Origin of the sequence: Sinorhizobium meliloti (assembly GCF_017876815.1) — a bacterium.
GTDB classification, from domain to species: Bacteria; Pseudomonadota; Alphaproteobacteria; order Rhizobiales; family Rhizobiaceae; genus Sinorhizobium; species Sinorhizobium meliloti.
In genome coordinates, this window is the sequence record NZ_JAGIOS010000002.1 from 458462 (window position 1) to 513416 (window position 54955).

55 protein-coding genes and 2 pseudogenes (2 of these 57 cut by a window edge) are annotated in these 54955 nt (G+C 62.6%); 22 read left to right on the forward strand and 35 right to left on the reverse strand.

Annotated features, from left to right (window positions below; genetic code table 11):
• Positions 1-1177 carry the 5' portion of an FAD-binding oxidoreductase gene (locus JOH52_RS21035; RefSeq protein ID WP_028005527.1) on the reverse strand. It extends 263 nt beyond the left edge of the window, so only the first 1177 of its 1440 coding nucleotides appear in the window; the start codon lies at positions 1175-1177; its stop codon lies off the left edge, out of view.
• A 243-nt stretch (positions 1178-1420) separates the two neighbouring features.
• Between JOH52_RS21035 and rfbF the strand changes: the two genes are divergently transcribed.
• The 3 genes from rfbF to JOH52_RS21050 are packed head-to-tail and all read left to right on the forward strand — an operon-like array spanning position 1421 to position 4494.
• On the forward strand, positions 1421-2188 hold the full coding sequence (gene rfbF / locus JOH52_RS21040; protein ID WP_010976066.1) for a glucose-1-phosphate cytidylyltransferase: 768 nt from the start codon (positions 1421-1423) through the stop codon (positions 2186-2188).
• A complete protein-coding gene (gene rfbG / locus JOH52_RS21045) occupies positions 2185-3255 on the forward strand; it encodes a CDP-glucose 4,6-dehydratase (protein WP_014530230.1) in 1071 nt (356 codons plus the stop codon). The genes rfbF and rfbG overlap by 4 nt, the downstream gene beginning before the upstream one ends.
• A 6-nt stretch (positions 3256-3261) precedes the next feature.
• Complete coding sequence (locus JOH52_RS21050; RefSeq protein ID WP_028005524.1) at positions 3262-4494, forward strand: class I SAM-dependent methyltransferase; 1233 nt, start codon at positions 3262-3264, stop codon at positions 4492-4494.
• Positions 4495-4511: 17 nt separating this feature from the next.
• Here the strand turns inward: JOH52_RS21050 and JOH52_RS21055 are convergent, their stop codons facing one another.
• Complete coding sequence (locus JOH52_RS21055) at positions 4512-5399, reverse strand: helix-turn-helix domain-containing protein (protein ID WP_003526198.1); 888 nt, start codon at positions 5397-5399, stop codon at positions 4512-4514.
• 245 nt (positions 5400-5644) lie between these two features.
• On the opposite strand from JOH52_RS21055, the gene JOH52_RS21060 reads away from it, so the two are divergent.
• The 5 genes from JOH52_RS21060 to JOH52_RS21080 all read left to right on the forward strand — a co-directional run bounded on the left by JOH52_RS21060 (position 5645) and on the right by JOH52_RS21080 (position 12427).
• Positions 5645-7072 carry an arabinose isomerase gene (locus JOH52_RS21060; RefSeq protein ID WP_107010559.1) on the forward strand — a complete coding sequence of 476 codons (1428 nt, stop codon included), beginning with the start codon at positions 5645-5647 and terminating at the stop codon, positions 7070-7072.
• A gap of 73 nt (positions 7073-7145) precedes the next feature.
• Complete coding sequence (locus JOH52_RS21065) at positions 7146-8207, forward strand: sugar ABC transporter substrate-binding protein (RefSeq protein ID WP_003526202.1); 1062 nt, start codon at positions 7146-7148, stop codon at positions 8205-8207.
• Positions 8204-9700: a sugar ABC transporter ATP-binding protein gene (locus JOH52_RS21070; protein ID WP_028005519.1), complete on the forward strand. Its 1497-nt coding sequence runs from the start codon at positions 8204-8206 to the stop codon at positions 9698-9700. Before JOH52_RS21065 ends, JOH52_RS21070 begins: the two co-directional genes overlap by 4 nt.
• Positions 9693-10688 carry an ABC transporter permease gene (locus JOH52_RS21075; protein ID WP_028005518.1) on the forward strand — a complete coding sequence of 332 codons (996 nt, stop codon included), beginning with the start codon at positions 9693-9695 and terminating at the stop codon, positions 10686-10688. The genes JOH52_RS21070 and JOH52_RS21075 overlap by 8 nt, the downstream gene beginning before the upstream one ends.
• A 2-nt stretch (positions 10689-10690) precedes the next feature.
• On the forward strand, positions 10691-12427 hold the full coding sequence (locus JOH52_RS21080) for a CocE/NonD family hydrolase (protein ID WP_107010558.1): 1737 nt from the start codon (positions 10691-10693) through the stop codon (positions 12425-12427).
• Positions 12428-12473: 46 nt separating this feature from the next.
• Here the strand turns inward: JOH52_RS21080 and JOH52_RS21085 are convergent, their stop codons facing one another.
• From JOH52_RS21085 to JOH52_RS21095, 3 genes are read right to left on the reverse strand one after another with little or no spacing between them, the layout of a single operon-like run.
• Positions 12474-13250, reverse strand: coding sequence for a cephalosporin hydroxylase family protein (locus tag JOH52_RS21085; protein WP_088203793.1), 777 nt, complete (start codon positions 13248-13250; stop codon positions 12474-12476).
• Position 13251: 1 nt separating this feature from the next.
• Positions 13252-14094, reverse strand: coding sequence for an NAD-dependent epimerase/dehydratase family protein (locus tag JOH52_RS21090; RefSeq protein ID WP_028005515.1), 843 nt, complete (start codon positions 14092-14094; stop codon positions 13252-13254).
• Positions 14094-14582 (reverse strand): acyltransferase, encoded by a 489-nt coding sequence (locus tag JOH52_RS21095; RefSeq protein ID WP_010976076.1) that lies wholly within the window; start codon positions 14580-14582, stop codon positions 14094-14096. The genes JOH52_RS21090 and JOH52_RS21095 overlap by 1 nt, the downstream gene beginning before the upstream one ends.
• A 178-nt stretch (positions 14583-14760) precedes the next feature.
• Between JOH52_RS21095 and rfbC the strand changes: the two genes are divergently transcribed.
• Positions 14761-15300 (forward strand): dTDP-4-dehydrorhamnose 3,5-epimerase, encoded by a 540-nt coding sequence (gene rfbC, locus JOH52_RS21100; protein WP_028005514.1) that lies wholly within the window; start codon positions 14761-14763, stop codon positions 15298-15300.
• A 24-nt stretch (positions 15301-15324) separates the two neighbouring features.
• On the opposite strand, the gene JOH52_RS21105 is transcribed toward rfbC, so the two are convergent.
• The 3 genes from JOH52_RS21105 to JOH52_RS21115 all read right to left on the reverse strand — a co-directional run bounded on the left by JOH52_RS21105 (position 15325) and on the right by JOH52_RS21115 (position 18410).
• The gene (locus tag JOH52_RS21105; protein WP_088203792.1) at positions 15325-16086 is read right to left on the reverse strand and encodes an ABC transporter ATP-binding protein; all 762 of its coding nucleotides are present in this window, start codon (positions 16084-16086) and stop codon (positions 15325-15327) included.
• Positions 16080-17147 (reverse strand): FecCD family ABC transporter permease, encoded by a 1068-nt coding sequence (locus tag JOH52_RS21110; RefSeq protein ID WP_373865758.1) that lies wholly within the window; start codon positions 17145-17147, stop codon positions 16080-16082. Before JOH52_RS21110 ends, JOH52_RS21105 begins: the two co-directional genes overlap by 7 nt.
• Before the next feature lie 129 nt (positions 17148-17276).
• Positions 17277-18410, reverse strand: a complete 1134-nt coding sequence (locus JOH52_RS21115) for an ABC transporter substrate-binding protein (protein ID WP_107010563.1) — start codon at positions 18408-18410, stop codon at positions 17277-17279.
• 105 nt (positions 18411-18515) lie between these two features.
• Between JOH52_RS21115 and JOH52_RS21120 the strand changes: the two genes are divergently transcribed.
• Together JOH52_RS21120 and JOH52_RS21125 are read left to right on the forward strand one after the other, a co-directional pair.
• Positions 18516-19325, forward strand: a complete 810-nt coding sequence (locus JOH52_RS21120) for a class I SAM-dependent methyltransferase (RefSeq protein WP_028005510.1) — start codon at positions 18516-18518, stop codon at positions 19323-19325.
• A 273-nt stretch (positions 19326-19598) separates the two neighbouring features.
• Positions 19599-20519 (forward strand): LysR family transcriptional regulator, encoded by a 921-nt coding sequence (locus JOH52_RS21125; RefSeq protein WP_107010557.1) that lies wholly within the window; start codon positions 19599-19601, stop codon positions 20517-20519.
• Positions 20520-20574: 55 nt separating this feature from the next.
• On the opposite strand, the gene JOH52_RS21130 is transcribed toward JOH52_RS21125, so the two are convergent.
• The 5 genes from JOH52_RS21130 to JOH52_RS21150 form a co-directional block, all read right to left on the reverse strand.
• The gene (locus tag JOH52_RS21130; RefSeq protein ID WP_010976085.1) at positions 20575-21819 is read right to left on the reverse strand and encodes a Zn-dependent hydrolase; all 1245 of its coding nucleotides are present in this window, start codon (positions 21817-21819) and stop codon (positions 20575-20577) included.
• Between the two features lie 36 nt (positions 21820-21855).
• Positions 21856-23136, reverse strand: coding sequence for a TRAP transporter large permease (locus tag JOH52_RS21135; RefSeq protein ID WP_088203790.1), 1281 nt, complete (start codon positions 23134-23136; stop codon positions 21856-21858).
• Positions 23133-23609: a TRAP transporter small permease gene (locus JOH52_RS21140; protein WP_010976087.1), complete on the reverse strand. Its 477-nt coding sequence runs from the start codon at positions 23607-23609 to the stop codon at positions 23133-23135. The genes JOH52_RS21135 and JOH52_RS21140 overlap by 4 nt, the downstream gene beginning before the upstream one ends.
• Before the next feature lie 83 nt (positions 23610-23692).
• Positions 23693-24691: a TRAP transporter substrate-binding protein gene (locus JOH52_RS21145; RefSeq protein WP_088203789.1), complete on the reverse strand. Its 999-nt coding sequence runs from the start codon at positions 24689-24691 to the stop codon at positions 23693-23695.
• 135 nt (positions 24692-24826) lie between these two features.
• Entirely contained in the window at positions 24827-25219 is a 393-nt protein-coding gene (locus JOH52_RS21150; RefSeq protein WP_107010556.1) for a RidA family protein, read from the reverse strand.
• Positions 25220-25525: 306 nt separating this feature from the next.
• Here JOH52_RS21150 and JOH52_RS21155 point away from each other — a divergent pair, with 306 nt between their 5' ends.
• On the forward strand, positions 25526-25960 hold the full coding sequence (locus JOH52_RS21155) for a DUF4168 domain-containing protein (protein WP_003526223.1): 435 nt from the start codon (positions 25526-25528) through the stop codon (positions 25958-25960).
• Between the two features lie 115 nt (positions 25961-26075).
• On the opposite strand, the gene JOH52_RS21160 is transcribed toward JOH52_RS21155, so the two are convergent.
• From JOH52_RS21160 to JOH52_RS21170, 3 genes are all read right to left on the reverse strand, one after another.
• Positions 26076-26438 carry a hypothetical protein gene (locus JOH52_RS21160; RefSeq protein WP_014527851.1) on the reverse strand — a complete coding sequence of 121 codons (363 nt, stop codon included), beginning with the start codon at positions 26436-26438 and terminating at the stop codon, positions 26076-26078.
• Positions 26439-26511: 73 nt separating this feature from the next.
• Complete coding sequence (locus JOH52_RS21165; RefSeq protein ID WP_010976090.1) at positions 26512-26952, reverse strand: CBS domain-containing protein; 441 nt, start codon at positions 26950-26952, stop codon at positions 26512-26514.
• A gap of 86 nt (positions 26953-27038) precedes the next feature.
• Positions 27039-27353, reverse strand: a complete 315-nt coding sequence (locus JOH52_RS21170; protein WP_088203787.1) for a DUF2934 domain-containing protein — start codon at positions 27351-27353, stop codon at positions 27039-27041.
• A gap of 425 nt (positions 27354-27778) precedes the next feature.
• Between JOH52_RS21170 and JOH52_RS21175 the strand changes: the two genes are divergently transcribed.
• On the forward strand, positions 27779-28522 hold the full coding sequence (locus JOH52_RS21175) for a BON domain-containing protein (RefSeq protein ID WP_107010555.1): 744 nt from the start codon (positions 27779-27781) through the stop codon (positions 28520-28522).
• A 378-nt stretch (positions 28523-28900) separates the two neighbouring features.
• On the opposite strand, the gene JOH52_RS21180 is transcribed toward JOH52_RS21175, so the two are convergent.
• Together JOH52_RS21180 and glgX are read right to left on the reverse strand one after the other, a co-directional pair.
• Positions 28901-30043: a DNA topoisomerase IB gene (locus tag JOH52_RS21180; RefSeq protein WP_088203785.1), complete on the reverse strand. Its 1143-nt coding sequence runs from the start codon at positions 30041-30043 to the stop codon at positions 28901-28903.
• The gene (gene glgX / locus JOH52_RS21185) at positions 30036-32132 is read right to left on the reverse strand and encodes a glycogen debranching protein GlgX (protein WP_088203784.1); all 2097 of its coding nucleotides are present in this window, start codon (positions 32130-32132) and stop codon (positions 30036-30038) included. Before glgX ends, JOH52_RS21180 begins: the two co-directional genes overlap by 8 nt.
• A 142-nt stretch (positions 32133-32274) precedes the next feature.
• Between glgX and treZ the strand changes: the two genes are divergently transcribed.
• On the forward strand, positions 32275-34080 hold the full coding sequence (gene treZ / locus JOH52_RS21190) for a malto-oligosyltrehalose trehalohydrolase (protein WP_107010554.1): 1806 nt from the start codon (positions 32275-32277) through the stop codon (positions 34078-34080).
• An 86-nt stretch (positions 34081-34166) separates the two neighbouring features.
• Positions 34167-34808 carry a UdgX family uracil-DNA binding protein gene (locus tag JOH52_RS21195; RefSeq protein WP_107608927.1) on the forward strand — a complete coding sequence of 214 codons (642 nt, stop codon included), beginning with the start codon at positions 34167-34169 and terminating at the stop codon, positions 34806-34808.
• Between the two features lie 4 nt (positions 34809-34812).
• Here the strand turns inward: JOH52_RS21195 and JOH52_RS21200 are convergent, their stop codons facing one another.
• Positions 34813-35535, reverse strand: a complete 723-nt coding sequence (locus JOH52_RS21200) for a glutathione S-transferase (protein WP_088203781.1) — start codon at positions 35533-35535, stop codon at positions 34813-34815.
• 193 nt (positions 35536-35728) lie between these two features.
• Here JOH52_RS21200 and JOH52_RS21205 point away from each other — a divergent pair, with 193 nt between their 5' ends.
• A complete protein-coding gene (locus JOH52_RS21205) occupies positions 35729-36268 on the forward strand; it encodes a cupin domain-containing protein (RefSeq protein ID WP_028005498.1) in 540 nt (179 codons plus the stop codon).
• Between the two features lie 16 nt (positions 36269-36284).
• Here JOH52_RS21205 and JOH52_RS21210 read toward each other — a convergent pair whose 3' ends face one another.
• A complete protein-coding gene (locus JOH52_RS21210; protein ID WP_127590504.1) occupies positions 36285-36500 on the reverse strand; it encodes a hypothetical protein in 216 nt (71 codons plus the stop codon).
• Between the two features lie 141 nt (positions 36501-36641).
• Here JOH52_RS21210 and JOH52_RS21215 point away from each other — a divergent pair, with 141 nt between their 5' ends.
• Complete coding sequence (locus JOH52_RS21215; RefSeq protein WP_028005497.1) at positions 36642-36977, forward strand: hypothetical protein; 336 nt, start codon at positions 36642-36644, stop codon at positions 36975-36977.
• A gap of 266 nt (positions 36978-37243) precedes the next feature.
• On the opposite strand, the gene JOH52_RS21220 is transcribed toward JOH52_RS21215, so the two are convergent.
• The 11 genes and pseudogenes from JOH52_RS21220 to JOH52_RS21270 all read right to left on the reverse strand — a co-directional run bounded on the left by JOH52_RS21220 (position 37244) and on the right by JOH52_RS21270 (position 47330).
• The gene (locus JOH52_RS21220) at positions 37244-37513 is read right to left on the reverse strand and encodes a hypothetical protein (protein ID WP_013850427.1); all 270 of its coding nucleotides are present in this window, start codon (positions 37511-37513) and stop codon (positions 37244-37246) included.
• 122 nt (positions 37514-37635) lie between these two features.
• Positions 37636-38778: pseudogene (locus tag JOH52_RS21225) on the reverse strand (DUF763 domain-containing protein); the annotation flags it as partial.
• 19 nt (positions 38779-38797) lie between these two features.
• The gene (locus JOH52_RS21230; protein ID WP_013851057.1) at positions 38798-39631 is read right to left on the reverse strand and encodes an IS5-like element ISRm4-1 family transposase; all 834 of its coding nucleotides are present in this window, start codon (positions 39629-39631) and stop codon (positions 38798-38800) included.
• Positions 39632-39708: 77 nt separating this feature from the next.
• Positions 39709-39849, reverse strand: a pseudogene (locus JOH52_RS21235) (DUF763 domain-containing protein); the annotation flags it as partial.
• Positions 39850-40159: 310 nt separating this feature from the next.
• Positions 40160-40597, reverse strand: coding sequence for a hypothetical protein (locus JOH52_RS21240; RefSeq protein WP_003526251.1), 438 nt, complete (start codon positions 40595-40597; stop codon positions 40160-40162).
• A gap of 144 nt (positions 40598-40741) precedes the next feature.
• Positions 40742-41617, reverse strand: coding sequence for a carbohydrate ABC transporter permease (locus JOH52_RS21245; protein ID WP_088203780.1), 876 nt, complete (start codon positions 41615-41617; stop codon positions 40742-40744).
• An 11-nt stretch (positions 41618-41628) separates the two neighbouring features.
• Positions 41629-42522: a carbohydrate ABC transporter permease gene (locus JOH52_RS21250; RefSeq protein WP_010976104.1), complete on the reverse strand. Its 894-nt coding sequence runs from the start codon at positions 42520-42522 to the stop codon at positions 41629-41631.
• Positions 42519-43631 (reverse strand): ABC transporter ATP-binding protein, encoded by a 1113-nt coding sequence (locus JOH52_RS21255; RefSeq protein WP_015008163.1) that lies wholly within the window; start codon positions 43629-43631, stop codon positions 42519-42521. The genes JOH52_RS21250 and JOH52_RS21255 overlap by 4 nt, the downstream gene beginning before the upstream one ends.
• 89 nt (positions 43632-43720) lie before the next feature.
• Positions 43721-44983, reverse strand: coding sequence for an ABC transporter substrate-binding protein (locus JOH52_RS21260; protein WP_013850425.1), 1263 nt, complete (start codon positions 44981-44983; stop codon positions 43721-43723).
• Between the two features lie 35 nt (positions 44984-45018).
• Positions 45019-45954, reverse strand: coding sequence for a carbohydrate kinase family protein (locus tag JOH52_RS21265; RefSeq protein WP_013850424.1), 936 nt, complete (start codon positions 45952-45954; stop codon positions 45019-45021).
• The gene (locus JOH52_RS21270) at positions 45945-47330 is read right to left on the reverse strand and encodes a 6-phospho-beta-glucosidase (protein ID WP_015008162.1); all 1386 of its coding nucleotides are present in this window, start codon (positions 47328-47330) and stop codon (positions 45945-45947) included. Before JOH52_RS21270 ends, JOH52_RS21265 begins: the two co-directional genes overlap by 10 nt.
• A 213-nt stretch (positions 47331-47543) precedes the next feature.
• Here JOH52_RS21270 and JOH52_RS21275 point away from each other — a divergent pair, with 213 nt between their 5' ends.
• Positions 47544-48317 carry a GntR family transcriptional regulator gene (locus JOH52_RS21275; RefSeq protein WP_013850422.1) on the forward strand — a complete coding sequence of 258 codons (774 nt, stop codon included), beginning with the start codon at positions 47544-47546 and terminating at the stop codon, positions 48315-48317.
• A 99-nt stretch (positions 48318-48416) separates the two neighbouring features.
• On the opposite strand, the gene JOH52_RS21280 is transcribed toward JOH52_RS21275, so the two are convergent.
• From JOH52_RS21280 to JOH52_RS21295, 4 genes are all read right to left on the reverse strand, one after another.
• Entirely contained in the window at positions 48417-49736 is a 1320-nt protein-coding gene (locus JOH52_RS21280) for an HlyD family type I secretion periplasmic adaptor subunit (protein ID WP_013850421.1), read from the reverse strand.
• Positions 49733-51481, reverse strand: coding sequence for a type I secretion system permease/ATPase (locus tag JOH52_RS21285; RefSeq protein ID WP_013850420.1), 1749 nt, complete (start codon positions 51479-51481; stop codon positions 49733-49735). Before JOH52_RS21285 ends, JOH52_RS21280 begins: the two co-directional genes overlap by 4 nt.
• 256 nt (positions 51482-51737) lie before the next feature.
• The gene (locus tag JOH52_RS21290; protein ID WP_127522902.1) at positions 51738-52082 is read right to left on the reverse strand and encodes a hypothetical protein; all 345 of its coding nucleotides are present in this window, start codon (positions 52080-52082) and stop codon (positions 51738-51740) included.
• 206 nt (positions 52083-52288) lie between these two features.
• Positions 52289-53386 carry a DUF475 domain-containing protein gene (locus JOH52_RS21295; protein ID WP_013850418.1) on the reverse strand — a complete coding sequence of 366 codons (1098 nt, stop codon included), beginning with the start codon at positions 53384-53386 and terminating at the stop codon, positions 52289-52291.
• Between the two features lie 354 nt (positions 53387-53740).
• On the opposite strand from JOH52_RS21295, the gene JOH52_RS36175 reads away from it, so the two are divergent.
• The 4 genes from JOH52_RS36175 to JOH52_RS21315 all read left to right on the forward strand — a co-directional run.
• Positions 53741-53992: a DUF982 domain-containing protein gene (locus JOH52_RS36175; RefSeq protein WP_013850417.1), complete on the forward strand. Its 252-nt coding sequence runs from the start codon at positions 53741-53743 to the stop codon at positions 53990-53992.
• Between the two features lie 109 nt (positions 53993-54101).
• Positions 54102-54383, forward strand: a complete 282-nt coding sequence (locus tag JOH52_RS21305) for a DUF982 domain-containing protein (protein ID WP_003526277.1) — start codon at positions 54102-54104, stop codon at positions 54381-54383.
• Positions 54361-54609 (forward strand): DUF982 domain-containing protein, encoded by a 249-nt coding sequence (locus JOH52_RS21310; protein WP_013850416.1) that lies wholly within the window; start codon positions 54361-54363, stop codon positions 54607-54609. The genes JOH52_RS21305 and JOH52_RS21310 overlap by 23 nt, the downstream gene beginning before the upstream one ends.
• A 161-nt stretch (positions 54610-54770) precedes the next feature.
• Positions 54771-54955, forward strand: partial view of a low affinity iron permease family protein gene (locus JOH52_RS21315; RefSeq protein WP_141333403.1) — the beginning only. Its footprint extends 250 nt past the window's final position; the window shows 185 of its 435 coding nt (coding positions 1-185); the start codon lies at positions 54771-54773; its stop codon lies off the right edge, out of view.

A 54955-nucleotide genomic window follows, 5' to 3' on the forward strand; every position in this document is an offset into this window, starting at 1 on the left:
TGACGAAGTGCGAGTTGCGCTGCGGGAAAGCGGTTTCCTCGGGCGCGACGCGACCGGCGGCGCCGCCGACATGGGCGATGAATATCTCGCATTCCGGGCCCGGCAACTGCCGGATTGATTCGGTGAGAATCCCGATCGCCTGATCGGAAAGCTCCATGAAGTCGTGGCTCTTCCAGTAGTTGCGGGCACCCGGAGCGAGTAAGGGGTCGAAAGCCTGCTGCCAGCCGACGAAGGGATGCGGCGATACCACGTCGGCGATCGGGTTGCCGATCGCCCGCAGCCCCGCCATCGCCTTCTCGCCCGCTTCGAGATCGCCGCAATAGCACATGGCGAGCACGACGACCTCCTTGCCGTGCCATTCGGTCGGAAGGAAGGGCAGCGGCGGCGCCTGGCGCATCACCACCCAGCAGGTGAGTTCGTCCGGCGCATTTTCGAGCGCCTGCCTATATTGCTGAAGCACGCTTCCGGCTTCGGCAAAGGGATGGATGACGAGCCCGGAGAGCACCTCGGGGCCGAGTTCGTGCAGGCGGAATTCGAAGGTCGTCACGACCCCGAAATTGCCGCCGCCGCCCCTGATGGCCCAGAAAAGGTCGCGGTGTTCGGTGGGGCTCGCCCGCACCAGCTCGCCGTTCGCCGTGACCACATCGGCCGAAAGCAGGTTGTCGATCGTCAATCCGAATTTGCGCGTGATCCAGCCGAACCCGCCGCCGAGCGTCAGGCCGGCAATACCGGTTGTCGAGTTGATGCCGGTCGGCAATGCAAGACGGAAGGCCTGCGTCTCCATGTCCAGATCGGCAAGCGTCGCTCCCGGCTCGACCCAGGCCGTCTTCGTCGTCGCATCGACCCGAACCGACTTCATCGGCGTGAGATCGATTACCATGCCGCCGTCGCAGACCGCGTTGCCGGCGATGTTGTGACCGCCGCCGCGCACCGCGACGAGCAACTGGTTCTCCGCCGCGAAGCGCACCGCATTGACGACGTCGGCAGCTCCAGCGCATTGCACGATAAGCCCGGGCCTACGGTCGATCATGCCGTTCCAGATCGTGCGCGCCTCGTAATAGGCGGCGTCGGTCGCAATCAGGACGCGCCCGCGAAGGCGCGCGGTAAATGCCTCGATTGCCGCGGCGCTGACCATTGTTATTCCGCTTTGTAGATTGGTGAGGCTCATGTCGTTCATGATTCGCTCCTCCCGCGGTGAACCATTGCCCCCAGCGGCGGGCATTCTGCGCCTTTGCCCTGCACCCGGCAAGCAGACCCGCGGTCGCCGCCCCTAGTCCTTTGGAGTTAGGTTGCAGGGCGCCGACACGGGTTCCCGCCACCGCAATTGTTGCAATCGCGGCTAAAATGCTCCAATGAACCGCCGGCGCGGCAATCCGCGAAATGGCGGTCGAAGGCAGTATGGAGAGGGAAAGTCGTGGGCATGAAGGTGGTCATTCTCGCCGGCGGATACGGCACCCGCATTTCGGAGGAGAGCCACCTCAGGCCGAAGCCTATGATCGAGATCGGCGGGCGCCCGATCCTCTGGCACATCATGAAGATCTACAGCCATTACGGCTTTTCGGATTTCGTTATCTGCCTCGGCTATCGCGGCTACATGATCAAGGAGTACTTCTCCAACTACGTTCTGCATTCCTCCGACGTCACCTTCGACATGGCGACGGGCGAAACAGCCTATCACACGAAGAGTGCCGAACCCTGGCGGGTGACGCTGGTCGATACGGGACCGGAATCCATGACCGGCGGCCGCCTGAAGCGTGTCGCCGGCTATCTCGGCGATACCTTCTGCCTGACCTATGGCGACGGCGTCGCCGATGTCGACGTTCGCGCGCTCACCGAATTCCATTTGCGTCACGGCCGCGAGGCGACGGTGACGAGCGTCGTGCCGCCGGGGCGCTATGGTGCGCTCGCCACCGAAGCCGGGCAGGTCATGAGCTTTACCGAAAAGCCGGCCGGCGACAACGGCCGTATCAATGGCGGCTTCTTCGTTCTCAATCGCTCCGTGCTCGACCGCATCGCGGGGGATGACGTCGCCTTCGAAAGCGCGCCGCTCGAGGGCCTGGCGCGCGACCGGCAGCTGATGGCATTCCCGCATGACGGTTTCTGGCGCCCGATGGACACGCTGCGCGACAAGACCCAGCTCGAGGAGCTCTGGCAGCAGAACCGCGCTCCCTGGAAGATCTGGGCATGAGCCGTCTCCCTGATCCGGAATTCTGGGCGGGAAAGCGCGTCCTGCTAACCGGCCATACGGGCTTCAAGGGGAGCTGGGCGGCTGTATGGCTCAAAGAGATGGGCGCGCATGTGACCGGCTATGCCCTTCCGCCCGCCTCCCGGCCGTCGCTCCATGACTTGCTGCATCCGAGCGGAGCCCTGGGCGGGCAATTCGGCGATATACGCGACGGGGAAGCGCTTGCGACGATTGCACGGAAGAGCGAGCCGGAGATCGTCCTGCATATGGCGGCGCAGCCGCTGGTCCGCGAAAGCTATGCGGCGCCTGCCGAAACCTTCGACGTCAATGTCATGGGCACGGTCCGGCTGCTCGAAGCGGCCCGTGCGACGCCTTCCGTGAAAGCCGTTCTCGTTGTGACGACCGACAAGGTCTATCGCAACGACGAGAGCGGACGGCATTTCCGGGAGAGCGACACGCTCGGCGGGCACGACCCCTATTCGGGCTCCAAGGCAGCCTGCGAGCTTGCCGTCGCAACCTGGCGCAGCGCCTATCTTAGAGAGTGCGGCATTCGCGTCGCCACGGCACGAGGCGGCAATGTGATCGGCGGCGGCGACTTTTCCGCCGACCGGCTGGTGCCCGACGTCGTGCGCGCCGCGCTTTCCGGCACCCGGCTCAACATCCGCAGCCCGCTCGCGACGCGCCCCTGGCAGCACGTGCTCGATTGTCTCAACGGCTATTTTCTCTTCGCCGAGGCGCTCTTCAAGGGCGAAAGCGATGTCGACGCGCTGAATTTCGGCCCCTCGCCCTCCGAGCAGGCGATCCCCGTGCGCGACGTGGCGAACGCGGTGCAGGCCGCGATGGGGCTCGACCCCGAATGGGACGACGTCTCGGCGCTCGAGCAACCGCGCGAGATGCGAACGCTCGGCCTTGATCCGGCTCTCGCCGGCGAGACCCTCGCCTGGCGCCCCCGCCTCGCCCAGAGCCAGGCGATCGAGTGGACCGCGCGCTGGTACGACGGCTGGCGTCGCGGCGAAGCTGCGCGTCAGCTCACGCTCGATCAGATAGAAGCATTCACGAAAGGCCGTTGACCCAAGATGTCCCACTCCTGCCGCTTCTGCTCGACCCCGCTTGAAACCGTTGTGGCCGACCTCGGGGCGACGCCCTGGTCCAACTCGTTTCTCGAACCGACCGAGGAGGCGATCGCCCGGGAGAAGGCTTTTCCGCTGAAGGTGATGGTCTGTTCCGAATGCCTGCTCGTCCAGACGACGGAGACGGTCCCGGCCGACGAAATCTTCAACGCCGACTACCACTATCTCTCGTCATTCTCGACGAGCTGGCTCGACCATGCGCGCCGTTATGCAGAGGCGATGGCCGAACGCTTCGCTCTCGACGGCCGCTCGCAGGTGGTGGAAGTCGCGTCGAATGACGGCTATCTGCTGCAGTATTTCGCCGCCAAGCGAATTCCGGTGCTCGGCGTCGAGCCGGCGGCCAATGCCGCGAGGATCGCCGAAGGCCGCAACGTGCCGACTCATGTCGCCTTCTTCGGCCGCGACACAGCCAACGCGCTCGTCGCCCGCGGCATCCGCGCCGATCTCACCGCCGCCAACAATGTGCTTGCGCATGTGCCGGATATCGCCGATTTCGTCAGCGGCTTTGCGATCCTCCTGAAGCCGGACGGCGTCGCTACCTTCGAGTTTCCGCACCTCCTGCGGCTGATCGAAGGCATCCAATTCGACACGATCTATCACGAGCACTATTCCTACCTGTCGCTCGCGGCCGTCGAACGTATCTTCGCCGCTTGCGGGCTGAAGGTCTTCGATGTAGAGGAACTGCCTACCCATGGCGGCTCGCTGCGCGTCTACGCCCAGCCGGTGACCGGAACGAGACCGGCGACCGAGACGCTCGCCGAAGTGCGGGCCGAGGAGGAAAGCGTCGGGCTCACGCAGATGCCCACCTACGCCGCCTTCGGCAAGCGCATCGCTTCGGTCTGCGATGGATTCCGCGCGTTTCTCGCGGACGCCAGAAGCGAGAACAAGCGCGTGGCGGCTTATGGCGCGGCGGCAAAGGGCAACACCTTCCTGAACGTCTGCGGGCTCACCGCGTCGGACATCGACTTCATCGTCGACCGCAACGATCTGAAGCAGGGCAAGCTCTCGCCCGGCAGCCACATTCCGATCTACGATCCCGCCAGGATCGAGGCCGTAAAACCCGACTATGTCGTCATCCTGCCCTGGAACCTGACCGACGAGATCGTCGCCGCCCACGCCTATATCCGCTCCTGGGGCGGCCGCTTCGTCGTCGCCATTCCGCAAGTGCGGGTGATCTGAGCCGGGCTGCCTGCACCTCATTCGCCCAGGCTGCCCGATCGCCTCCGGTATTCCGACGGGCTGCATCCCATCAGATCCTGGAACTGGGTCGACAGGTGAAAGGCCGAGCTAAATCCGAGCAAGGCGGCAATTTCCTTGATAGGCTTATCCGTATTGGTCAGGATGTCCTGTGTCCGCCGGATCCTGAGCGCCATCTGGTGCTGCTTGGGTGAGGCTCCCGTCTTCTCCTTGAATACCCTCCGGAAATAGGAATAGCTGACACCGAGTTCGCGGGCGATTTCCTCGACCGGCATCTGGTCCGCACAGCGTTCCATCAAGAGCACGCGCGCCCTTTCGACCAGCCGGTCCGCAGGAGCAGCGGAGGCGCCTTCCTGCTGCTGTGAGAGTAGCGCCAGCAATTGCAGGCCGAGCGTTGATAGAACCGGCTGGTTTTTCAAACCGTCTTCGACAGCACGGTCGTGAATCTCATCGAAAATGGCGGCGAATTCCGGCCCCGAGGGCAAGACGGGGCGCGCGGGGTCGATTAGGCCAATCGCACGCGCAAAGTCGAATGCCGCGCTTCGGCATTCTATCCAGTTCTCCGTCCAGCCCAGTTCCGGATCCGGAGCAAACCGATGCCAGACGCCGGGGAACAGGAGAACGATCGATCCGCCTTCCACCAGTTGCGTTTTCCCGCGCCGTCCGAATTCGAACATGCCCCGCCCGTCCGCGATCAGGATCACCTGATAGGCCTGGAGGATCCTCCCTCTTTTCCAGTCGAAGTGGTGGTCATCGGGATGACGTATCGGCGGGTAGATCGAATGCGGAGGTATTTTCGTATGGCCGGTCGATACTGCCGTGCACCCCCAGGCCGAACACAGCCTGTTATCGGGCAGATAGAGGAAATAGTTCTCCGCCAAAGGCATCCCCTCAGGATCACTTTTTATATGCTTCTGATCATTTTTGCGGAAAAGACCATGATGTCAATCCGCATGGCCGATGCTAGGGTTTACCCGGGGATGCAAGTTTCGGCTGTCGGCAACGGAAGCCGCCATGGCCGCAGGGAGAGCGCGGTCCTCGGAGGAGATATGATGAACCGATCGCCGCACGGGGCAGCAGGCACGAGCCTGCTGCCGGAGCATGATCTTTGCCTTGCGGTTGCGGGGCGCTCATGACGGACCGCATCTTGAAGGTGGGCCTCTTCGGCATCGGTCTGTCCACTTACTGGCCCCAGTTTGAGAGCCTGGAGGATCGGCTCACAGGCTATGTCGGACAGATGGCCGAGAAATTGGCCCGACCCGACATCGAGGTGGTGAACCTGGGCCTCATCGACTCTGCCGAGGCGGCATACGACGCTGGTCACCGCTTTCGCGAGGCCGATGTCGATATCATATTCCTTCACGTCACTACCTATGCTCTGTCGTCCACCGTTCTGCCCGTGGTCCGGCGAGCCCGCGTGCCGGTGGTGATCCTCAATCTTCAGCCTGCGGCCGCGATCGACTACCACAGCTTCAATGCGCTCGGCGACAGGACCAAGATGACCGGTGACTGGCTCGCCCATTGCGGAGCCTGCCCGGTACCGGAAATCGCCAATGTGTTCCGGCGGTCCGGCATCGCGTTCCACCAGATCACGGGCATGCTCAACGGCGATCCGCATGTCGACCGGGAGATTGGCGACTGGATGGACGCGGCGCGGGTCGCCCATGTCATGGCACATAACCGCCTGGGCGTGATGGGCCGGTACTATAACGGCATGCTCGACATCTATTCCGACCTGACCGCCCAAGCGGCCGCCTTCGGAACCCACATCGAGATCGTCGAGATCGACGAGCTCGCCCGGCTCCGGCGCGAGGCGACCGAGGCGGAGGTCGAGCTTTGCCTCGAAAATATCCGGAGCGAGTTCGACATCCAGCCGGACTGCGATCCCGCCGAACTGCACCGGGCAGCGCATACGGCCGTGGCCCTGCGCAAGCTTGCCGAGCAGAAAAGGCTCGGCTCGCTCGCCTACTATTACGAATCGGTGGCGGGGCATGAATACGAGGATCTCATCGCATCGGTGATCGTCGGGTGCTCGCTTCTGACGGCGGCAGGCATTCCGGTCGCGGGCGAGTACGAGATCAAGAACGCCCAGGCGATGAAGATCATGGACACCTTCGGCGCGGGCGGATCCTTCACCGAATACTACGCCATGGACTTCAACGACGACGTCGTCGTCATGGGGCATGACGGACCGGGGCACATCAAGGTTTCGGAAGGCAGAACGAAGATACGTCCCCTCAAGGTTTATCACGGCAAGGTCGGCTCCGGCATCAGCGTCGAAATGTCCGTCAGGCATGGTCCCGTGACGCTTCTTTCCGTGATCGAGCGTGAGGGCCGGATCGTCCTCCTATGTGCGGAGGGACAATCCGTGCCTGGTCCGGTTCTCGAGATCGGGAATACCAACAGCCGCTACAAGTTCGATGTCGGGGCGCGCCGTTTCGTGGAGGACTGGAACGCGCAGGGACCGGCGCATCACTGCGCCGTCGGCGTCGGTCACATCGCCCGCAAGATCGCAAAACTCGGCGAACTTCTCGGTCTGCAAGTGGTCCAGGTGTGCTGAACGGACAAATCCGGGAGAGCTGCAACTCGAGACCCGCGAGAAACCTATAGTCAACAGGTGAGGAGGACCTGAAATGCCTGCAGAAAAATCAACGAACTTCATCCGAGCGCGGCGGCTGATCGGCCTGTTCTTTGCCGCCACCATGGGGCTGGCAAGCCCGATGGCGACCGCGGCGGAGATCAATCTGGACGCACCAGCCCCGACCTTTCCTCCCGAGATCGCCAAGTTTCAGGCGATCGAGCCCGGCAGCGCCGAAGGCCTGACAATCGGATTCACCCAGCTCATTCTCGGCGTCCCCTTCCCCGATGCACTTCAGGCCGGCATGGAGAAGGCTGCTGAAACGGCCGGCTTCAAGCTGGTCACCTGCGACTCCAAGCTCGACGCAGCGACGGCACTCAACTGCGCCCGCCAGTTCAAGACCCAGAATGTCGACGGCCTCGTCACCTTTCAGGCGGACGCCGCCGCTGCTGCCAACATCTGCGCCGAGGGCCCGCAGGTGCCGGTCATCGCCATCGACATCGAACAGAAACCTTGCGAAACGGCCTTCGTCGGTGCCGCCAATTCCTATGCCGGCGAGATCGTGGGCCACGAGCTGGGTATGCACTTCGCCAAAAACTTCAACTGCGAGTACGACGCCTTCGTCTCGCTGGAATCGACGGCCGTCGGCGTCGTCAACGACCAGCGCATGGGCGGCATCCGCAAGGCATTCGAAGCGGTGTGCGGGCCGGTACAGAACCTTCGCATCATCGACACCGGTGCCGGCGGGCAGGCCGATGCAGCGCAGCGCCAGTTCACTGACACGTTGACGGCTCTTCCCGGCGCCACCAAGGTCATCACGGTCGGCATCAACGAGGACGTCGTCATAGCCGCCCTTGCGGCGGCGCGCACCCAGGGTCGCAACCAGGACCTGTATCTCGGCGTCCAGAACTTTGACCCCGACAATTGCCAGATCTGGACTGCGTCGCATTTCATCGCGACTGCCGCCTATTTCCCGGAGCGGTATGCCGAGCTGATCGTTCCCAATCTGGTGAAGGCCATCAAGGGCGAGACGATCAACCAGCAGATTCTCGTTCCGCATGAACTGATCACGCCGGAGAACATCTCCAAGGTCTATCCGGAGTTTGCCTGCAAATGACGGCGGATTTCCTCGCCGTACGCGGCATCAGGAAATCGTTCGGCCAGATCGAGGTTCTCCATGGCGTGGACCTCGATCTGCCGGCAGGAACGATTACCGCCCTTCTGGGGGAGAACGGGGCCGGCAAGTCCACATTCGTGCGGATCCTGGCCGGAGACCACATGCCCGACGGCGGCACGATCTCTGTGGACGGCGCCGTTGCCTCCTTTCGCGGTGTGGGAGATGCGCGCGCGGCGGGAATCCGTTTGATCGCCCAGGAGATCGCCGATGCGCGGACGCTCTCGGTGGCGGAGAACATTCTGCTCGGTGCATGGCCGACGCGGGCCGGGCTCGTCGATTACCGGTCCATGCGCGAACTGGCACGACAGGCGCTGGAAATGCTTGGCACCGAACTTCCACTGGAGGCGAAGGTCGCCTCTCTGCGGTTGGGCGAACGGCAGATCATCGAGATCGCCCGCTCCACGATAGGCGCCTCGAAATGCATTATTTTCGACGAGGCGACCGCGGCCCTCTCGGACGCGGAGGCACGCAAACTCTTCCAGTTGATTCGGCGTCTTGCGGGACGCGGCGTCGCCATTCTCTACATCACCCACCGGCTCGATGAAGTGTTCGCGCTTGCCGACCGGGTGTGTGTCCTGCGCGACGGCCGCGTTTCCCTTGATAGCGCGGCGGGCGACGTCACTCAGGACCAGGTCATAGAGGCGATGGTGGGCCGCGCGGTCGCTTATGCGCGACATGCCGTACCGCCATCGACCGACGCTCCTCCGGTGCTGAAAGCAACCGGCCTGGGGTCTGCTTCCTTCTTAGACGTTTCCTTTGCGTTGCGCCCGGGCGAGATCCTGGGCGTCTACGGTAAGGTCGGCTCGGGCGTTCAGGAATTGTCGAGTTCGCTGGTCGGCGCGCGCGCATTCGACGAAGGAACACTGTATGTGGAAGGCTCGCCGAGGCACTTCCGGCACCCGGCGGACGCGATTGCGGCTGGCATAGGCCATCTATCGGCGGATCGCGCGGCCGACGGCCTGCTTCGAACGATGACGCTTGCGGAAAATCTTTCAGCTCCCAGCTGGGGCCGCTTGGCCAGGCGCGGCTTCGTGAACCGCCGCAAGCTGCGCCAGGCCTATTGCCGCTGGCATCGCACGTTGCACATCAAGGCCGCCGGTTCCGGCGAACAACTGATCACGGAACTGTCCGGCGGCAACCAGCAGAAGGTTCTGCTAGGCCGGTGGCTTGAAGCCGGTTCGAAAATCCTCGTGCTGAGCGAACCGACACGCGGCGTCGACGTCGGCGCCCGCCAGGAAATTTACCGCGTGCTCGCCGGACTGGCTGCCAAGGGCCACGCCATCGTCGTCGCCACCTCGGATTACGAGGACATCACGGCCGTTGCCAGCCGCGCGCTGGTCATGGTGCGCGGACGGATGGTCGCTGAGATCCCGTACGAGCGCATTTCGACTGAAGCCCTGACTGAAGCCGCAGGAGGCGGTGTCCATGCCTGACAGTCTTCAATCCGAGACCCTCCCCATGGCCGATCTGGAGCGCAACCGGAACAGGGCGGCAATCCGCAGGGCGCCGGAATCGGCCGCCCTGCTCGCATTCCTTGTTGCGGAGATCATCTTCTTCTCGCTGAGCTCACCCTACTTCCTGACCTGGGGAAACTGGGTCAATGTCTTCACCGCGCTTTCGATCACCGGCGTTCTTGCCGCGGGAGGCACAATGCTTCTGATTGCGGGCCAATTCGATCTGTCGGTCGGTAGCGGCGTCGCCTTCGTCGCCCTCTTGCTGGCCTTGACCATCGACAGCCTGGGGGTTCTGCCGGCCAGCGTGCTTGCGATGCTCGTCGGCGTCGGAATCGGCCTGATCAACGGCTTTCTGGTGACGAGGATCGGTGTCAACGCGCTCATCACAACGCTCGGGACGCTGGCCATCTTTCGCGGCCTCACGCAGTCCATCGGCGGCGGCAGGAATATCCCGATCGCCAATTTCGACTGGGCTATCTGGCGTCCCTTCCTGAACATTCCGCTCTCGGCGCTCGTCTTCCTGCTCGTTGCTATCATGGTCGGCATCGTGCTCAAACGCTCCGTCTTCGGCCGCTCGATCTATGCGATCGGCGCGAATGAAAACGCTGCCCGCCTCGTCGGCATCAGGACCAAGGGCGTGGTATTCGCGGGCTTTCTCCTCTCCGGCGCCTTCATCGGGCTCGGCGGTCTCATCAGCGCCTCGCAGCTCGGCTCGACATCCGGAACCACGGGTCTCGGATTGGAGCTTGCCGTCGTCACGGCAGTCATTCTGGGAGGTACCTCGCTGAAGGGCGGGACCGGCACCATGCTCGGTACCGTGATCGGATTGTTGATTGTCGGCGTTCTCAACAACGGCTTGACGCTGATGAACGTCAACTCGTCCTGGCAGCAGGCCGCCACGGGCTTACTTTTGATCCTGGCCGTGTCTTTCGATCAGCTCCGGCAGCGGCTCGTCGGCCGACGGTGAACATGATGCACACGCAATCGACGATCCGCCTGCTCGACAATATAGATGTCCCGATGCGCGATGGCGTGAGGCTGAAGACGGATATCTGGCTACCCGCGACGGAAGAGCCGTGCCCCGTTCTGCTGCAGCGAACGCCGTATCGTCGGGAGACGCCGTTCGGCTCCCAGTACATTTCAACATTGGAGTTCCAGACGGCTCTAGGACGGGGCTATGCCGTCGTCGTGCAGGATACGCGAGGGCGTTACGGCTCGGAAGGCGATTTCACCCCCTTCCAGACCGAGGCGAGCGATGGGGCGGATACCATCGGCTGGCTTCGTATGCAGCCGTTCTGCAACGGCTCGGTTGCGATGTTCGGCGCCTCCTATGTCGGTGCGACGCAGATCCTCGCTCTTGCGGAAAACCCGGAAGGTCTGAAGGCGATAGCGCCGCAGCTGACTACAGCCCGCCACGGCGAAACCTGGATGTATCGCGGCGGAGCGGTGGAACTCGCCTTCATACTACTTTGGGTGATCGAATCCCTTGGTCCCGATCATCTGCAGCATCGTACCGCTTTCTTGCCGGCAGACATGCGCGAGCGTGCCCGGGCTTTGTTGCAGACGTTGCGGGAGAGCCCTCACGCCGCCTTCGAGCGTCTTCCGGTCCTCGATGACGCGATCATCGAGCTTGCACCATACCTCGCGGACTGGCTCGATTCGAAAGCGATCGCCGGCGAGCGCAACCGCGACCGTCTCGAATGGGTTGAGAAAAGTCGGGCGGCGCTGCTCGTGGTCGGCGGCTGGAACGACATCTTCGTGGAAGGGTCGATCGAGCTCTTCGAGAAGGCGAGATCGCGCTGGTCCCGAGGCGAGTACATGCCAGACCGCCTTATCATCGGTCCCTGGTCGCACGGCAACCCGACCGACTGGCAGGGCCGCGAGTGGCTGGGTTACGCTGCGTCCACCGTCGATCTCCCGGAGGAAACCCTAAGGTTCTTCGACAGCGCTTTCGAGGACCGGGAACCGGCATCCCCCGTGGTCCGCTACTTCCGCTCCGGATCCAACACCTGGCACGCCGCGCCCGACTGGCCCCTTCCGGACAGCATTAAGGTGTCGCTCATTCTCGATTGCAGCCGGTTTTCGCTCGGCTCCACGCCTGCCGAACAGGCGAGTGCTTCCTTCATCTCCGACCCGTTGAAGCCGGTTCCCACTGCCGGTGGCGCCACTTTTCTGCCCGGCCTTTTGCTCGGCCGCAACTCCGGCCCGGTGGACCAGGCCGCGATCGAAGCGCGCGACGATGTCGTGATTTTCACCGGCCAACCGCTGGGTGAAGATCTGGAGGTTACGGGACTAGTCAGAGCACGGCTCTGGGTATCGTCCTCAGCCGCAAGCTGTGACTGGACGGCACGGCTCTGCGAAGTCGGCGCGGATGGCGGAAGCTCCGGCATTGTGGACGGCATCCTGCGCTGGTCCCGTTCGAGACAAGCAGGAGGCGAACCACAAGAAGTCGCCGTGCGCCTCGGTCACATCAGCCGCCTGTTCCGCAAGGGATGCAGGCTCCGGCTGCAGATCGCCTCGTCGAACTTTCCACGCTTCGACCGCAATCCGCAGTCCGGCATCCCGCCGACCTTGGCGAGAGCCTCCGATTTCATCAGAGCAGAACAGCGCATCTTCTCGGGAGAGGCTTTCCCAAGCCGACTCATCCTGCCAGTGGTGACCACGAGCTATGCGCAGGCGGAAACGCTGTCGGCACTGGGAAGGTAAGATACTTGCAGTCGCGGCGATCTCCCTCAAACGGGAAGCGGACCGATCAAAGCCTCTTCAGGAAGCCATCCGGCGCAACGGTCACCATCAACTTGTTCTGAACCGACCGGTCGATCTCGAACTCAGGATGCGACTTCAGATACTCATGCACCGCGGTCTTCGGATTGTCGCCCACGTCCCAGGGGCGGTCGTCGAAGAAACCCGCGGGCATGTCTTCGACCAGAGTGTCGAAGACCACGCAATAGCAGCCGGCCGTCACCAACGGCGCATAGGCTTCGAGTTCGGCGAGCACATGCGCATGGGTATGCATGGAATCGAGGCATACCATGACGCGGCTGTAGCCGGCCGACGCCTCGCGCACCTGCGTGACGATGTCCGGATCGATGGAAGATCCCTCAAACATCTGGATGCGGCTCGCCAACGGATGGCTCTCGATCGCCGCGCGGTTGTGGGGGCGGATGTCGATGTCGATGCCGATGACCTTGCGCTTGGACCGGCTGGGGTCGAATGAAACGCCCGCCTCGATCGCGTCGCACATGTCGAGCATCGCGAGCAGCGAGGCGCTCATGATCAGCGAGCCGCCATGCGCGATCCCCGTCTCGATCACCAGATCGGGCCGTGTCGCCCAGATCAACTCCTGCATCGCCACGATATCCTGCGGATATTGGATGATCGGGCGCCCCATCCAATCGAAATTATAGACGTAGCGCTTCGCCATAGAAGCCTCGCGCCACCGGTTCGAAAGCGCCTTGAAATCGCCGTCACGGCCATAGCCGTCGATCGCGGCCGCCCGCTCGGTGCGGAATTGTTCGATGGGGTCCATGTCAGATCCTGCTTCTTGTGGAGGGCCGCGGGTGGGAACCGGTATCCGGCTCTCCCTCGCCCAGGATTTCTGCGATGCGCTCTAGCACAGGTGCTGCAGCAAAAGCGAACTCGTCCTTCGACCTGTCGACAGAGATCGGTGCGAATGAAATCGTCGGCGCACCTTCGTCCACAGCTACGGAGCATTTCGTCCGGGATTGGATGGCTGCGCACCACTCGGCGTGGCTCGTCTGACGCCCGCTTGCGACGTTGTAGACGGAATGGCGGCCCTCCTGCGCGATCCGCAAGAGGAGGTCCACGGCATCGTCGATCCAGATATAATCCTTGCTCGAATCGAGCGCGGTTTGGAGCTGGATACGGCCGCTGCCTGCCTCCCGGCACAGCGCGCCCAGGAACGTGTCCGACTTCGCCTCGCCGGGCCCGACGACGTTCGACAAGCGGGCGACCCGCACCTTCTCGCGGCCGGAGGCGAGGCAGATCGCTTCGCCCGTCAACTTGGAGAGATTGTAGAGATCCGAAGGATCGAGCGGCGAGGCCGACAGCCGGGCTTCCTCGCGCGTATCTTCGCTGCCGGCATAGACTCGAGTGGACGAGAGATAGAGAAAGGACGAAAACCCATTCTCCCGCAGGAGCTTCGCTGCGAGCGAGACATGCGCTTCGATGGTGTCGAACGGCCGGGTGCGGAAATCGGCCGTAAGGCCGATGGCAAAGATGACATGGCCGAGGTCCTCGCCGGCCGCAGGCATAGCGGCGCGGGAAGGAACACGCACCTCGGCACCCCGGTTGCGCAATCGGCGGACGAGATTGCGCCCGATGAAACCGGAGCCGCCGAATACCGTGAACATCACGATCGCACCCCCAGGCGCCTCAGCGGATTGCCGCCGCAGACGGTGTAGGCTTCGACCTCGCCGCGCACGATGGACCCGGCGGCGATGACACAGCCCTTGCGCAACAGGGCGCCGTCCAGGATGACCGAATTCGCCCCGATCCAGACATCCTCCTCGACGAGGATGCCGCCGCGGCTCGGCAGGAAGCCCTGTTCCCGGATCAGGCGATCCCGGTCGCCATAGGCGTGATTGACCGGAGCGAAGGTACAATTGGCCGCGATCAAGACATTGTCGGCTATGCTTATCCCGTTGCCGGTGTAGAAGACGCAGCCGCTGTTGACATAACAGAAGCGGCCGATCGTGAGATCGCCGGTGCCGCCCACCGGTTTGACCTTGACGAAGCTGTCGATGACCGATGCTTCTCCGACGACGATCCGTGTGCCGCGCACGGAATCCTCGATATCGCAGAGCGGGCTGATCTTAGCCGAGGGATGCACCTCGATCATGATGACTCCGACATTCGAACTCCCGGATTTCGCCGGCACTAGCGACCTTTGCGCGTCTGATGAGACGCGCAAAGGTCGCTGTAGAGGGCTGTCTCAGTTCTCTTTTCCAGTTAGCGCTTGCCGCGTCAACGCCGGATCGTGCAAGAAGCACCGGTTGAAATGTTCTCTCGGGGGCCTCATGTCGCGGTTCAGCCGTCTCTCCACGCCACTCGCGGGCCTGACTGTCATCGAGCGCAAGCAGATGGGTGACGAACGCGGCTTTTTCTCACGCTTCTTCTGCCGGGACGAATTGCGCGATTTCGGAGCTGACGGAACGATCTCGCAGATCAACCACACCCTGACGCGAACGAAGGGCACGATCCGTGGCATGCACTTCCAGCGGCCGCCCCATGACGAGGCGAAGTTCGTCTCGTGCCTGGCCGGCGCTGTTTTCGACGTCGCCGTCGACATCAGGCCGGATTCACCCACCTATCTGCAATGGCACGGTGAAATCCTGAGTGCCGAGAATGCCCGCTCGATGATGATCCCCGGCGGGTTTGCCCATGGATTCCAGACGCTGAGCGAGAATTGCGAACTCGTCTACCTGCACGACAAGCCCTACGCGCCCGACGCGGAAGGCGGGCTCAATCCGCTCGACCCGCGGCTTGCCATTTCCTGGCCGCTCGAAGTGGCGCAGATGTCCGAGCGCGATCGCGCCTTCGCCTTCATCTCCGCTTGAGGCCGCAGCCGAAGCGGCGGCGCTTCACCCGAAGGTGATGGAATCGTCGACGATGATGACCGGCCGGCCGCGGGAGCAGGCTTCGACCCGCGCCTCGACGCGGTAGACGGATTTCAGCATGTCGGCCGTGACGACCGTGTGCGTCGGGCCGCTTGCGACGACGGAGCCGCCGCTGATCACGATCGTGTCTTCGCAATAGCGCAGCGCATGATTGAGATCGTGCAGGGCGATCAGTACCGCCATGCCGGATTGAGCGGCGAGGCGCTTCATGAAGCCGAGCACCTCGATCTGGCGGAAGAGATCGAGCGCCGAGGTCGGCTCGTCCATCAGGAGAACCTCCGGCTTGCGCACGAGCGCCTGTGCGATCGAGACGAGCTGGCGCTGTCCCCCGGATAGCTCGCCAAGCCCGCGGAAGGCGAGTTCGTTGATCTTGAGCGCCGCGAGCACGCGATCGATCTCCGCCAGTTCGCCGTCCTTCACCTTCCATCCCGATCCCTGCTTGGCAGAAAGCAGAACCGACTCGTAGACGGTCAGGACGGCATTGGCGCCGGTGTCCTGCGGCATGTAGCAGATCGCCTCAGCACCGTTGGCCGTGTCGGATAGGTGTACGAGGCCGGGGCCGGCGGCGAGGCCGGCGATCCGCTTGAACAGCGTCGACTTCCCGGCCGCGTTGGGGCCGATGACGGCGGTAAGATGCCCGCCTTTCAATGTCCCGGTATTGATGTCGGAAAGAACGACGCGCCGGCCATAGGTTGCACCGACATCCTTGAGAGCGAGGCTTACCATGCGCGCTTCCTGTTGGTGAAGATCAGCACGAAAAAGAAGGGGACGCCGACGAGCGCGGTGATGATGCCGATCGGCAGCACCGCACCGGGGATGAGCATCTTGCTGACGACCGAGGTGACGGAGAGCAGCAGTGCGCCGCAAAGCACCGAGGCCGGCAGGAAGAAGCGCTGGTCTTCGCCGACGAGCATGCGGGCGATATGCGGCCCGACCAGGCCGACGAAACCGATCGTGCCGACGAAGGAAACCGGGATCGCCGCGAGCAGACTGACCGTCATCATCGTTTCGAGCCTGAGCCGGCGGACATTGATGCCGAAGCTCGCCGCCTTATCCTCGCCGAGCCGCAGCGCGGTCAGCGCCCAGGCGCGCCTTGCGAAGACCGGCACCGCAACGAGCAGCACCGCGCCGGTGACCCAGACCTTCGGCCAGGTTGCCTTGGTGAGGCTCCCCATGGTCCAGAACACGACCGCCGCCAGCGCCTGTTCGGAGGCGAGATATTCGAGCAGCGACAGCGCCGCATTGAAGGTGAAGACGAGCGCGATACCGAGAAGGACGATCGTCTCGACGGTGACGCCGCGCATGGTGGAGGCGAAATGGATGAAGAGCGCCGCCACCATCGCCATCAGGAAGGCGTTGACCGGCACCATATATTGAACGGCGACCGGGAACACGGCGACGCCGGCGACGAGCCCGAGCGCTGCGCCGAAGCCGGCGGCGGCCGAAATGCCGAGCGTGAACGGGCTCGCCAGCGGATTGGCCAGGATCGTCTGCATTTGCGCACCCGCCAGAGACAGCAAGGCGCCGACCGTGACCGCCATCAGGGCGATCGGCATGCGTATATCCCAGATCACGACGCGGAGTTGATCGCTCACGGTCTCGGCATGAAACAGCGCCGTCAGGACGTCGGAAAGCGGATAGTTCGCAGGGCCGAGCGCCATGTCGACGGCAACGGAGACGAACAGCGCGGCAACGAGGCCCGAGAGCATGACGAGCCGGCGAAAGACGAGGGCGCGGTATCGTCCGCGCCCTTCGATGCCTGCGATTTCCTCGGCGACAGCAGCCATCATTCGCCTCCGCCGATGAGCGAGACGAAATGATCTGGCCGACAGGCGACCGGAAGGACTTTCCTCGGTATTCGCATTAGAACCTCGCGAACAGGAGATCGGAGGGCTTTCGCCCTCCGATCCGGAGCCTTACCGGCTTGCATTCAGGGAGACGAAGTAGCCGCTCTTGTAAGGCAGCGGCAGGAAACGCTCGTGCAGTTCCTTGAACGTCGCCTCGGGATCGAGATCGCCGAAGAGGTCCGGGTGGAGCCACTTTGCCATCTGCTGAATGGCCACGAACTGATAGGGGTTGTTGTAGAACTGATGCCAGACGGCATGGACGTTGCCGCCCTTGACTGCCTTCACACCCGTGAAAGCCGGACGCTCGGTGAGACCTTCGAGCTTACGCTGCGCCTCCTTCTCGTCCGCGCCATAGCCGACGCCGACCCAGGCCCCGCCGGGCACATAACCTTCCCAGTTGCCGCCCGTGATGATGATCTGATCGGGATTGGATGCGATGACCTGCTCCGGATTGACGGTGCCGAAGGTGCCGGGAATGATGTCCTTCGCCATGTTCACGCCGCCCGCGAACTCGACCATCCTGCCGAAATTCTCGTTACCGAAGGACATGCAGCAGTCATCCGAATAACCGCCGGCGCGCTCCATGAAAACGAGCGGCTTCTTCGGGTTGGCCTTGGCGAGGGTATCGGTCACCTTGGCGATGCTGTCGGCACGGAACTTGATGAATTCCTCGGCCTTTTCCTCCTTGCCGAAGAGCTTGCCGATGAGGCGCATGCTCGGCTCGGTGTTCTCCATCGGCTTTTCGCGGAAATCGACATAGACGAGCGGGATACCGACCTTCTCGAGCTTCTCGATATAACCAGCCTCCTCCGTCGCCGTTTTGGCGTCGATATTCATCAGCATGACGTCGGGCTTCAGCGCGACCGCCTGTTCGATGTCGAAGGTTCCGTCCTTCATGCCGCCGAAGGTCGGCAGCTTGGCAATGTCGGGGTACTTCGCGAGATAGGCGGCGTAGGTTTCCGGGTCGGCCTTGGCGAGATCGTCGCGCCAGCCGACGACGCGCTTGAACGGCTCGTCCTTGTCGAGAGCGCCGACGAAGTAGATCTGGCGCCCCTCTCCGAGGATCACATGCTCGACCGGCACGTTGACCTCGACCTCGCGACCGGTTACGTCCGTGACCTTGACGGTGTCGGCAAGCGCAATGCTTGAAATGAATAGGCAGAAACCCGCAGCGGCAGCGGCCACCTTGTTGAAAAACTTCATCGTTCCCTGCTCCATGGAAATTCGATGCCTTCTAATATTTCATGACTTTACCGGTCAACATATATCTTTTAGAACGCTTCCAAACAGACGAGACCGGGACCGAAAATGAGCGACGTGGCAACGCGGCCCAACTATGATCTTCGCGACGAAATCAAAGCCTATTGGTCGGAACGTGCGGCCACTTTCGATCTCTCTCCCGGCCACGAGATTTTTTCCGAGGAGGAACGCGCCGCCTGGCATCGGCTCATCCGGCGCCATCTCGGCGAAGGAGCCGGCCGCTCGGCACTCGACCTTGCAAGCGGGACCGGGGTGGTCTCGCACCTCCTCGACGATGTCGGCTTCCGGGTGGCTGGCATGGACTGGTCCGAACCGATGCTCGAACGCGCACGGCAAAAAGCGAAGAGCCGCGGACGCGATATTTCCTTCCGCATGGGCGATGCGGAAAATACCATGGAGCCGGACGACCATTATGACGTGGTCGTCAACCGACATCTGGTATGGACGCTCGTCGATCCGGCCGCGGCCTTCAGGGAGTGGCTTCGCGTGCTGAAACCTGGCGGCAGGGTGCTGATCGTCGATGGCGATTTCGTCAATGCGACCCGGCTCGAACGGTTCTTTTCGTCGCTCAACGTCTGGGGGCAGCGTGTCGGGCTCCTCAGACCCGACGCGCCGTCCCAGCCCCGGGAGATGCTGGAAACGCATCGAAGCATTCTTGCCCGCGTCCACTTCTCGCAAGGGGCGCGCGCCGAGGCCGTAGTCGGCCTGCTGCGGGCCGCCGGCTTCGCCGATATAACAGTCGATACCGATCTCGGAGAGATACATCGGATGCAGGCGAAGAATTGGAATCTGTTCAAGGGCCTCGCACGAAGAAGCCAGCACCGCTTTGCGATCCGCGCAAGCAAACCGGTGGCCTGATGCCGGCCTACTGAACGGGCTGCGTGGGCCATTAAAGCACTCTTGAGCTTCCACGTGTCGGTGCTCTGGATCACGTTCATGCTTTTCGGCCGAGTCGACCTGAAAGCATGAACGTGATCGATTCCAAGAAGTTGAGACGCGGCATGCGGGCGGAAAACCGCGCACATTTTTCCTCATCCCGCTCTATCTCTCCCGGAGGCTGCGCTGCCATCGTGGTTCAGCAGCTCGTGCCGACTCCACGTGAGTGGAGTCGCAAATGGATAGGCCCGTACGATGTCGACAGATCTCAATCTCAATCTCCTGCGGTCGTTTTTCATGATCGCCGAAGAGCGAAGCCTCACGCGGGCAGCGGCCCGGCTCAACATGAGTCAGCCATCGGTCAGCCAGGCGCTGCAACGACTGGAGGAGCAGTTGGCCTGTCAGCTCGTCCTTCGCGGCAGCCGGAAGTTCGAGCTGACGTCCCGGGGGCAGAAAATCTACGAGGAATGCGGAGAGATCTTCCGAGCCGTCGAGCGTATCGGCCAGCTCACGCAGGAAAGGACCGCCGAAGAGTTCGGCGAGGTGCGCATCCAGATCATCTCGAACCTCGAGTCCCCGCTCATAAACGAAGCGCTGCGTCTCTACCATCAGCGCTTTCCCTCCGTAACCTGGGTGATGGAGGTCCAGAACAGCCAGGATACGGTCAAGCGGATCCAGACGGAGAAATGCGGAATAGGATTATGTCTCCTGTCACGCCCCGTCTTCAGCCTGAATTGTCAGTTGCTGTTTCGCGAGGAATTCAGCGTCTATTGCGGCGCTGAGCATCCCCTCTTCGGCCGTAAGGAGGTGGAGAAGAGGGAACTGCGGCAGGAGTCATTTGTTTCCTTTACCTGCGCCACCGAAGGCATGGGCCTCGAGCCCATGGCGGTCCTCAGCCAAAGCCTCGGTCTCGGCGAACGGATCAGCGGGCAAAGCCCCAATCTCGAGGAAGTAAGACGCATGATCGTCGCCGGTCTCGGGATCGGAATTCTCCCGTTGACGGCGGTTCACGACGAAGTCGCGAGCGGACTTCTCTGGCCGCTCGAAATCAAGGGTTATCCGCTCGGCGCGGACGTGTTTTTGGTGACGCACCCGGAAGGCGACTATTCCCGCGCCGAGCAACATTTCATCGACCTGGTGCAGGAGCTGCGCTCGCTCTACCCGGAAATGCACTGAGCGCGCGTCCCGACGAAAAACCGTTATACACTTTTCCTGGAAGTGCTCCGATCAATCAGCGGTCGGCGCGCGCCACGACGGCATGCAACAGGACATTGAGGCCCGGCGCAAGATCGTCGCGGTCGCAGTCCTCCTCGTTGTTGTGGGTGATGCCGCCCTTGCAGGGCGTGAAGATCATTGCCGTCGGGCAATGTCGGGCGAGGAAATAGGCATCGTGCCCGGCCTGGGACTGGATGTCGCGCCAGTCATAGCCCATCCGGACCGCTTCCGCCCTGATTCCTTCCACCATCGCGTGATCGAAGATGTCCCCGCCCCAAAACCACTCGTCCTCTATGACCGCGTCGCAGCCGGCGCGGGCGGCGCTTTCGAAGACGGCACGGCGCATCTTTTCACCCATGACGCGCGCGGTCGCCGCATCGGGATGGCGAACGTCGCAGATCGCTTGGGCCGTGTCGGAGAGGATGCCCGGTTTGTTCGGCCACGCCGCCAGCCGGGCGCCGGTCGCCTTGCCGTCGCCGACGGCAAAATCCCAGCCGATGTCGTCCACGGCAGTCAGCCAGCGTGCGCCCGCGACCAGCGCATTGCGGCGCAGGTCCATCGGCGTCGGGCCGGTATGTGCCGTCTTGCCCGAAAAGCGCACCCGCATCCCGTAGCTCGGATATCCGCTCGTCACCACTCCGACATCGCGATTCTCGAGGTCGAGGATCGGCCCCTGCTCGATATGCAATTCGTAATAGGCATCGATCTCACCGGCACGACAGGGCTTGTTTCCGTTGTAACCGATGCGCTCGAGCTCGGCGCCGAAACGCGCTCCGTCGTCGGAGACGAGCTCTTTGACCCAGTCCCCGTCATAGGCCCCGACGAAGCAGCCGGATGCGACCATGGGCGGCGAGAAACGCGCTCCCTCTTCATTCGTCCAGTTGACGACGACGATCGGGCGGCGGGTGACATGACCGACGTCGTTCAGCGTACGGATCACCTCGAGTCCGGAGAGAACGCCGGCGATCCCATCGAAGCGACCACCGTTGATCTGGGTGTCAAGATGGCTGCCGATCAGCACCGGCGGCAGCGACGGATCGCTTCCTTCGCGCCGGCCGAAGATGTTGCCGAGTTCATCGATCTCGACGCACAGGCCCGCATCACGACACCAGTTGACGAAGAGGTCGCGCATTCTGCGATCATCGTCCGTCAGCGTTAGGCGGGCGAGGCCGCCCGGCCGCCCCTGGCCGATTTCGGCGGAAGTCTCGATGGTCGACCAGAAGCGATCGATGTTGGCACGGGTGTTCGATGCGAACGACATGGTTCACCTTTCAAATGCAATTGCGGACGAAGCGGCTCACATTCCGAGCGACATCAGTGTCATCAGCCCCGGAAAGAGAACGAGGAGGAACATGATGAGCGCCATGACGCCGATGAACGGCAGCAGATAGCGGAAGGACGCCGACATCGGTATGCCACCGGTGCGGCACGCGGCCATCAGGTCGATGCCGAGTGGCGGTGTATTGGCGCCGATCGCCAGGTTGATGGTCAGCAGCACGCCGAAATAGACCGGGTCGATCTCGAAGACCCGCAGCACCGGCAGGAAAACGGGCGCCAGGATGAGAATGATGGCGATCGATTCCATGAACGTGCCGAGGACCAGGACCGCGACCATCATCAGCATGAGCGCGACTGTGGCGCTCTCGGTCGCGCCGGTGATGGCATTGACGACGAGCTGCGGAACCTGCTCGACCGTCAGAATCCAGCCGAAGACGGAGGCGGCCGCGATGACGATGAGGATGGAACCGGTCATTTCCGTCGTGTCGCGCAGGAGGCTGAAGACCTTGGCGAGCGTCAGCTGGCGATAGATGAGGGCCCCGACGAGCAGCGCATAGGCGACGCCGATGCCCGCCGCCTCCGTCGGCGTGAAGATGCCGAAGCGGATGCCGCCGACGATGATGACCGGCGCGAGCAGGGCAAGCACGGATTCGCGCAGAGCGGTGCCCAGCCGAGTCCAGCTGAACGGTTCTCCGCCCTTCCAACCGTTCTTGCGGGAAATCCACCACGCGACGACCATCAGCCCGAAACCGAGCAGGATGCCTGGACCGATGGAGTGGATGAAAAGCTGCCCGATCGACGTTCCGGTCGCCGTTCCGTAGACGATCAGGACTATGGACGGAGGAATGACCGTGCCAAGCGAACCGGCGCAGCCGAGACCAGCGGAGGAGAAACCCGGATGGTAGCCGCGCTCCTTCATGGCCGGCAGCAGCATGGAACCGATCGCCACCACGTCCGCGACACCCGATCCCGAGAGCGAGCCGAACATCATGCAGGCGGCAATCATCACGATAGCGAGACCACCCGTCCGCTGGCCCACGACTGCCGCGCAAAGATTGACGATCCTCGGGGCGAGCCCCCCATGCACCATGAGCAGGCCGGCGAGCAGGAAAAGCGGGATTGCCAGCAGCGTGAAGCTGTCGATCCCCGCCACCATGCGCTGCGCGACCACCATCAGCGGCAATACATCGCCGACCAGCAGATAAGCGACCGAGGAAAGCGCAAGCGCGATCGCGATCGGCGCATCGATCAGGAGCAAGAGAATGAAGACGGCAAAGAGGACGAGAAGGGCAAGGCTCATTTGCGCAGTTCCGCGGCAACGAGGGCAACGAAGGCGATGGCACCCGTGACCGGCAGCGCGAGATAGACGAGCCCCGCGGGCCAGCTCAGGACCGTGGTTTCATGCGACCATGTCAGCACCGTTATCTTCCATCCGGACCAGATGACGACGACCAGGAACAGGAGGGATGCCAGACGCGCGAGTACGGCCAGGAGGGAACGGAACCGGCCGGGCGCAACAAGCAGGTCCGTCAGGCCGGCGCAAAGATGCGTGTTGCGGACAAAGGCGGAAACCGCGCCGATGAACGTCACCCAAACCAATAGAAGACGCGGGATTTCCTCCGACCAGCGTGGTGTGAAGGAAAGGGCATAACGGCAAATGACGACGTAGACGATGATGGCGGTGAAGGTGGCGATGGCCAGGCCGCCCACCGCGCGGGCTACGTTGTCTATGGCATTGGAAATCCGCGGACGCGGTATCGATGCGTCTTGCATGGAAGCCTCGCTGGTGTGGACGGACGGACATGATCCGGCGATGGGAAACGTCCTGCCCGCAACCGGCGGGCAGGACGACCGCATTACTTGCGGTAGCTGTCCATGACTTCAAGCAGCTCGGGACCGAAGACGTCCTTCTCGCTTTCCCAGATCGGCTTCAGGGCGTCGACGAAAGCAGCCTTGTCCACCTCGTTGAACTGCATGCCTTTCGATTTCAGCTTCTCGATCAGCGCGACCTCGTTATCGGCAACCATCTGGCGCTGCGCGTTGCCCCACTTGACGGCCGCTTCCTTCACGATGGCCTGGTCCTCGGGGGAAACCTGCGCCCAGGTCATGCTCGACACGGTCAGGCATGCGGCCCCCCAGATGTGACCGGTCATCGAAACGTATTTCTGTACTTCGTAGAACGACGAGGCATCGATGATCGAGAGCGGATTTTCCTGCGCGTCGAACACGCCCTGCTGCAGGGCCGAGTATAGCTCGCCGAAGGCCAGCGGCGCCGGCTGCGCGCCGAGACGTTCGAACGTCGCAAGCCGAACCTTGTCCGGCGTTACGCGTATCTTGATGCCGGCGAGATCGGCCGGCTTGACGATCGGGTGCTTGTTGTTGGTGATGTTGCGGAAGCCGTTTTCCCACCAGGCGAGAACCTCGATGCCTTTCGGCCGAAGCAGATCGGCAAGCGCCGTGCCGAGCTTGCCGTCGAGCGCGGCGAAGGCCTGCTCGCGACTGGTCCAGGCATAGGGCATCTCGATGATCCCGAACTTCGGCTCGACGAACTGGAAGGAGCCGCTGCCGATCAGGCCGCCCTGGATGGTGCCTATCTGCATGCCCTCGATGACTTCCTTCTCCGTGCCGAGTTGGCCGGAGGGGAAGATCTCGATCTTGACGCGGCCTTCCGTCTTCTCCGAGACCTCCTTGGCGAAGTCCGTCGAGGCCTTGTGCCAGCTATGGGTGTCGGCAAGCACATGGCCGAGACGGATCATCGTTTCGGCCATGGCAGCAGAATGAGCGGAAAGGCCGACAATGCCAGCGATCACGGTGGCGGCAAGACCGCGTGAAATTTTCGAAATGCCCAGTTTCATAGCGCCCTCATTTGTTGCGTTTATTCTAGGCATATTAGGCGGGCATGATGCCCGCAACGCAAATAGCCTGACTCAATGGCAAACATTGAGTCCGCTTATGGGAGCGGCTGCGATTTCCTGTGAGAAACGACCGCATCATCCAACGGTCGCGATACATTCGATCTCGACATCGAAATGCGTCCAGGGCTTGATCGCCACGCAACTGCGGGCCGGAAAGCCGCCAGGAAAATACGCGCGATAAACCGCATTCATCTCCGCCGCCAAATCGTTATCGGTGATAAAGACGAGCGATTTGAAGACGTTGTCGAGCGAGGAGCCGGCATGGCGGAGCGTGAACGAAAGCGCGTCCATGCAGGCGCGCGCCTGGGTGGTCACGTCCCCCCTGACGATCTCGCCTGTCTTCAGGTCGATCGGCGGCATTCCGCACGTATAGAGAAAACCGCCAACGCGGGTCAACGCGGAGGTCGGCGCGCCCAGTCTTCGGATTGCTTCGGAAATCACGGGGATTTCAATGATTTCGTGCTTCATGTCGCATGACCCTTTATAACGGCGCAGATCGTACCCGGTCGTATGGGACACCGTTTGCGCCACGTTTCAACCGATGTATAGCCGTAGCGTATGTCGTGTTCCAAGCCCTGCATCTTGTTCTGCATGGCCCCCCGCGGCAGCCACAAAGCTGCCGCCTAATGGTCAGCAAATTGCCCCCTCGTCGCCGCACCGAGCACTTCCGAGGCGTACATGCTCCCCGAGTCGCTTGCGTCGTTTCGACGGCGGAGCGAATGAGCAAGGCGGTATTGCTGCCGATCAAGTCATGCACGTCATGGAGGACAGAACATGATTACTCGCTATACACTCGTTGCATCGCTGACCGTTGCAGCCTCCAGCTTAATGCTTCTCAGCCCGGCTTCGGCGCTCGAAATCGCGCAGGCGCAACAGGCGCAGCCGACACAGACCCAACCCGACGCCAGCGGCACGAGCGCCCCGATCAGCGACCAGAAGATCGAGGCCTTCGCAGTGGCATATCTTCAGGTCGACAAGGTAAGGCAGGAGTACTCCACGAAAATCGGGGCTACCACCGACGAGGCTGCGAAGGCAAAGCTGCAGAACGAAGCCAGTCAGGAAATGGTCAAGGCGGTAGAGACCGCGCCGAACATGTCGGTGGAGGAATATACGACGATCTTGAAGGCTGCGCAGAGTGATCCGGCGCTTGCCCAGAAGGTTCAGGAAAAGCTCCAGACTTCGACGCCGCAGCAGCCGCAGCAGCAATAAGCACGGTTCGACACTTTGAGCAGTTCCGAGAAGATCGCGTGACGGTCTTCTGCCGGAATTGCGCAATGTCAAAGACTTAGGTCGTTTCACCATTGAGTGAAACGACCTAAGCTCTTCAGCCGACGAGCCAGAACAGCGCCGCGGCAATCAGAACGAACAATCCCACAGCGGCAAGGAAACGCAGCGTGCCGGTGCTCGTATTGTCGCCGAGCACGCGATTCCAGTATTCGCCGCCAGTGGCGTCGTTCCCTTCGATGCCCGCTTCCGCAGGCGCATGCGTCGTCGCGACCTTTCCGTCGCCTGCACTGAAATTGCGCGGCTGCGGCTGTGGCGGGTCGGGGCGCGCCCGGTCCGCCTCGCCGAGATATGGCGCACCGCCTCCTGCATCGCCGGCATCGGCGACGTGATCGTCGGGCTCCGCACCACCGCCGGGAGCGAGACCAGTCCGGACCGGCATGCTTTCCTGTTTCCCCGCCATAGTTGGCCTCCCTTGTGCGAAATGAGAAAGGGGGCGCCATCGCGCCCCCACCCGTGCCGAAACGGCATATCGTTCAGCCGCTTCGATTGGACTGGTTGTGGGATCCACCGGGCTCGGTCACGCCCTTCAGGCCGGTGCCGGCCATTTGCGGTTGTTCACGGGCCGCGTCGGCGAGCGAGACTATCCCGACCAGCTGCTTGTCATGGTTCACGACGGGCAGCCGTCGAACCTGGATGTCGCCCATGTTGCGCGCGACATCGTCCACCTCATCGTCGTCGAAGCAATATTTCACGTCCGTGGTCATGATGTCGGCCACCCGTGCCTGAGGGTCCATACCATCGGCAACGCCGCGCACGACGATGTCTCTGTCCGTTATCATGCCGATCAGGCGGTCGTCGTCTCCGACCGGCATGAAGCCGATATCGTTTTCCGCCATCTGCCGCGCAACAGCCGTTATGGTGTCGTTGGGGCTTGCAAGATGAACGTCTCTTGTCATGATCTCCGATACACGCATTTGTTTTCTCCTTCACGTTTCATCGGCACGTTTCATCGGCACGTTTCATCGGCGGCCCGGAATGCTCAAGCCGCCGTGACGGCCGCTCAGCGCCCACCGTCCGGGCGAGCCGCCGGATTTCCTTCGGGCGAAGCGGGTGCCCCAGCCCGCGCCGCGGTCTGCTTTTCGCGCCGCCTGCTGCCGTTGGCCTGGACCTCGCTCTCCGGCGCGGAGCCGTCTCTCTGCGTTTCCTGTCCTGGCATTTCCGGTCCCTGCATTTCCGGTCCCTGCATTTCTCTGGCCGCCTGCTCCCAGTGGCGCTGATGCTGCCCGTCCGGCCGTCCCTCCTGCTCCCAGATCGCATAGGCTCTGCGCCTGATGAGCTCTTCCCGTTCGTTGTCCATATCCCTTAGCTCGTCCATGTCCCTTACCTCGCCGCTGGACTTCGTTGATGGCGAGTTTCAAACGGCGCGACCGTCCATTTGTTCCCCCCCGGCTAGATCCGCGCGGGACCTTCATATGTGCTTTGGCGGCTCCGGATTTTCGTCCGGATTAGGGACCGGAATTTCATCCGGAAGGCGGTCTGGATCAGGCTCTTCGATCGGCGGTTCCGGATACCATGGCGGCAAGTCCGGCGGCGGCGGCTCGGGTACTGGCACCGGCTGACGCGGGTTCGGCATTTTCGTCTCCCTTGAGCATGCGGGGGCGACACCCCTCTTTCGGGACAATCCCGACCGTGCGTGATTGTTCCGCCGCCGGCGCAGGGAACGGGGCGAAGCGCGGAACCCTTTGGGTCGATCGCGGGTTTGACCCAACATCAGCAAGAGCAAAAGCCAGGAGAGAGCCCATGCCCAGACATCCGGACTATGGCAGATACGATCCCTACGGCCGTCGCGATTGGGCCCGCCGCGACTGGGAGAACGAGCGCCACCGCGACCCTTACAACTATGGATCCGAGCGCCGCGGTCGGGCGCGCAGCCGCTTCGATGAGGATGTCGAGCCGCGTGGCGCCGACTACGAGAGCTCGATGTCGTGGCCGACCGGGAGCTACCGCGGCGGCGAAAGCGAACGCGAACGCTGGAACGACGACGACTACGATCGCAGGGGCCGCGAGCGTTATTTCAGGGATTATCACGGGCCCGGTTATGGCTATCGCGGCGAGGGCCGTTACCGCGGTTATGGAGGTTACGGCGAAACACGCGATTATCGCCGCGACCGCGATTTTCTCGACCGCGCCAGCGACGAGGTCGCTTCCTGGTTCGGTGACGAAGATGCCGAGCGCAGACGGGAGATGGACCGGCACCGGGGCAAGGGTCCGAAAGGCTACAGGCGCACCGACGGCCGCATCCAGGAAGATGTCAGCGACCGCCTGAGCGACGACGGCGCTCTCGACGCCTCCAACATCGAAGTGAGCGTGACGAACGGCGAAGTACAGCTCCACGGGTCGGTGAGCTCGAAATGGGCGAAACGCCGCGCCGAGGACTGTGCCGAAAACGTATCCGGGGTCACGAATGTACAAAACAATCTGCGCATAGAGACGGCGGATACCGGCACTGTCCAGCAGAACCCGAACCTCACCGATCTTAGTTGAGGCGATTGCGTGCGTGCGAGCCGAGGAGCGCCGCGTAAGCTTGCGCGGCGTCTTTGCCTAGATCAGCGGAAGGCGCGCGGAAAACCGCACACACTTTTCCTCATCCCGCTCTTAGCTAAGGCCTATCGAGATACCGCGGCGGCTTGTTTGATTTCCTCATCCCTGTGCTCGTCACAGGGATCCAGCCAGACCAAGTCCTTGGGCTGAAACAACGCTTCCCGCGCCGCAGACGCGGCGCTGCTCTCATCTCTGTGACAAGCACAGAGATGAGAGCGAGGAGAAATTGCGCCCGGCTACCTTGTCCGCACCGCCCTACGCGTCGACAAAAGCAATCATCTTGAAGCAGCCGTCAAAACTCGAGATGAATCTCAACAGGCCTTAGCTGGAAGCTCGCCGCTCTTCTGCGACCGATTTTGCCTGCCGCGCCCTGGAGCGCGCCGAGCGCTGAAGAAAGCTCAGCAAGCGCTGTTCCTCCACACGCAGTTCGCTGTCCAAGCGCCCGCGCGCCTGAAGCTGCCGTGCCGAGATCGAGGCCGACTTGTCGGCGAGAGCGAGCACATCGGGATGAATGTAGCTGCTCCGGCTGATGGCGGGGGTGTTGTGAAGAACGGACGCAGCCGCTTCGCTCATCTGTTTGATCGTCGGCCACTCGCCCTGTTCGATCGAAGTCCGGGCGGCCGTGAAAGCCGCGAGAGTGCCGCCCCAGGTCCGGAATGTCTTTGCAGAAACCGCTGTTCCGGCCACATCTGAAAGGTACCGGTTGAGCCGCCCGGAATCGACCGGCCGCAGGACGTCGTTTTCATCCTTCCAAACGAAAAGCTGTCTGCCCGGCAGATCCGCGATCTCTTCGAGCAACTGCTGCAATTTGGGGCGGCGGAGCAGGCGCTGGACGCGCTTGCCGCCCTTGCCGATGAATTTCAGCTCTATGAAGCCATCGCCCAGCCTGAGATGCCGCTTCAGCAGCGTCGTGGCACCATAGCTCCCATTGGCCTGCACGTAAGCCTGGTTGCCGGTGCGCAGATGGGCTTCGTCCAGCAGGGCCACCAGCGCAGCGAGCACGGTTTGCATGTTTTCCACGTCGCCCTGCATGTGGCGCCGTATGGTGCGGCGTATCTTGGGCAATGCCTTGCCGAATTCCACCAGTTGCGCGAATTTGTCGGCGCTCCTGAGAGCCTGCCACTCGCTGTGATAGCGGTACTGTTTTCGTCCGCGCGCATCGTAGCCCGTAGCCTGCAGATGCCCCCGTTCTTCGAGGCAGATCCAGACGTTGTCATAGGCAGGCGGCAGGCCCAGCGCCGCTATGCGGCTTTTGATCAACGGATCGGTAACGATCGAGCCGTCCGGCATTCGGTAGACAAACCCCTTGCCACGCCTTTGCCGCCGGATGCCCGGTTCGCTGTCGCTGACATAGACGAGCCCGGTTTCCTCGGGCACGTGACCGGCCGCCGCCAGGTTCCGCGGACCATCCGCGATCACGCAAGGCGGACATTCGAGCACGTCGACCGACGTTGCTCTAGCCATTGCCTCCCTCCTGCGGCACGAAGGCGACGACGCTCTGCGCCGGGATAGTGTTGCGATCCGCGCTGGCGCGCATGCCGAACGGTTCGTCGGCTGCCGTGTCGAGCACGCGTAGCCAGCGCCTGCTTCCATTTCCGTGGGGCAGGGCTATCTCGCAATCACCGCCGGCATTGAGCACGAGGACGATCTCGCCGGCCGGCGGAGCTTCGACCTGCCCGACACGGCAGATATAGGCGCAGATCAGGCGGAGCTCAGCGTCGTGCCAGGCGTCCTCGTCCATCGGGTTGCCATCCGCCTTGTACCAGGCGATTTCGACTCGTCCATTGTCGTCGGGCTCTCCGTCGAGGAATCGTTCCTGCCGCAGGACAGGATGGTCCTTGCGGAAGGCGAGGAGCTTTCGGCAGAAATCCACGAAGCCATCGTCCGCCCCGCTCCAATCGAGCCAACCGATCTCGTTATCCTGGCAATAGGCGTTGTTGTTGCCCTGCTGGCTGTTTCCCAGCTCGTCGCCGCCGAGCACCATCGGCACGCCCTGGCTGATCATCAGGGTGGCGAGCATGGCCGCCCGCCGTCGCTTGCGGGCCTCGATGATCTCTCCGTTGTCGGTTGGGCCTTCGGCGCCCATGTTGTCGGAATGATTGTCGGAGTGACCGTCCCGGTTCTCCTCGCCGTTCGCCTCGTTGTGCTTTTCGCCGTACGAGACCGTGTCTGTCAGGGTGAAGCCGTCATGGGCGCTTACCAGGTTGATCGACGAGGTCGCGGCACGATCCGAATGCCTGAACTGAACCGGCGAGCCGAGAATGCGCTCGGCAAGCACCGGAACCATGCCGCCATCTCCCTTCCAGAAGCGCCGGACATCGTCGCGGAACCGGTCGTTCCATTCGCGGAACGGCGGCGGGAAACCGCCGAGCTGATAGCCGCCCTCGCCGACGTCCCAGGGTTCGGCGATCAGCTTCACACCCGCCAGAATCGGATCCTGCCGGATCGCGTCGAAAAAGCCGCCTTCGCGATCGAACTCCATGTATTCGCGGCCGAGCGTGCTTGCGAGATCGAAGCGGAAGCCGTCGATATGCATCACGCCCACCCAGTAACGCAGGCTGTCGAAGACCATGCGCAGCACCAGGGGATGGGCAACATTGAGCGTGTTGCCGGTGCCCGTCGTGTCGTAGGTGTGGCGCGGCTTGTCCGGCGACTGGCGGTAATAGCTGAAATTGTCGAGCCCGCGGAAGCTCAAGGTCGGGCCGCGTTCCGAACCCTCGGCCGTATGGTTGTAGACGACATCCATCAGAACTTCGATGCCGGCGGAATGAAACCGCTTCACCATCGTCTTGAATTCGGTAAAGCGGTCGCCCTTGAGATAGCGCTCGTGGGGAGCGAAGAATCCGAGCGTCTGATATCCCCAATAATTTCTGAGGTTCCGCTCCACCAGGTAGCGGTCGTCGAGGAAATACTGCACCGGCATCAATTCGATCGCCGAAACGCCGAGCTTCGTCAAGTGCTCGATGATCGGATCGCTCGCCATGCCGAGAAACGTGCCACGCAGCTCGTCCGGCACGCCGGGATGCGTCATGGTCATGCCGCGGACATGCGCCTCGTAGATGATCGTTTCGGTCCAGGGACGGCGGATCGCTTCTTCGCCCGCCCAGTCGAAAGTCGGGTCCTGAACGACGCCCTTTACCATGAAGGGGGCGCTGTCGCGCTCGTCGAAGGAAAGATCGCCCTCAGGGCTGCCGATCGTATAGCCGAAGAGGGCATCGTCCCAGATGAGCTCACCCGCGACCAGCTTGGCGTAGGGGTCGAGCAGCAGCTTGTTCGGATTGAAGCGGTGACCATTGTGCGGGTCGTAAGGTCCGTGGGCGCGGTAGCCATAGAGGGTGCCGGGACCGATACCCTCGATGTAACCGGACCAGATATCGCCCTCGCGCTTCGGCAGAGGCATACGCGCCGTTTCCTCGCGTCCATCCTCGGAAAACAGGCAGAGTTCGATCTTCTCCGCATGCGCCGAGAAGACCGCAAAATGCGTCCCCTGCCCGGTGTATTCTGCACCGAGTTCAGGTTTCATGAAATCGAGTTCTGAAAAAGTCAGGTTCATTCAGTCGCGCCCTCTACCGCCTTGCCCGGCAGCTTTGATGCAACGCGACGGGCAGGCATTTGTTCCTCTCCCCGAACGGGTGCCGGGGGAACTTTCCCAGCCTTCGGCCAGTTCCTCGCCTTTCATCTCGAGGGACATATCGATGCCGGCAGGTTCGACGCGTGCACATTTCAGAAACAGCTGGGGCGCGAATTTCATCGACGGCGACACATGCCGGTTTCGTTTGTGGGCTCCCGACGAGCGGGGCGTCGATCTGGTTCTCGGCGGCGCCGCGCATAAGATGCAGTCGCTCGACGGCGGCTGGTTCGAAATCACGCTCGCGGCGAAGGCGGGAGAGCGCTATTGCTTCCGCCTTGCCGACGGCACCAAGGTGGCCGATCCCGCCTCCTCGGCACAGGAGCGGGAAGCGTCGGGTACTTCGATCGTCGTCGATCACGCCGCCTATGAATGGCAGGCTTTCTCCTGGCGCGGCAGGCCCTGGGAGGAGGCGGTCATTTCGGAGTTGCATGTCGGCTGCTTCACGCCGGAGGGCACCTTCCGCGCTGCAATCGAGCGCTTGCCGCATCTGGCAGAGGCCGGAATCACTGCGATCGAGATCATGCCCGTCGCGCAATTCCCCGGTGTGCGGGGCTGGGGCTACGACGGCGTGCTGCACTATGCTCCGCACAATGCCTACGGGAAGCCGGATGACCTGAAGGCGCTCGTGGATGCGGCCCATTCGCTGGGTCTGACGGTCCTGCTCGATGTCGTTTACAACCACTTCGGCCCGGAGGGGAATTATCTTTCGCGCTATGCGAGCCGCTTCTTCAACAAGGATCGCCCGACACCGTGGGGGGCGTCGATCGCCTTCGAGGAGGAAGCGGTCCGGCGCTATTTCATCGAGAACGCGCTCTACTGGCTCGGCCATTTCCGTTTCGACGGATTGCGTCTCGATGCGACCGAACAGATCCGCGATACGACCAAGCCGCATTTTCTCGTCGCGCTGGAGCACGAGCTTCGGCACACGTTCGCCGAGCGGCAAATCCACCTGGTGCTGGAAGACGCTCACCGCCGCAGAAGCCTTCTGCAGCGCGACGCGAGCGGCGCGCGCATGCTTTTCGATGCGGCATGGAACGACGATCTTCACAATGCCCTCCACGTCGTGGCGACCGGCGAAACCAAGGGCCACTATCGCCTTTTCGCGGACGAGCCCTGGGGCAAGATCCGCAACGCGCTGACCGAAGGCTTCGCCGTGCCGGCAAAGGAGGACAATTTCTCTCCTGAGGGGAGCCGAGCCCGCGTGCCGCCGCAAGGCCGCGTGAATTTCCTGCAGAACCACGACCAGATCGGCAACCGCGCCTTCGGCGAACGTCTCGCCTCGCTCCTCCAGGAGGACAGCCTGCGCGTGTTGGCGGCCATGCACATGCTGACGCCGCAAATCCCTCTCCTGTTCATGGGTGAAGAATACGGCGAGACGCAGCCCTTCTTTTTCTTCTCCGACTACCAGGGGGAAATAGCCGAGGCTATCCGGCTGGGACGCCGGGACGAAGCCGAAAATTTCGGCGGCCTTCCAGAGGGCAAGACGATGGATGATCTGCCCGATCCGCTCGACCCGGACGTCTTTGCCGGTTCGAAGCTACGTTGGAACCGCGCGACAAGCCCTGCCGGCGAGCGGCATCTTGCCTATATGCGCGACCTCGCCGGGATAAGGCAGCGGCACATCGTACCGCTGATCGCCGGCACCGCCGTACCGGATGGCCGTGCATACGAGACCAAGGACGGCATCATCGCTGTCGACTGGCAGTTCGGGGAGGCTTGCCTGGAATTGCGCGTCAATCTTTTGCACGAGACACACGCCGTACCCGCAATACGCGGTCAGCCGATCTTCGCGAGCGAAACGTCCGGTGTCGAGACCGTCTACGGCAGCGAGTTGGCCGGCCCTGGCATCGTCGTCGCCATTGCACGGTGACACGCCATCGGCAGACAGTGGAACATGCCCTGAGCCTCACGGTTAGACATCGCGGCGAGAACAAAGAGGGAGAGTCTCGAGGAACGATGCCGAAACAGCTTGCGAACCTTGGCCCGGCCCTTGCCGGCGAACACGCCGAGGCAACGACGATTGCCTCTCTGCGGCGGCAGGCGGAGGGGTGCGAGCGCTGCGACCTCTACAAGAACGCTACGCAACTGGTCTTCGGCGAGGGTCCGGTCGACGCCCGTGTCGTGCTCGTCGGCGAACAGCCCGGCGACCGCGAGGACCTTGCCGGGCGCCCGTTCGTCGGACCCGCCGGGCGCATCCTGGACGAGTGCCTGCACGAAGCCGGCATCGACCGGTCGGAATGCTATCTCACCAATGCCGTTAAACACTTCAAATTCGAACAGCGCGGCAAGCGCCGAATGCATTCGCGGCCGAACGCCGGTGAGATTCAGGCCTGCGCCTGGTGGCTCGGCGCCGAACTCGATGAGCTCCGCCCCGAAATCGTCGTCGCGCTCGGGGCAACGGCGCTGATGTCCCTGCTCGGGCGAAGCGTGGGTGTCACCAGGAACCGCGGCCAGCTTCTGACGGCCCCCGGGGGCTTCTCCGTGCTCGTGACCATCCACCCCTCCTATCTTCTGAGAATCCGAGGCCGATCCGACCCCGAAGCGGAACGCGCCCGGTTTGTCGACGATCTCGCTAAGGTGGCGACTCGCATCGGTTGACCGGTCAGGACTGCCGGTCGAGTTCCGGATAGTGGCGGAAGACGCAGGATTCGTTGAAGGCAAGCCGCCGCTCCGAGGCCAGATAGCTCAGAATTCTCGGCCGTGCACGAACGGCATCGTGCAAGGCGACCAGTCCGGGAATGTTTGTCTCATAGGCATCCATCGCCTTGGGAAAGGCATAGCGAAGTCCTTCGATCACCTGGAAAAGCGAAAGATCGACGTAGCTCAGCCGGTCCCCGACCATATGTTCCGGGCCCCTGGGATTTTGTGTGAGCACGCGTTCGAAATAGCCGAAAAACTTCGGCAGGCGCTCCGAGAGGAAATCGGCCGACCGCCTCAGCGCTTCAGGCTTCTGGTCCTCATAATAGAGCGACAAGGCGACCGGATGGTGCGTGTCGTGAATCTCCGCGACGAAGTCGGTGATCGTCAGCTGCAGACCATTGGTGAGGGTTCGAAGCCTCTCGTCCTCAGCAACGAGGCCGAGCCTCGGCCCGAGATAAAAAAGTATGTTGGCGACGTGGCTTATGACGAGGTCGCCATCGATGAGGAACGGGGGAGCGAAGGGAGCGGCGGCTTCACCGGGCATCTTCATCAGCTTCAGCATTTCATTCGTGCCGCCCGGCTGGCGGGCAATGTCGAGGTAATCCGCGCCGGCCTCCTCCAGCGCAAGGCGCACGAATTCACCTCGACCGGGAATGCCGTCCCAGTAATAGAGCTTGTATGGCATGAAAGGTCCCCTTCTTTGCCAGCATTCATCTTGGTTCGCCGCCGAAGTCTTTTCCTGGCTCGTTCTCGCCTTTCGCGAACCCCCGTGCTCCGAGCTATCTTCTTGTATCGGCACGATTGAAGGAAAAATACAGCCGCGGAATTCGTTCCGGTTCGGCAGGGAAACAGAACATCCTGCGTCGAGGAGAAAACCAATGAAAATCGAAGAGCTCATGTTCGCCGAAAGCGGCGGCGTACCAAACAACCCGCGCCTGCCGGTCCTGGTCTATCGTCAAGCGATCGACGTTACGGAAAATGGAGCCACACGGATAGAGGAAAGCTTCAGGGCCAATGGTTGGCGCGGCCTGTGGCGCGACGGCGTCTTTGCCCATCACCATTACCATTGCGGTGCGCACGAGGTTCTCGGGATCGCGGAAGGCCGGGCACGGCTGCTGATCGGAGGGCCGGACGGTCAGGAGGTCGAGGTCGCTGCCGGCGACGCCATCCTCCTCCCCGCGGGTACGGGCCACCGCCGGAACGAAGCAAGCGTGGATTTCCTGGTCGTCGGCGGCTATCCGCCGGGGCAGGACGCCGGGATTCAGAGCGGCGCCGCGACCGCGGATGACCGTGAGGCGATCGTCTCGGTGCCGCTGCCGAGCCTTGACCCCATTCTCGGCGCCGAGGGACCTGCGGTCACGGTCTGGCAGTCCGCCATGCATGCGGAACGCGGTCTCGGCGAACGACAGGGCCACTGATCACTCGCCGCAATCGTCAGCGCAGCCAGACGGGGAGATCGGCGGCCGTGCGGCAGCCCGCTGGCCGCTCTTTCAGTCCCAATTTTTCCCAGGCGAATTTCTGGGCCGCGACCTGTGCCATTTCCTTGGTCTCGTAGATGTCCGGCAGCACATATGCCTTACGGCCACACGACAGGAGCGCCCTGTGACTCAGCAGATCGTAGTGAAGCTCGAGGTATTCTTCGGAATGCATGGAACCCTCCCAGGTGGCGAGAGGAAAACGGCGGCCGTCGCGGGAAGTTCCATGAAGCCCGCCGATTGCTGGGATGGCAAGGGCTGCCCGACGGAACATAGACGTCGCTTCCGAGTTGATGACGCTTACGGGAGGTCAGTCATGAGCACGAACAAGCATGGAGAACCGCGCCCGGGGGCTGATGCGCGCCCGCTCGATCCCCCGAGCGTCGACGAGCCGATCGACGCATGGGGGCGAGATCGGAAGAGCGCGCCAGAGGTCGGAAACCAACTCGACGAACTGCGCGAGCGGATCGCCCGGCTTCAAGCCGAAATCGACGCCATCGCAACCGAGACCCACACGGCCGTCGGCACCGTGCCCGGAGCCGACAGGCTCGAAACAGCGAGAGACGTGGTTGCCGAAAAGCGCGACGAGATCAAGCGCCTGACGGCGCGTCTCGAAGAGATCGAGCGGACGCTTGGCGGCAGCGCCGCCTAGTTTACTCGATCTAAAACACGGTCATCCACACGCCGCGCCAGAAAAGCGAGTTCGGGTCATCGAGGCGTTCGCAATCGTCCGTCGCAGGCTTCCTGATCTTTGCAGATGCCGGCTTGCGGTCGTTTGCGGGAGGGACAGGGCGCCCTTCGCGTTCCGTCGCGGGCTCCGGTTTTTTGATCGTTAGCATCGCGAGATCCTTTCCGCCGTAAAGGCGTTTCCGGCCTCAAGTGCTCCTTCCGCTTCCGTCTCCGAGTTCCTTCTTCGGTTCAGTGCCGGTGAATGAATTTACAGAACCGGCTGGGTTGCCCGTCGTCAGTCATGTCCTGATGGAGGAAAGCCAGATTCTCCTCGTCGAAGATCTTGAAGAATTCGTCCCAGGAAATTTTCTCCAGCGTGTCTTCCGGCTTGCCGAAATCAACGCGGAGGAGACCACCACCGTCTTCGGTCGCGCCCTTCACGCGCGCCGGCTGTCCTTTGCGGGCCTCTATCCAATTGCGGATTGTGTCGTGGTCGATCGTAGTCATCGCAGCGGTCATCGGAAACTCCATGAACTGGGATGCCGGAGGCGCCTCGAGCGCCATCTTCAGCGGCAGGGAACGCGGTGTGCCCTCACCGCGCCCTAGCTGTGTAAATCGATCGCTGCGCTTATTGTTCCGCCTTAGCGCCGCGCGCGGTCGCCTGGCACCGCGGCGGTTGCCTCGTCGTCGTGCGGTTCCCAGCCGAATATGCTGCGCCCGCCGAAACGCGCGGAGTCCCTGAATTCGCCCGCGACGATCTCCTTGAGGTCGGGGCCCGTGACGTAGCGCTCCAGCCGGCGCGACTGCTCGTCGAGCCGCTTCAGCGCCGCAAGCTCTTCCTGGCGCCCGAGGCGGCCCTTGCTGACCGCTGATTTCATGATCCTGATCGTCTCGTCATAGACTTTCAACGGCACCGGGAACGGATGGCGGTCCTTGCCGCCATGGGCGAGCGAAAAGCGGGCGGGGTCCGAGAACCTGCATGGCGTCCCGTGGACCACCTCCGCGACCATCGCCAGCGCCTTGACCGTCCGCGCGCCGACGCCTGGCACCAGCAGCAGGTCCTTGAAGTCCTCCGGACCACGGTCGGCGGCGGCGGCGAAGTTGCCGTGAAGGCGCCGGAGATTGACGTCGCTTTCGCGCACGTCGTGATGGGTGGGCATGAAGAGATGAGGCAGCATCGGCTGTGCCAGCGCGGCCACAGGAGCCCCACGAGACTCGACCCGGGCGACCTCGCGCAGGAGCCCGTCGGGCCCGAGGGACTGGAGGAGATCCAGCTGCGCAGTCCGCGAGGCGGCGGCGCGGCGGTCGGCAAGATTGACGATCTCGCCCTGTTCTCTGCCTTCAATCGCGCTATGCGGCGCGTCGACGAAGCTTGTCAGGCCCTCCGAGAGCCAGTGATAGCGCCTCGCCTGCCGGCGGTCGCCGTTCATGCCCTGCTGGACGACCACCCACCTGGCATCGTCCGTGACGATGAAACCGTGCAGGTAGAGATCGAAGCCGTCCTGAACGGCGGCACTGTCGACCTTGGCGACGAGGCGGCTCGCTTCTGCCAATGCGCCGCCGTCGAAACCGACGCGATCGCCAATCGACACGAGTTCGCCCGGCGTCTTGCGGGAGTGCTGGCCGCGGCCGCCGCAGACATGGATGCCCAGCTCGCCGGCAACCGGGGTGAGACCACGTTTCAACGCACCGATGACGCTCGTGGTGATACCGGAGGAATGCCAGTCCATGCCCATGACGGCACCGAAGGACTGGAACCAGAACGGATGCGCAAGCCGCCTTAGAGTCGGACTCGAAAAGGTTTCAACGATATCCATATCTTGCAAGGCGTCTGGTGAGCATGCGGATGTGAGCGATGGTGATCCACGCTTCTGCTGAAGCGACGGATTTTTCGAAGTCCTTGGCCAGTCTGCGGCATCGACCCAGCCAGGCGAAGGTCCGCTCGACGACCCAGCGGCGCGGCAGGATTTCAAAACCCTTGGCCTTGTCGGAACGTTTGATGATTTCGAGTGTCCATTTCCCGATTTTCTGCAGCCGCTTTTTGAGCTTGTCGCCCGCATAGCCGCCATCAGCGAAGACATGAAGCAACCACGGCCACCGGTTTTTGATGGATTTCAGGAGATCGGGAGCGCCGTCGCGATCCTGAATATCGGCGCTGTGCACCATGAGGCCGACCATCAGCCCGAGCGTGTCGACAATGATGTGGCGCTTGCGGCCCTTAATCTTCTTGCCTGCATCAAAGCCACGGATACCGCCGCTTTCCGTCGTTTTAACGCTTTGGCTGTCGATCGCGCCCGCTGTCGGCGAGGCTTCTTTCCCCTCCAATTCCCGCGCCTCCATGACGAGGTGATGGTTGATCCGTGGCCAAAGACCCATTGCCCGCCATTCATAGAAATATCGCTGCACCGTCGAACAGGGCGGAAAGTCCTTCGGCAGCATCCGCCACTGGCAGCCTGTCGAAGCGATATAGAGAAGGGCGTTTAAAACATCGCGCAAATCAGTCTTGCGCGGACGACCCAGACGCCGTGGCGCAGGCATGAACGGTGCAACAAAATCCCATTCGCGATCCGTGACATCGCTTGCATATCCGCTCGTCCGCCGGACATAATTGCGCCGGGTGGTTTCAGTCCAGGCCATCGTGATCTCCATCGAATCTTTGCAAATCCGACGGAATCACAACTGGCTGAAATCACTCAATTCTTTTTGAGGCAGCCTCTTAGGAACTCGTCGCGTCCATAGTGATGAACGACCGCTTCGGTGACCAGCGCTCCGAGGCGCGTCATTCGGTCGCCGAGCCATCGCGGCACGCGGCCGCCATGCAGCGGGAGATCCGCGTTGCCTGCTCTTTGAGCCATAGTATTTCCATTCGTCATCCCGGCCGACAGGGCGCGTCGCCATCCGGAGTCGCGTCGGTCGCGTCGATCCACTTAACATAGTGGAATTTAGAGCACGAAGCGAAAAACGCAGAACATGAGGGCGCGTTGTACGCGACGAAGCCTTGAGATCGAGTTGCGATCCTAAGACGACGACGCCGCGGATCGAAGGCAATCCGCCAGCCGGAGGCGATGGGAGCACCACAGTGCGAGCGCGATGAGCCTTCGCACTGCAGCCCGCCTCCTCCGGCGGCCGCCTTCGATCACGACCCTCCAATATGCCGTCGCCTGCCTAGCCGACGAACATCTGGCGCAACCGAGCAAACAGGCCTGGCTGTTTCTCTACAAGCATTGCGCGGATGTGGCGGGCGGCCGTCGATGCGCTGACCGTCGCGCCGAAATGGCAATAGCAGATGACCTTATGTAATTGCTCGTCGCTCAGCTCGAAGAACCGCCTGGCTTCACCGTAGCTGTCGTTCTCCATCCCGGCAGTCCGGAGGACCGGATCCTCGAAGGCGACGGAGATCGGCGAACCGTCGCCGCGCATGGCCGCGCGGACTCTCGCTGGCTGATACTCTGTCTCGTGCAGCGTCGAAAGGCGTCTGTGAGGGTCCCGTTCCAGGAGTTCCGCCCAACGCTCAAGGCGCTCCTTGCGCGATAACGTCCGTCGCGGCAGGTCCTGCTTGACCTCGGCGACGCCCTGTAACTGCTCGATTGCTTGGTGCTTCATTGCGACCTCCTACTCTAACGATAGTTGGTCCCCCAATTTCCACCTCGTAGGCCTGATCAGCGTGACTCCAACCGGTCGGGAAGTCCAATCACGAAAATAGATCATGCCAAATTTGGCGCATGACGTTGCCCGCCGCGGCGGTCGTCACCCCTTGACGGCGCCGGACGTCAACCCCGCCACGATCTTGCGCTGGAAGATCAGGACGAGAACGAGCAGCGGCAGCGTCACCGTGACGGACGCGGCCATGATCTGGCCGAACGGATATTCATAGCGGCTGCTGCCTGTCAGAAGGCCGATCGCTACCGGAACCGTCCGGTTCTCGTCGGTCAGGATGAAGGTGAGCGCAAAGAGGAATTCGTTCCATGCAAGGATGAACGACAGCAGACCGGTGCTGGCAATCGCAGGCCCCATCAGCGGCAGCAGCACGTGGGTGAGGATGCGCAGGCGCGAACAGCCGTCGATGAGCGCCGCCTCCTCCAATTCGTTCGGCAGGTCACGGATGAAGCTCGTCAGGATCCATGTCGTAAAGGGCAAAGTGAGAATGAGATAGGAGACGATCAGCGCCGACGGCCGATTGTAGAGCCCGAGCCATCCGATCACCTCGAACATTCCCGAAAGCACCACCACTTGCGGAAAGACCGAGATCATGAGAACGGCGATCAGAACGATGCGGCCCGGCGGGAAATGCAGCCGGCCGAGCGCGTAAGCCGCAAGAATGCCGATGACAAGGGAGACCGCCGTACTGACAAGCGCGACCACGCCGGAATTGACGAGCGCGCCCATGAATACCGGATTGTCGAACAATTGCCTGTAGTTGCTGAAATCGAGCGCCGGCAGCAGAGTGAACTGGTAAAGCGCCTGCCCCGTCTTGGTCGAGGAGACGATCGCCCAGTAATAGGGAAACAGCATGTAGACGAGGACGGCCGCCACGCCGGCATAGAGTCCGGCCGTCTTTACGCGGCGCAAGGTCCGGTAAGTCGCGTTCGAATAGCGCCTCGTGGTGCCTGCGCTCACCGTCATCGATAGCCCCCTCAGCCTGTCGCCCGATCGAGGCGCAAAAGCCCGACGATGACGATAGCGATCAGTCCGATGATCATGAACACCCAGGTGGAAGCAGCGGCTCCAAGGCCGAGGTCCTGAAAGCTGATGAGCTGGTCGCGCGCATAGATCGACATCGTCATCGTGTTTTCGTTGTTGGCCGCAAGCACGTAGCTCAGATCGAACATGCGGAGCGCATCGAGCGTGCGGAAGAGTATCGCGACACCGATCGCCGGCGTCGCGAGCGGCAAGGTTATAGACCAGAAGCGTTTCCACTGCGGCACGCCGGAAACGTCGGCTGCCTCGTAGATTTCCTCGGGGATCAGTTGCAGGCCGGCGAGAATGAGGAGCACCATGAACGGCGTCGTCACCCAGACATCGATAAAGATCACCGTCCCGAGGATCAGCGAAGGATCGGCTGTCCAAGCGACGCCCTTTTCGACGAGTCCCAACGCGACCAGGAGCTTGTTGATCAGGCCGAACTGATCGTTGAGCATCCATTCCCAGATCCGGGCCGAGACGACCATCGGCATCGCCCAGGGAATGAGGATCGCCGCCCGCACGATGCCGCGGCCGAGAAAAGCGCGGTGCAGGAGCAAGGCGATCGCAAGTCCGAGAAGCGTCTCCAACCCGACGGATACGAGCGTGAAGACGAGCGTGTTCCTGACCGCGCCCCAGAACACCGGATCTTCGGCGACTTCCACGAAGTTCTCGATACCCACGAAGCCGTAGTCCGAAGGGGCGTCGAGATAAGCGTCGGTGAAGGAGAAGAAAATGCTGCGGGCGAGCGGCCATATCGCCACGGCCATCAGCGTCAGCAGCAACGGGAGCAGGAATATCCATGCGGTGCGGCGTTGCTGCCGCTCCATCCGGCGGGCGGCGTTCACGACGAGGCTCCAAGGGCCAATGAAACGCTCGCGCGGTGATCGATGCGCCGGCCATCCTCTCCGAAGAGGTAGAGACTTTCCGGTTGCCAGCTCAGGCCGACGGGGTCCCCGGGGGCTATTTGCGGTGGACTTCCCGTTGAACGAACCGTCCAGACCAGCGTCTCGGTGAGCCGCACATAGCAGACATATTCATAGCCGAGGTCCTCCATGCGCTCGAAGGTCCCGCGGATCGCACCTTTCGTTTCGGCACCGACAAGCTTCAAAGCCTCCGGCCGCAAGCCGATTTCCGCAGGCCTTCCTTCGGCCGCGACGTACTCTGCGGCGTAGGCGAAGCCGCCGGCTCCCCTCAGAACCGTAGCCGCGGGGGCGGTCGCTTCGAGCGGGGCGAAATTCATTCTAGGGCTGCCGAGAAAGCCGGCAACGAAGCGATTTTCCGGCCGGTCGTAAAGCTCGCGCGGCCGCCCCACCTGCTCGATCTGCCCGTGGTTGAGAATGACTATCCGATCGGCGAGCGTCATCGCTTCCGTCTGGTCGTGGGTGACATAGATCATCGTCGTCTTGACGTCGGCGTGCAGCTTGGCGATCTCGAAGCGCATTTCCATGCGCAGGTCCGCGTCGAGATTGGAAAGCGGCTCGTCGAAGAGGAAGACTTCCGGTTGGCCGACCAGCGCACGGCCGATCGCCACGCGTTGCCGCTGACCGCCGGAAAGCTGGCGCGGCCGACGCTCGAGCAGGTGACCGATCTTCAGCATGTCCGCGACCCTGGCGACACGGTGACGGATTTCATCCTTGCCGAGCCGCGCCGTTTCCAACGCAAAGCCGATGTTTCGCGCCACATTCATATGCGGGTAGAGCGCGTATGACTGGAAGACGAAGGCAAGCCCACGTTTGGACGCCGGCACGTCCGTCACCTGGTCGCCGCCGATAAACACGTCGCCACCGGAAACCGGCACGAGGCCGGCGATCAGTCGCAGAAGCGTCGACTTTCCGCAACCGGATGGGCCGACGAAGACGACGAACTCGCCGTCCTCGATCTCGAGATCGATGGAGCGGATCACGTCATAGGTGCCGAAGGTCTTGCTGACATTCTTCAGGGAGACCGAAGCCATTCCATTCCCTTCCAGGCCTTTCGCGGCAGCGCGTCCAACGCAGCCGGTTCGATGAGGCGCCCCCGGCCCGGCCGAGGGCGCAGCTCTCGTCATTTCGCCTTCACGTCTCGCTCGAGGCGGCGCTCGAGGTCGGCGAGCTCCTTGGCGACATCGTCCTTGCCGGAGATGATGTCGTGAACGGCCCGGTAGAAGGTGCGGGAAACACGGTTATAGTTCTTGCCTGTCGCAGCCGACGGACGTGCGACCGATTCCTCGAAGGCGGTCTTCGCCATGCCGAGGAACGGGATCTTCGCCAGCACATCGGCGTCCTCGTAGAGCGCCTCGACGGTCGGATTGTAGCCGCCTTCGATCGCACGCATCTTCTGGTCTTCCGCGCCGACCATATAGCGCAGCAGCTCCGCTGCAAGCTCCGGCTTCTTGGAATATTTTGAGACGCCGAGATAGGCCGTGCCGAGCGCGCCGCTCGACTTCTGCCCTTCTGCGCCGACGGGAAGCGGGCTCACTCCGACCTTACCAACGAGCTTGCCACCCTCGGCCTGCGACGTTCCCCAGACATAGGGCCAGTTGCGGTGGAATACGGCATTACCGCTCTCGAAGAGGGCGCGTGAGTTTTCCTCGTCATAGTTCAAGACCCCCTCGGGCGAGATCGTACCGATCCAGCCGCGGGCACGGGTGAGCGCCGCCTCCGTCTGCGGATTGTTGATCGTCACCTCACCGTCGCCGGAAAGAATGGTGCCGCCGCCAGCGGAAGCGATCCACTCCAGAGCATCGCAGGTCAGGCCTTCATAGCTCCTGCCCTGCCAGGAATAGCCCCAGATGTCCGGGCTGCCGGCCTTGCGCTCCGCGTCCTGGATCTCCTTGGCTGTCGCCGTCAGCTCGTCCCAGGTCTTCGGCGGCTGCTTGCCGTATTTCTCCAGAAGGTCCTTGCGATAGAACATGAGGCCCGTATCGATGTAGAAGGGCATCGACAGGAGCTTGCCGTCGAGGCGCGCCGCATCCGCGGCAGAGGCGAAATGCGCCGTCACCTCGTTCTCGGGTACGAGAGAGGTCAGATCGAGGAGATGATCCTTGAACATGCCGAGCCAGATGACGTCGATATAGAGGACGTCCATGTCGGACGACTGGGCCGCGAACAATTGCTGATAGATCGGAATGGCGTCGTCGAGGTTCTGCGGCATCCGGTTGAGCTTCACCTCGTGCCCGGTGTCTTTCGTCCATTTCTGGACGGCCTTCTCGCACAGTTCGTAGTCGGTCGCCGAACAGAACATCGACACGGTGTCCGCCTTTGCCGGAAAGGCCGATGCGACGGCAAAAACGGTCATGCCTGCGAGTGTTTTCAACATATGCTTCATGTTCGTTCCCTCATTTGTTCTCTTGTGAACGCAAGCTATATCGCGGCCTCCCGCCGCCGATATTTCGTCAGATCCTCTTTGAAAGGCAGGTTGCGGCCGCCATATCCCGTCACCGCCAGCGAGCCGCAGATCACGCCGAGCTCGATCGCGCCGCCGATGTCGGGCTCGGTCAGAAGCCCGTGAACGAAGCCGGCGTTGAAACAGTCGCCTGCGCCCGTGGTATCGAAGACCTCGACGGCAAGCGCCGGCACACGGGTCGTCCGGCCCTTGGAGAAAGCAATCGCTCCATCCGCTCCGCACTTAACCACGACGGTCGGGCAGAAGCGGGCGATCGACGATAGCGCACGCTCCACTTCCTCCTCGCCCGTCAGCGCCTTCGCTTCCGATGCGTTCGGCAGAAAGACGTCGATCAGTCCCAGCATCTCCTCCATTCCGGGCGTCGAGAGACGATAGTCGACATGCTGGCAGTCGGAACATACGGTGATCCCGAGTTCGCGCGCGGCCTCGATCAGCCGCCGTCTTTCAGCGTCGAGCGAGAACCCCTGCAGAAGCAGTATGCGCGGCCTGATCCGCGCCAGATCCTCCGGCGTCGGCAAGGGATCCGGCTCTTCGGCATAGCTGATGAAGCCGCGGTCATGCACGAAAGAAAAGGCTGCACTCACGCGGCGCAGCGGCCTGTCGAGATGGATGAAGAGGCGATCGTCGATATTCTCGCGGCGGGCTTCCTCGAGGATCATGCGACTGAAGATATCGTTGCCGAACTGGCACCACCAGCCGGCACTCGTTCCAAGCCGCGCGAATGCCAGCGCCGTCGAATAGGCCGCACCCGGCACCCACTCGAATTCCTCCGCCCAGAGATCGGCGCTGATCTTCGGCACCTCCGGGAGGCCACGGAAGATCAGGTCGAAGTAGTATTCTCCGACCACCATCACGTCATGGCGCGAACCGGGGCCGGGGCCGTTCACGACCATTCCCCTGCGAATTCCGCGTGTGCCGCCAGATATTCATCGACCAGTGGCACGGCGCGCGAATAGGAAAGCACAAGAGGGTGAGCCATGAGCGCCTGGACCGCAAGATCGCGGCTGCGTTCCCTGATGGCCCGCACGGCCAGCCGTTCGTAGCGCTTCACATTGTGGACGATCTGCGACTGCGCTTCCGGCATCGCACCGATCTTCAGCGGCCGGATACCTTCCCCATCGACCACGCAGCTCACCTCGACGACATCGTCGTCCCGCAAGCCTTCGATGGCGCCTTCGTTGCGCACGTTGAGACCGGTGTAGCAGGGTTTGCCAGTCTCAAGCGCATCGACCAGATTGAGCGCGACGCCGGCATAGCCCTCGCCCTCCTCTCCCGTCTGCGCGGCGGCAAGGCCTTCGACCAGCCGGTCGGCCTCTTCCATGCTGGGGGCGTCCGTCAGCGCATAATGCATATAGGTGGCGTTGCGACGCCGCTCGTAGGCGTAATAGGCGGCGAGCGCCGCCTCCGCGTCGGCATTCAAATCCATCGCGCTAAGCCGGGTGATCAGCGCTGCGTTCAGGTCCTTGACCTCCTCGCCGCGCGTGCGCGCATCGGCCTTGAGCGCTTCGACCGCCTTCTCCGCATAATAGTAATAGTAGAGATATTCGTTGATCCAGTTGCGCTGGCTTCTGATGAGGCTCGCATCGAACATGCGCTGCGAGGTGGAGCGAAGAAAGCCGTCGTCATCGAGCAGAGGCTGAAGGACTTCCTTGCCATCAATCGTCGCGCGCCTTGTAAAGGACAGATGATTGAGCCCATAGACCTCGCAGCGCACGTCGTTCTGCTGCACCTTGTGCCAGTGCGCCAGCGCCTCCTGCGCACCGTTCGCCCCATCACAGATGCCGACGGTGCGATGATAGCCTTCGTTCTGCAGGGCCTGAGTCACGAGTCCCGCCGGATTGGTGAAGTTGAACAGCCACGCATCGGGACTGACCTTCTTCAGGATCTCGGCATATTTCAGGATGACCGGAATGCTGCGAAGCGCCATGGCAAAGCCGCCCGGACCGGTGGTTTCCTGACCAAGCACCCCATGGGCAAGCGCAATGCGCTCGTCCTTGATACGCCCATCCTCGTTGCCGGGGCGAACCGTCGTCACGACATAGCACGCGCCGTCGAGCGCGCGTTCGGCGTCCGCCGCCATGCTGATCCGGACCGGGGACTGCATGCGCCGCGCCAGTTCCTGGCTTATACGCCCGAAAAGCCCGAGTTTGCGCTCGTTGATGTCCTGCAGGCAGATCTCGGTCAGGCCGCTTCTCTCCGCGCGCCTGAGCGCCGAACCGACAAAAAGGGGTGCCCGGACTCCGCCGCCGCCGATCAAGGTCAGTTTCATTCTTTACTCCGCCGTTCCGATCGTGGTATCGCTACTGGATATAGCCAGTTATGTCAATTCGAGACCGAGCCGTTTTCCCGGTTTCCACTGCCGATCGCCGGCGTAGTCAGCGGCGCCTGCCGGCGATCCGAAAAGCGGCTTGGCCCTTGTCTTCGGTCGGGCAGGGTGCAATGCAAAGGAACATCCGGAAACCGGCGGCTGAAACAAGAGAGCATGGCACGACAAGCAAACCTACCGGACGAAAGCCCGATCGATCGCAACCATCCGGATGCGCTTTACGCACAGCTGCGAAACCTTCTGAGAGGCATGATCGAGCGGCGCGAGCTGGCAGTGAACGATAAGCTCCCTTCCGAGCGGGAACTGGTGGCCGCCTATGGCGTCAGCCGCATCACCGTGCGCCAGGCGATCAAGGAACTCGAAAATCTCGGCTACCTGCAGACGCGGCCCGGAAAGGGCATCTACGTGACCGCGCCCGCCCCGTTTTACGAACTGGAAGTCGTTCGCAGCTTTACCCAGACGGCCCATGCAAACAATCGCAAGCCCGGCATGCGGCTCCTCAAGGCGGAGATTGTCCGGGCCGAAACGGAGGTCGCAAGACCGCTTTCGCTGCCGACCGGCGCCGAAGTGGTCTTTTTGGAGAGGCTGCGCCTTCTCGACGATCTACCGGTGGTCGTGCAGCGGGATTGGTTCTCCGCCTCGCTCGCGCCCGGCATTCTCGACATCGACTGGATGGTCGAGAACAGGTCGCTTTACGGCGAATTCGAGAACCGCTACGGCATCGTACCCACGCGCGGACAATCGACCTTGAGCGCGAGGCTAGCATCCGACCTCGAGGCGTCCCTGCTCCAACTCGAGCGGCCGGCGGCCGTCCTGACGCTCGATCAGATCGCCTATGACAATCACAACCGTACCGTGAATATCAGCGCGGCAGCCTATCATCCGACCCGCTATCCGCTTTCGCTGAGGCAGTCGCACCGGCGCTTCTAGAGCAGTTCAGAAACGTGTGTAGCGGTTTTCCTCCGGAAGTGCGTAGTTCAAAGCGTTAGGGAGTTCCGGGAAACGTCTAATACCGCCCTCCCGCCAGCCTCAGTCTTCCCGGAAGGCATGCCGCATCTGGTCGGTAAGGGGCTTGGTCAGATAGGAGATTACCGTCCGGTCGGCGATCTTGATGAACACCTCGGCCGGCATGCCGGGATAGAGCGAAAGGCCCTTCAGCTTGGCGAGGCTCTCCGCTTTCGGCCGGATGCGCAGCGGGTAGTAGCTGGCGCCGGTGCGCTCGTCGGTGACGAGATCAGGAGCGACGGTCACGACTTCGGCTTCGACCTCCGGCGTGGTGCGCTGGTTGAAGGCGCTGAAGCGGATTTCGACCGTCTGGCCGACACGGATCTGGTCGATGTCATGGGTCGCTACCTTCGCCTCGACCGTCAAGTCCTCGGCCTCGGGCACGACAAGCATCAGCGTTTCGCCCGGATTGATGACGCCGTTGACCGTATGGGTCGCCAGTTGGTAAATGCGCCCGGAAAGCGGTGCGGTAATGTCGAGGCGGCGCAGCTGGTCGGTCGCGGCGGTGCGGCGCTCCTCATATTCCGCGATCTTCGCCTCGACGTCCGTCAGTTCCTTCGATATCTCGCTGCGCCGGTCCTCGTCCAGTTGCAGGATCTGCAGGTCGATCTCGCTCGACTTGCCGCGGGCCTGGGCCCGGGCGGCGATGTGCCTGCCGCGTCCACCCTCGAGCTCCGCCCGCTGGCGCTTCAGCGTCGTTACCCGCTGCATCGGCACGAGCCCTTGGCCGAAAAGCGAATCGACCCCGGTCAGTTCCTCCGCAATCAGCTTCAGCGCCTCCTCGATCGCGTTCAACTGCACCGTGAGCCCCTCGACCTCATCCGCGAGCTGCGCCTTTCTCGAATCGAGCTGTCCCTTCATGCCCGAGAGCGCCGACCGGCGGCTCGCAAAGAGCCGCTTTTCGCCCTCTATGAGCTTCGCCGCCGCCGTGCCGGGGATGAACTCGGCAAGATCCTCTTCGATTTCGAAGGATGCGGCGCCGATCCGCTCGGCCTGCAGCCGAGCGCGTCGGGCGTAAAACTGCGCCAGCGTGCTTTCGATGATCGCCAGATTGGCGCGCACGGTCGTACCGTCCAGACGGATCAGCACCTGGCCCGCCTCGACGCGATCGCCTTCCTTGACCAGGAGTTCGCCGACGATGCCGCCGGTCAGATGCTGGACTTTCTTGACGTTGTCGTCGACGATCACGACACCGCCGGCGACGATGGCGCTCGACAGCTCCGTCGTCGCGGCCCAGCCGCCGACACCGGCGACGAGGGCAAGCGCAAGGACCGAGACGCCGATCAAATGGCGGGAGAGCGACCGGCGTGCAGTCGGCTTCTGCTGCTGGAGCCATCCTTTCATTGCTTCGCCTCCTGCCCCTCTGCAACGACTTTCAAGGCATTCTGTCGCTCCACCTGTTGCGGGCGAAGTACCTGGCCGAGAACTTGCTCCTTCGCCCCGAAGGCCTGCATGCGGCCCTCGTTCATCATCAGCACGAGATCGACGCTTGCGAGCGCACTCGGCCGATGGGCGACGACGATAACGATGCCGCCGCGGCTGCGCACGCTCATGATCGCTTCGCTGAGCGCCTGCTCGCCCTCCGCATCGAGATTGGAATTCGGCTCGTCGAGAACGACGAGGAAGGGATCGCCGTAAAGGGCTCTCGCCAGAGCCACCCGTTGACGCTGGCCGGCCGACAGCGTCATGCCGCCATCGCCGATCTCGGTGTCATAGCCGTTCGGCAGGCGCAGGATCAGGTCGTTGACGCGCGCCGCCTTGGCGGCGGCGACGATCGCCTCCGATGTCGCATCTTCGGCAAAGCGGCAGATGTTCTGCGCGATCGTCCCGGCGAACAGTTCCACGTCCTGTGGCAGGTATCCGACATGTTTGCCGAGCGCGTCGCTGTCCCACTGGTCGAGCGCCGCGCCGTCGAGCCGAACGGAACCGCGATAGGCGGGCCAGATGCCGAGGATGGCGCGCGCCAAGGACGATTTTCCCGAGGCACTCGGGCCGATGACGCCGACGGCGCCGCCTGCACGGACGGTGAAGTTCACATCAGAGACGATGAGGCGCTGTGCCGCGGGCGGACCGCTTGCCAGCCCCTCGACCGTAAGGCGTTCGCGCGGGTCCGGAAGCTGGAGCGGCGCATCGGCCTCAGGCAGGGCTTTGAGCAATTCCTTGAGACGCTGCCAGCTCTGACGCGCGGCGACAAGACCGCGCCAGTTGCCGATCGCAAGTTCCACGGGTGCAAGAGCCCGGGCCGTGAGGATCGAGCCGGCGATGATGATGCCGGGCGAAGCCTCGCCCCGGATCACCAGAACGGCGCCGGCCGCCAGAACGCCGGATTGCAGCGCCATGCGGAAGACCTTCGACAACGCGCCGTAGCCGTTGCCGATGTCGGACGTCCGCCGGTTCTCGTCGCGGAACTCCGTATTGCGCCGCTCCCACAGCGCGGTGAGCCGCGCGGACATGCCCATGGCATGCACTACTTCGGCATTGCGCTGGGAGGCCTGAGCGAAGACGTTGCGCAGCCCTCCGGCTTCGGACGCTTTCTTGGCAGGCGCCTGCGTGCCGCGGTTGGTGAGATAGGTGAGCAACGTCAGGATCAACCCGCCGATGATCGCGATCAATCCGATGACCGGGTGAAAGAGAAAACAAATCGCGATGTAGAAAGGTAGCCAGGGCAGGTCGAAGAGCGCCGCCGGGCCGACACCCGACAGGAACGACCGGACCTGATCGAAGTCGCGCAGCGCCTGGAGGCCGTCTCCCTGCATTCTGAGCTTCAACGGCGCCTTTACCATGGCGCGGTAAATGCGTCCGTTCAGGCTCTCGTCGAGCGCGCCGGCGATGCGCACCAGCATCCGCCCGCGGATGAGCTCGAAGGCTCCCTGAAAGGCATAAAGCAGCAACGCGAGAAGAGAGAGCGCAATCAACGATGGAATGCTGCGGCTCGGCAGGATCCGATCGTAGACTTCGAGCATGAAGAACGAACCGGTGAGATAGAGAAGATTGACGAGCGCGCTGGCGACACCGACGCCGATAAAGGCCGCCCGGCAATCGCGAAGCGCGGCGGCTGGATCGGCATTCCTGCCCTTGGATGTAGCCATGAACTCAGGCACCGGCTGATATCTCGCTATCGGGTTTCAGGTACATACGGCCCTTCTCTCTTGCTGCGCCGCCGAACACCGGAGATCGGCCATCCGCATCGACGCTTTTTGTCGCACTGTCTGGATCGTGCCGGCTCATACTTCGAAAGCTCGCAAGGAAAAGTTGTTCCCCGAAATACAATGATGTACGCCAAACTTGCTTAATTGACTACCGATCAATGCGAATCCCGCGCTTTGCCGCCGGCAGTCGGCGCCATCACTCCATCGAAGCAGCGGCCTCGGCCAGAGGGGTGGACTCGGTCGGAGGCGCAGGCTCGTCGGCCGCTGCCAGAGGGCTTCCCTCGATGCTGCCGCCCCTTCCCCATGTCCCGGCAAGGCTCATCAGTTCCTCCATTTCCCGCCGGAGCCGATGCCATGCCAGGATGTCGTCCGCGTGCGTCGCATTGGTGCGCGGATCATAGAAGTGGTCTATCTCGTCGCCGGCGCTCCTGCGGGCGGCCTCGAGGCGCCCCTTCAAGGCGCCCGACTCCTCTTTCAGCAAAAAATACCGCCGCATTACCGCAATCAGGGCAAGATCGTTCCGACTGGCGTTCACAAGCATTCCTCCGCATAATTTCTTCTGCCCAACGGCGCAGGGGCTCGCGGCCGGCAGGGCCGGCCCCAATTGCCCAAGACTTTGGCACTTTTCCGGCAAGACAGGAGAAAATGCGACGCACGAAGAAGAACGACCCGGCGGAATTTCCGCCGGGTCGTTCCTTGTCCTGATGAGACCTTTCGGCCGGATGGGTCCGGTGACCAGGGCTTGGCTCAGGCCTCGACGCGCCTGCGCCCGCGCGTGTCGTCCTCCACCTGCTCCATTTCCCGCCTGTTGTGCCGGATCGAAGACCAGAGCGAAAGACCTATGAGGCCTGCCCCGCCGAGGCCGGTAATGACTTCGGGAATGTGGATCAGCGTTTGGAAGTACATGACCACGGAAAGGATCAGGATAGCGTAGAAGGCGCCGTGCTCCAGGTAGCGGTATTCACTGAGCGTGCCCTTCTCGACCAGCATGATCGTCATGGAGCGGACATACATCGCCCCGATGCCGAGTCCGATGGCGATGATGAAAAGGTTCTGGGTCAAAGCGAAAGCGCCGATGACCCCGTCGAAGGAGAAGCTGGCGTCGAGCACTTCCAGATAAAGGAAGGCCCCGAAGCCCCCCTTCGCCGCAGCGCTCATCGTCTGCTGCGAGGCGTCGAGCAGACCGCCGACCACCTCGACCGCCAGGAAGGTGAGGAGGCCGTAAACGCAGGCATGAACGAAGATCACGGCTTCTTCCGCTTCGAGCAGCCTCGAAAAGCCGAGTATGAGCGCAAGCACGAAGGCAATCTCGACGCCCTTGATGGTCGCAAAGCGTGCCATCCGGCTCTCCAGCCATGCGATCCAGTGCACGTCCTTCTCATGATCGAAGAAGTAGGTGAGACCGACCATCATCAGGAACGTGCCGCCGAATGCGGCGATCGGCAGATGCGCCTCGTGCATGATCCGGGAATATTCCTCGGGCCGGGCCGCGGCGAGAATCACGGCATCGATCGGACCGATACCCGCGGCGATGACCACGATCAGCAGCGGAAAGACGATGCGCATGCCGAAAACGGCGATGAGGATGCCCCAGGTCAGGAAGCGTTGCTGCCAGACGGGAGTCATGTCCTTGAGCTTGTTGGCATTGACGATGGCGTTGTCGAAGGACAACGAGATTTCCAGAACGGCAAGGACGGTGCAGATGAAGAACACCGTCATCATTCCGCCGATGGTGCCGGTCGACTGCCAGCCGAGCCACCCGCCAAGCAGAAGCCCGGCAGCCGTAACGATGAACGCCCATTTGAAATAACCGAGGGCGGTTGTCTGTGCGCTGGATCCAGTCATGGGCGAACCTCCCCTCCACGCGCTGTGGTAGCGTTGGCGAAAGGGAGATTTCCGGAGACAAAAAAACGCACGGCCGTATGGGCACATGCGTGAGGCATGAGATCAGTTTTCATGGTAGCTATATCCGCCGGCGTGACTTGCTGGCGGTACCGACATCACGAGAGCGCCGTAAACTCTCGCCAGAGGGGCCCGGCACCAATGTTCATCCCGCATTCCGATGTCCAAGAGCGGGACGCCTCTTACTTAGCGATGCCGCGCCTTGCGTCAAGGGGCAGCCGCCTGCTTGCGGCGGAACCAAAAGCCCTTCTCCCAAGTTTCATTTCCAACCGGCAACAACCCGCGAGGCTAGGCGTCATGCATTGTTTCTGGTGGGATAAGAGTGTCGAATTGGAACTGGGAACCGAGGGCAAATATCGCGACGTGAAAAGCACGCGCGAGGCCGTAGAATGCCTGCTGCAGCGGTGGCCGCGCCGGGATGGACCGGCGCTGGCCGCAGCCAAGCGCGTATGCCTTCAGGCTCTGGATGGCAAGGTAAAGACCGAAAGAGCCCGCAGGGCCTTTATAAAGGCAGCGGAAGAGGCACATATTTCGATCCGCAGCCATTAGACCAAGACAATTTTAGGTTCAAACGCGTCGAAAGACGCGGTCGATCGAGTTTCGGAGTGGGACGCGGGAGGCGCCGTGCTGGCGGCTTCGGATTGGGCGAGGAAGAACGATGTACGAGATCCCATGGAGCAAGCCCGTCAATATCAACATGCTCGACGGCAGGTGCCGCACGGTTGTCGGCCCGCTCGACGCGATGCACTGCCTCCAAAGCGAATGGCCGGTCCGGGACGGCGCCTATTACGGCTGCGCCATACGCGCCTGCAATGCGGCGCTCAAGCGCAGAAAGAGGCCGGAAGACGCGCGGGCTGCCTTCATCGCCGCTTTGCGGGAAGCCTTTCTGACGGTCGTGCCGCTGCAGGAGGAAGGTCATGGACCCCGGCCCCTGGAATGAATGCGTCCCCGTGCGGATGCCCGATGATCCGCAGATCCACATGGTGTCGAACACCCGTCAGGCGGTCGAGTTGCTGACGAAGCGCTGGCCGGTGAGCCACGGCCAGGCTTACCAGGCGGCAATCGACATCTGCATGGCGGTGCTCGAACGCGAATCCCCGGCTTACGTCGCGCGGGCGGCCTTCGTCGCTGCCGCGAAAGAGGCGCAGGTCAATATCGTAAGCTGACCCGTATTGAGCGGGAGGAGAACCGAATGCGTTTCCCGCACGCATGCGCACCGATTCAACCTGCCTACGGAGCGTTGCGCGGCTGACGGAGCTTGGCGTCGAATGGGAACTCTTCGCCTGCTTGCGTGTTGATCAGCGGATCAACAAACGTGGGATACCCGATGCCAAAGGCCAATGGTTTCAGCAGGTTTGCAAGTACGGTGGCGGAATATTCCGGGCGCCCGGCGGTCTTTGTCCTCGCCCTTATATCGATAGCCGTATGGGGCCTCACAGGCCCGATCTTCGGTTTTTCCCAGACGTGGCAACTCGTCGTCAATACCGGCACGACGATCGTCACCTTCCTGAT

Bases quoted from the DNA above. Each gene is read 5' to 3' on its own strand.
- rfbF (WP_010976066.1), top strand. From the start codon at position 1,421: ATGAAGGTGGTCATTCTCGCCGGCGGATACGGCACCCGCATTTCGGAG.
- rfbG (WP_014530230.1), top strand. From the start codon at position 2,185: ATGAGCCGTCTCCCTGATCCGGAATTCTGGGCGGGAAAGCGCGTCCTG.
- JOH52_RS21050 (WP_028005524.1), top strand. From the start codon at position 3,262: ATGTCCCACTCCTGCCGCTTCTGCTCGACCCCGCTTGAAACCGTTGTG.
- JOH52_RS21055 (WP_003526198.1), bottom strand. From the start codon at position 5,399: ATGCCTTTGGCGGAGAACTATTTCCTCTATCTGCCCGATAACAGGCTG.
- JOH52_RS21060 (WP_107010559.1), top strand. From the start codon at position 5,645: ATGACGGACCGCATCTTGAAGGTGGGCCTCTTCGGCATCGGTCTGTCC.
- JOH52_RS21065 (WP_003526202.1), top strand. From the start codon at position 7,146: ATGCCTGCAGAAAAATCAACGAACTTCATCCGAGCGCGGCGGCTGATC.
- JOH52_RS21070 (WP_028005519.1), top strand. From the start codon at position 8,204: ATGACGGCGGATTTCCTCGCCGTACGCGGCATCAGGAAATCGTTCGGC.
- JOH52_RS21075 (WP_028005518.1), top strand. From the start codon at position 9,693: ATGCCTGACAGTCTTCAATCCGAGACCCTCCCCATGGCCGATCTGGAG.
- JOH52_RS21080 (WP_107010558.1), top strand. From the start codon at position 10,691: ATGATGCACACGCAATCGACGATCCGCCTGCTCGACAATATAGATGTC.
- JOH52_RS21085 (WP_088203793.1), bottom strand. From the start codon at position 13,250: ATGGACCCCATCGAACAATTCCGCACCGAGCGGGCGGCCGCGATCGAC.
- JOH52_RS21090 (WP_028005515.1), bottom strand. From the start codon at position 14,094: ATGTTCACGGTATTCGGCGGCTCCGGTTTCATCGGGCGCAATCTCGTC.
- JOH52_RS21095 (WP_010976076.1), bottom strand. From the start codon at position 14,582: ATGATCGAGGTGCATCCCTCGGCTAAGATCAGCCCGCTCTGCGATATC.
- rfbC (WP_028005514.1), top strand. From the start codon at position 14,761: ATGTCGCGGTTCAGCCGTCTCTCCACGCCACTCGCGGGCCTGACTGTC.
- JOH52_RS21105 (WP_088203792.1), bottom strand. From the start codon at position 16,086: ATGGTAAGCCTCGCTCTCAAGGATGTCGGTGCAACCTATGGCCGGCGC.
- JOH52_RS21110 (WP_373865758.1), bottom strand. From the start codon at position 17,147: ATGGCTGCTGTCGCCGAGGAAATCGCAGGCATCGAAGGGCGCGGACGA.
- JOH52_RS21115 (WP_107010563.1), bottom strand. From the start codon at position 18,410: ATGAAGTTTTTCAACAAGGTGGCCGCTGCCGCTGCGGGTTTCTGCCTA.
- JOH52_RS21120 (WP_028005510.1), top strand. From the start codon at position 18,516: ATGAGCGACGTGGCAACGCGGCCCAACTATGATCTTCGCGACGAAATC.
- JOH52_RS21125 (WP_107010557.1), top strand. From the start codon at position 19,599: ATGTCGACAGATCTCAATCTCAATCTCCTGCGGTCGTTTTTCATGATC.
- JOH52_RS21130 (WP_010976085.1), bottom strand. From the start codon at position 21,819: ATGTCGTTCGCATCGAACACCCGTGCCAACATCGATCGCTTCTGGTCG.
- JOH52_RS21135 (WP_088203790.1), bottom strand. From the start codon at position 23,136: ATGAGCCTTGCCCTTCTCGTCCTCTTTGCCGTCTTCATTCTCTTGCTC.
- JOH52_RS21140 (WP_010976087.1), bottom strand. From the start codon at position 23,609: ATGCAAGACGCATCGATACCGCGTCCGCGGATTTCCAATGCCATAGAC.
- JOH52_RS21145 (WP_088203789.1), bottom strand. From the start codon at position 24,691: ATGAAACTGGGCATTTCGAAAATTTCACGCGGTCTTGCCGCCACCGTG.
- JOH52_RS21150 (WP_107010556.1), bottom strand. From the start codon at position 25,219: ATGAAGCACGAAATCATTGAAATCCCCGTGATTTCCGAAGCAATCCGA.
- JOH52_RS21155 (WP_003526223.1), top strand. From the start codon at position 25,526: ATGATTACTCGCTATACACTCGTTGCATCGCTGACCGTTGCAGCCTCC.
- JOH52_RS21160 (WP_014527851.1), bottom strand. From the start codon at position 26,438: ATGGCGGGGAAACAGGAAAGCATGCCGGTCCGGACTGGTCTCGCTCCC.
- JOH52_RS21165 (WP_010976090.1), bottom strand. From the start codon at position 26,952: ATGCGTGTATCGGAGATCATGACAAGAGACGTTCATCTTGCAAGCCCC.
- JOH52_RS21170 (WP_088203787.1), bottom strand. From the start codon at position 27,353: ATGGACGAGCTAAGGGATATGGACAACGAACGGGAAGAGCTCATCAGG.
- JOH52_RS21175 (WP_107010555.1), top strand. From the start codon at position 27,779: ATGCCCAGACATCCGGACTATGGCAGATACGATCCCTACGGCCGTCGC.
- JOH52_RS21180 (WP_088203785.1), bottom strand. From the start codon at position 30,043: ATGGCTAGAGCAACGTCGGTCGACGTGCTCGAATGTCCGCCTTGCGTG.
- glgX (WP_088203784.1), bottom strand. From the start codon at position 32,132: ATGAACCTGACTTTTTCAGAACTCGATTTCATGAAACCTGAACTCGGT.
- treZ (WP_107010554.1), top strand. From the start codon at position 32,275: ATGCCGGCAGGTTCGACGCGTGCACATTTCAGAAACAGCTGGGGCGCG.
- JOH52_RS21195 (WP_107608927.1), top strand. From the start codon at position 34,167: ATGCCGAAACAGCTTGCGAACCTTGGCCCGGCCCTTGCCGGCGAACAC.
- JOH52_RS21200 (WP_088203781.1), bottom strand. From the start codon at position 35,535: ATGCCATACAAGCTCTATTACTGGGACGGCATTCCCGGTCGAGGTGAA.
- JOH52_RS21205 (WP_028005498.1), top strand. From the start codon at position 35,729: ATGAAAATCGAAGAGCTCATGTTCGCCGAAAGCGGCGGCGTACCAAAC.
- JOH52_RS21210 (WP_127590504.1), bottom strand. From the start codon at position 36,500: ATGCATTCCGAAGAATACCTCGAGCTTCACTACGATCTGCTGAGTCAC.
- JOH52_RS21215 (WP_028005497.1), top strand. From the start codon at position 36,642: ATGAGCACGAACAAGCATGGAGAACCGCGCCCGGGGGCTGATGCGCGC.
- JOH52_RS21220 (WP_013850427.1), bottom strand. From the start codon at position 37,513: ATGACCGCTGCGATGACTACGATCGACCACGACACAATCCGCAATTGG.
- JOH52_RS21230 (WP_013851057.1), bottom strand. From the start codon at position 39,631: ATGGCCTGGACTGAAACCACCCGGCGCAATTATGTCCGGCGGACGAGC.
- JOH52_RS21240 (WP_003526251.1), bottom strand. From the start codon at position 40,597: ATGAAGCACCAAGCAATCGAGCAGTTACAGGGCGTCGCCGAGGTCAAG.
- JOH52_RS21245 (WP_088203780.1), bottom strand. From the start codon at position 41,617: ATGACGGTGAGCGCAGGCACCACGAGGCGCTATTCGAACGCGACTTAC.
- JOH52_RS21255 (WP_015008163.1), bottom strand. From the start codon at position 43,631: ATGGCTTCGGTCTCCCTGAAGAATGTCAGCAAGACCTTCGGCACCTAT.
- JOH52_RS21260 (WP_013850425.1), bottom strand. From the start codon at position 44,983: ATGAAGCATATGTTGAAAACACTCGCAGGCATGACCGTTTTTGCCGTC.
- JOH52_RS21265 (WP_013850424.1), bottom strand. From the start codon at position 45,954: ATGGTCGTGAACGGCCCCGGCCCCGGTTCGCGCCATGACGTGATGGTG.
- JOH52_RS21270 (WP_015008162.1), bottom strand. From the start codon at position 47,330: ATGAAACTGACCTTGATCGGCGGCGGCGGAGTCCGGGCACCCCTTTTT.
- JOH52_RS21275 (WP_013850422.1), top strand. From the start codon at position 47,544: ATGGCACGACAAGCAAACCTACCGGACGAAAGCCCGATCGATCGCAAC.
- JOH52_RS21280 (WP_013850421.1), bottom strand. From the start codon at position 49,736: ATGAAAGGATGGCTCCAGCAGCAGAAGCCGACTGCACGCCGGTCGCTC.
- JOH52_RS21285 (WP_013850420.1), bottom strand. From the start codon at position 51,481: ATGGCTACATCCAAGGGCAGGAATGCCGATCCAGCCGCCGCGCTTCGC.
- JOH52_RS21290 (WP_127522902.1), bottom strand. From the start codon at position 52,082: ATGCTTGTGAACGCCAGTCGGAACGATCTTGCCCTGATTGCGGTAATG.
- JOH52_RS21295 (WP_013850418.1), bottom strand. From the start codon at position 53,386: ATGACTGGATCCAGCGCACAGACAACCGCCCTCGGTTATTTCAAATGG.
- JOH52_RS36175 (WP_013850417.1), top strand. From the start codon at position 53,741: ATGCATTGTTTCTGGTGGGATAAGAGTGTCGAATTGGAACTGGGAACC.
- JOH52_RS21305 (WP_003526277.1), top strand. From the start codon at position 54,102: ATGTACGAGATCCCATGGAGCAAGCCCGTCAATATCAACATGCTCGAC.
- JOH52_RS21310 (WP_013850416.1), top strand. From the start codon at position 54,361: ATGGACCCCGGCCCCTGGAATGAATGCGTCCCCGTGCGGATGCCCGAT.